Below are 56,818 nucleotides of genomic sequence, written 5' to 3'. Positions count from 1 at the left end.
GCCGGAAACGGCCGGTTCTGATGAGATCAATTACCTGAAATTACCATTATTGTTACCTTAAAGGTAATTTTTTTAAGGTGAGTGACGTGGGGGCAGCAGCGATGGAAGCAGGTGCGCGGAGCGCCGCTTCCCCGCACCCGCTGCCAGCGGGCGCCGGGGAGTCGATGGCACCTGCAACACCGCATCGTTGCAGCGGCACTTCCCCCATTGCGGAAGTGCTTTGAAGGAAGCAACAAAAAAGGCGCCCCTTGGGCGCCTTGATCGTCAATGCAATGGTGGGCCGTGAAGGATTCGAACCTTCGACCAAAAGATTAAAAGTCTTCTGCTCTACCGACTGAGCTAACGGCCCGATGCATCGCCCGGCCTTTCGGCGGGGTCCGCATTCTACCCTACTTTGCCGGGTCGCGCGAAGTACAGAGGTGTTGCGTGTGCCGGCCAGCGGCCGGCACTACCCGGTCGGGTCAGCCCGCTTAAACCTTCCGGGCCTTCCACGCATCCCATCCATGTTCACCACCCGGAGCCACGGATGCGCCTCACCTGCTGTCTGATCGCCATCCTGCTGTTGCCCTGCACAGCAGTGGCCTCGCCGTCCCAGGTCGTCACTGACGACATCGCCCGCTTCTGGGCCACCTATGACGCGGTGCGCGCCGAACCTGATGCCGAACGCCGCGTGGTGCTGGTCCAGCAACGCTACATCGATCCCGGCAGCCCCGGACTGCATGCACTGACGCAGGTCCGCAACTACACGGCCCGCGAATACGCCGAGGCCATGCAGTCATGGCCACGCTTCTGGACTTCGGTACGGCCGTTGACTGCGAACGCGCAGCAGGCCAGCGCCACGCTGGACCGGGACCTGGACGCGTTCCGCGCGCTCTACCCTGCACTGCGTCCGGCCACCATCACCTACGCGATGGGCGTGCTGCGTACCGGCGGCACCACGTTGGGCGACAAGGTGTTGATCGGGGCGGAGATGGCGCTGGGCGATGAGCGCGTGGACGTAAGCGAGCTGCCCGAGCCGATGCGCGGCCGCCTGCGGATCTTCTACGACAGCCGCCCCGGTGCGAACAACGCGCAGAACAACCTGCACGAGTACGTGCATACCCAGCAGCGCGAGACCACTGGCAGCCTGGCCCAGTACGCAGTACGCGAAGGCGTAGCCGAATACGTGGCAGAGCGCATCAGCGGTCGCCGTCCGGCACTGCCGCTGTACGCCTATGGGCCCGCGCACGAGGCACAAATCCGCACGCGCTTCCTTGCCGAGATGCACGGTGACAGCCTGGACAACTGGCTGTACAACAGCGCGCGCAATCCGTTCGGGGTGAGTGATCTGGGCTACTACGCCGGATACCGCATCGCGCAGGAGTACATGCGCCAACAGACCGACGAGGGGGCCGCCATCGCGCGGATGATCGAACTGGACTACGCCGATCCGGACGCGGTGCGCGGCTTCATCGAGGCATCGGGATGGTTGCAGGCCCGCTAGGTCAAGGAGTGCGAACCAACGGTTCGCACCCACCGAGAGGGGGGCGGGCGCACCCACCGAGAGGGGGCGGCTTGCACCCACCAAGAAGGGGCGGTTCGCACCTGCAGTGAAGCCGGCCAGCGGCCGGCTCTACCAGACGCGGTCAGGCGTACAGCGTGGGGTCGGGCACGCCGGCCTCGGCAAAGCCCTGCGCGCGCAGGCGGCAGGCATCGCAATGACCGCAGGCGGCGCCGTGAGCGTCGGCGTTGTAGCAGGACACGGTCAGGCCGAAGTCCACGCCCAGGCGCACGCCTTCGCTGACGATCTGGCCCTTGCTGAGGAACTGCAGCGGTGCGTGCACCTTGATGCCCGCACCTTCCACGCCCGACTTGGTGGCCAGGTTGGCCAGCGCCTGGAACGCCGCCACGAACTCGGGGCGGCAGTCCGGGTAGCCGGAGTAATCCACGGCGTTGACGCCGCAGAAGATGTCGTTGGCGCCAAGCACTTCGGCCCAGCCCAGGGCCAGCGACAGCATGATGGTGTTGCGCGCCGGCACATAGGTGACCGGAATGCCGGCACCGCCGGCCTCCGGCACGTCGATGTCGTCGGTCAGTGCCGAGCCGCCGATGCTGCGCAGGTCCACGTCCACGGTCTTGTGCGCGACCACGCCCTGGGCCTTGGCCACGCGGGCGGCAGCGTCCAGTTCGGAGGTATGGCGCTGGCCATAGCGCACGCTCAGGGCATGCACGGCGAAGCCCTGTTCCTGGGCCATGGCGATGACGGCGGCTGAATCCATGCCGCCGGAGAGAAGCACGACTGCCTTCTTCATGGGAAAAACATCCGGTTGGGAGGGGAAAGCCAGCACGCTGTCCCGCGCCGGAGTTACATCAGGGGACGCTGCGCCGGCTCATCGGCCCGGCTCGTCGTTCCACAGGATTTTATGCAACTGCATCTGGAAGCGCACCGGCAGCCGGTCTTCGACAATCCAGTCGGCCAGCTGCCGCGCGGTGATCTCGCCCTTGCTGGGCGAGAAGAACACGGTGCAGCGCTGCACCAGGCCGTGCTCGGCGACCATCGCCTTGGCCCAGTCGTAGTCCTCGCGGTTGCAGATGACGAACTTGATCTGGTCGCGGGCGGTCAGCAGCGGCAGGTTTTCCAGGCGGTTGCGGGCGGCTTCGGCCGAACCCGGCGTCTTGATGTCGACGACGCGCGACACCCGCGGGTCCACCGCGCTGACGTCCAGCGCACCGGAGGTTTCCAGCGAGACGTCCATGCCGGCATCGCACAGCTTTTCCAACAGCACCAGGCAGCGCTTCTGCGCCAACGGCTCGCCACCGGTCACGCAGACGTGGCGCACGCCCTGGGCCAGCACCTCGGCCACGATGTCGTCGATATCCCACCAGGTGCCGCCGTGGAAGGCATAGGCGGTGTCGCAGTACTGGCAACGCAGCGGGCAGCCGGTCAGGCGCACGAACACGGTTGGCCAGCCGGCGGTATCGGCTTCGCCCTGCAGCGAGGTGAAGATCTCGGTGATCTTCAGGCGTGGCAGGGGCGACTGCACGATCTCACTGGGCGTGGCGGCGGCGCTGGACGGAGTAACGGCGGTCATGGCGGGTACTTCTTGGTGGGACACGTGGCGGGTGGGCTACCGTGGCCGGTAACGAACGCAGCCGAGCATGGCTCGGCTCTACGAAAACAACCGGGCAGACAGGGCCCGGCGCTGCCGGATCCGGGCGGGTTTGCCGAACCGGAAACGAAAGCAGCCGAGCGTGGGCTCGGCTCTACAGGGCACCTATTGTACGCCGGGTCAGCGGATCTGCTTGCCGAGGCGGATGGACTGCAGACGGTCCTGCGCGGTGCGCGCGGCGTCCGAGCCGGGGTACTGCGCCACGACGGCCTCCAGCGTCTGCTGGGCCTGGTCGACCTTGCCCTCGCCATACTGCGAGAGGCCGACCTTGAGCAGGCCGCCGGCGGCCTTGTCGTGGGTCGGATAGCGCGAGAGCAGTTCGCGGAACTGGGTCTCGGCCATCGGGAAGTTGCGGGTGGCGTAGTAGCTCTCGCCCAGCCAGTACAGCGCGTTCGGCGCGTAGACGCCGTTCGGGTACAGCTGCAGGAAGCTCAGGAACAACTGCGCCGAATCATCGTACTTGCCGGCCTTCAGCGAATCGAAGGCGACGTTGTAGGAGGTGCGCTCGTCGCCGGTGGCGGCAAGACTGCCGGCATCACCGTGGACGGAAGGCGGCCGCTCGGAAGTGGCCGCCGCTGCGGGTTTTGCCGGGGCCGGTGCGGCCTTCGGCGCGCTCGCCGGAACGGGCGGCAGGGCCGGGGCGGCATTGCCCCCTTCCAACCGGTTCAGGCGGCTGTCCAGATCCAGGTACTGGTCCTGGGCGGACTGCTTGAGCTGGGCGTTGTCGTGCTGCAACTGCTCGATCGAGGCCTGCAGGCTGGTGACCTGCTGCCGCAGCTGATTGATCTGGTTCAACAGGTCCTGGTTGGCGCTGTTGTTGTACATCTGCTGCTCGAGCGCGCCGACACGGTCGGCCAGGCTCTGTCGCTGTGCATGCGCCGGTGCGGCAGCCACGAGGGCTGCCGCAACGACCAGCATCAGTTTGATGCCAATGCGCATGGATTACTGCGCGGTGTAGACGATTTCGACGCGACGGTTCTGCGACCAGCAGGACTCGTTCGACTCGGTGCAGACCGGACGCTCTTCACCGTAGGACACGACGGTCAGCTGCGAAGCCGAGCCACCGTTGGCCTGCAGGGCCGAGTTGACGCCGTTGCCACGACGCTCACCCAGGGCCTGGTTGTACGCGCGCGAACCGCGTTCGTCGGTGTGGCCCTGCAGGGTGATGCGCGAGGACGGACGGTCACGCAGGTACTTGGCGTGGCAAGCCATGATGGCCTGGAATTCCGGCTTCACGTCTTCCTTGTCCAGGTCGAAGTAGACAACGCGCTGGCGCAGGCAAGCGTCGGTGTCCAGGTCGCCCGGGCCGTACAGGCCGGAGGTCGACGGACCGGTCGGGGTGGTGGTGGAGGTGCCGGTGTCGACCGGGGTTGCCGGCTCTTCCTTCACCTTCTTCGAGCAACCGGCCAGGACGGCCACAGACAGCAGGGAAACAAGCAGAACGCGGGTGGACTTGTTCATGGCGATACCTTTGTGGCTCCTAGGCCGATGAGGGGTTCAAGACAGCGAAAATATTAACACTCTTTTAGCGCTGGGTACGGTATGGGGACCATGCCGGTTCGCGCACATCTCCGTCAGCCAGAACCAACCGCTGGCGCACGCGCGCATCGGCGGAAACGGCGTACAGCACACCACGGCCACCCTCGCGGGCGGCGTACAACACCATGCTTGCGTTGGGCGCAAAGCTCGGAGATTCATCCAGCGAACCCGGGGACAACGTGCTCCAGCGGGGCGAACCCAGCGAGCTGTCCATCATCGCGATCTTGTAGCTGTTGCCCGAGCCCTGCGCAACGGCGATCTTCTTGCCATCGTAGGACACCGAGGGCTTGGCATTGTAGTTGCCCTGGAAGGTCACGCGCTCGGCACTGCCGCCACCGGCGCCGACCTTGTAGACCTGCGGGCGGCCGCCGCGGTCGGAGGTGAAGTACACCGCGCTGCCATCCGGCGCCCAGGTCGGCTCGGTGTCGATGGCGAAGTGGTTGGTCAGCTGGGTCAGCTGCTTGCTGCCCAGGTCCATCACGTAGATTTCCGGGTTGCCCGAACGCGACAGGGTCAGGGCCAGCTTGCGGCCATCGGGCGAGAACGCCGGGGCGCTGTTGATGCCGCGGAAGCTGGTGACCAGTTCGCGCGCACCGGTGCCGATGTTCTGGATGTAGATCGCCGAATTGCCACGCTCGAAGCTGACGTAGGCCAGCTTGCTGCCATCCGGGCTCCACGACGGCGACAGCAGCGGCTCGGCCGAACGCACGATGGTCTGCGGGTTGTAGCCGTCGGAGTCGGCCACCATCAGCGCATAGCGCATGGCATCGCCCTTGCCGCTGGCGGTCACGTAGGCGATGCGGGTCCAGAAGGCGCCGCGCACGCCGGTGATCTTCTCGTAGATGGCGTCGGCCATCTGGTGGGCGACGTCGCGCATGGCGTTGCCACGGGCGGTCATCGCCAGGCCCAGCAGGCGCTCGCCCTTGGGCACGTCGAACAGTTCGTACTCGACGCGGTAGGCACCGGCACCGGCATCGAGCACGCGGCCGACCACGATGTAGTTCTGCTTCAGCGCGCGCCAGGTGGCGAACTGGATGTCACCGCCACGCAAGGGCTTCTCGACGATCTGCGCTTCCGGCAGCGTGCGGAACTGGCCCGAACGCTCCAGGTCGGCGCGGACCACGCCGGCGACGTCGGTCTGCGGAGCGGCCGACGAACCCTGGTAGGGCATCGGCACGATGGTGATCGGCAGGGCGGAGGCATTGCCGCCGATGATGTCGATATCCAGCCCCTTCTGCTGCGCGACGGCAGCAAAGGGCAGCAACAGGGCCGCAAACACGGCAAGCCAGCGAGGCATCTTTTTCATGGAGCGCTCAATAGGGGGAAACCGGAACGAGGGATAACAAAGCGGGAGTGAACCGCTTCGCAATCATGAACCAAGGGTACGTGAATTCCGGGTCAGTTCCAGCCCGTCCTCTCACGCACCGTTAACGTCGTGGCTAACATCGCACCTGCCTGCCCCGGTCACGCCGCCCCTCGGGGCGGTGTTCGACAGCAGCCTGCAGCCTGCCCGGCCGAAACCGAGCACGCCAGAGGCAAGCGCGACATCCGTGGGCAGGAGTGGCCCGAGGCCACCCCTGCCCTGCCCGCCTCAGCGATCCTGGGCGGTAAAGGTGAAGTTGAGCGTACGCGCGAACACCGACTCGAAGCCGCGGTACGGCAGTGGCTGCGCATTGAGCACCGCGGCCTCGATCGAACGCTTGCCGGCCTCGTCATAGGGGCAGTTCGGGCTGACCTTGGCCTGCATCACCGTGCCGCCCGGAATCTGGGTGATGGTGATCTGGCAACGCTGGCCCAGCGGCACCGTATCCGGGCGCACCCACTGCGACAGCACCTTGGCCTGGATCGCTGCGGCGTACTTGGCTGAAAGATCGTCGCTGTTGCCACCACCACCGGCCGCCGGCTGGGAAGCGCCGCTGGAGCCGGCAGCGGCACTGCCGGCAGCATTGCGCGCGGCGGCGACCTCGCGCAGCTTCCGCTCGGCCAGCTTGGCTTCCTTCTCGGCCTGCTCGCGGCGGGCACGGATCTCGGCGATCTTCTTCTGCTTCTCGGCCTCGGCCTTGTCAGCCGCGACGCGCTCCTGCTCGGCCTGCTTCTTCTTCTCGTCCGCTTCCTGCTGTTTGGCCAGGCGCAGCTTCTGCTCCGCTTCTTCCTGGCGCTTGCGTTCGGTCAGGTCGATCTGCTCCTGGCGGCGCTTGGCTTCCTGTTCCTGCTTGGCCTTCTCCTGCGAGACGGCCAGTGCGCTCACCGCTTCCTGGTCCTTGGTGTCCGGCTGCGCAACACGCTCCTGCGCCTGTTGCTGCTGGGGCGTGGGCGCGTCCTGCGGGCGCGGCTCGGGAATCGGCTGCGGCGGCGGAATGGTGTCTTCCGGCACCGGGATCGGCTCGGCGACCGGCGGCGGCAGGTCCTCCAGCTTCTCCGACTGGCGCAGCGCCTGGCGTGCGGCGGACGCCTCGGAGGCGGACAGCGCCAGGCTGGCCTCGACCGAGGGGTCGCCAGCGGCGGCATCGGTGTTGCGCTGGGGCGACCACAGCCAGGCCACGATGAAGACCAGCGCGACCAGCAGGTGCACCAGCAACGCCAGCGCCAGGGGCAGACCCCAGCCGGGTTCGCGCTGATGCGGGGGTGGCAGGGCGTCAGCGTGCATCGGTGGCCAGGCCTACCTTGTCTACCTTGGCGCGCTTGATCACGTCCATCGCGGCAATGACCTTCTCATAGGCCACGGCGCGGTCGGCGGCGACGATCACGCGCACGCCCTTGTCCTGGGCGGCGATGCCGGCCAGGCGGCCTTCCAGTTCCTCGGCCGACACGGCGGCCGGCTCCTTGGCGTCGGGCAGCTTCAGGCTGAGCTGGCCGTCCTGGCGCACCGAGACGATCACCGGGTCCTGCTTGCTCTCCAGCGCCTTGGCGTTGGACTGCGGCAGGTCGACGTCGAAGCTCAGGGTGAGCAGCGGTGCGGTGACCATGAAGATGATCAGCAGCACCAGCATGACGTCGATGTAGGGAACGACGTTGATTTCCGATTTCAGCTTGCGGCGCTTGCGGCGACCGATGGCAGCGGACATGGCTTGGACTCCCGGGTCAGGCGCTTACTCGTCGCCAGCGCTCTGGCGCTGCAGGATGGAGCTGAACTCTTCGGCGAAGGTCTCGAACCGCACCGACATGCGCTCCACGCGGGTGGTGAAGCGGTTGTAGGCCCACACCGCCGGGATCGCCACGAACAGGCCGATGGCGGTGGCGAACAGTGCCTCGGAGATGCCCGGCGCGACGGCGGCGATACCGGCCTGCGCACCGCTGCTGATCATGTCGTGCATGGTCACCATGATGCCGAACACGGTACCGACCAGGCCCACGTACGGGGCAGTCGAGCCGATGTTGGCCAGCAGCTCCAGGTTGCGCTCGAGCTGGTCCACTTCACGGGTGTAGGTGGTGCGCATGGCGCGCTGCGCGCCTTCAAGCTGCGCACGGCCATCCAGCCGGCGCTTGTCGCGCAGGCGGGTGTACTCGCGGAAGCCGGCTTCGAAGATGGCTTCCAGGCCGGTCACGCTGCGGCTGCGGTCGGTGGCTGCGCTGTACAGCTTGCCCAGGTCGGCGCCGGACCAGAAGCGGTTCTCGAACTCGTCGGCTTCGCGGGTGGCCTGCTTGAACACGCGGGCCTTGCGGAAAATGATCACCCAGCTGACGAACGAGCCGACCAGCAGCAGCAGCACGATGATCTTCACCGGCAGGCTGGCCTTGGCCATCAGTTCGAGGTAGTTGATGCCGCCGCCGGTGGTGGCCTGGGCAAGGGTCTGTGTCGCGGCGTTGCTGACGTCGGCCGGCAGTGCCTCGGTGACCGTGGCCTGCAGGGCCAGGAGCGTTGCGATCATCCGTTGTTCCTCAATGTTCGGATTCGGGGTGGAGGTGGGGTTGCAGCACGGCAAGGACGGCATCGTCCATGCCACGCGGGCGGAAACTGGCCGCTTCCAGTGCGGCGATGCGGACCTGCGCGGACAGCAGCAGCTCGCCGTCGCGCAGGATCTGCTGGTCGAAGACCATGCTGGCCTTCTTCAGCTGGACCAGGCGGGCAGTCACCTGCAGGGTGTCATCCAGCCGTGCCGGCCTGATGAAATCCATCTGCATCGAGCGCACCGCGAAGACCATCCCGTGCTCGGCGCGCATGCGCTCCTGGCCGTAGCCGAGCGCACGCATCCATTCGGTCCGGGCCCGTTCCATGAAGGCCACGTAGCGGGCGTGGTAGACCACGCCACCTGCGTCGGTATCTTCCCAGTAAATGCGTGTCGGCCAACTGAATCGGGGCTCAACCGACATCGGGAACCTCCGCGAACAGGTCCTGCGGCGGGTTCTTCGGCTTCAGGCCCATGTGCCGGTAAGCCTTGTGGGTGGCCATGCGGCCGCGCGCGGTCCGCACCAGGAAGCCCTGCTGGATCAGGTACGGCTCGACCACGTCTTCCAGCGTGCCACGCTCTTCGGACAGCGCCGCGGCCAGCGATTCGATGCCGACCGGGCCGCCGTCGAAGTAGTCGACCAGGGTCTTGAGCAGGCGCCGGTCGAGCTCGTCGAAGCCCTCCGGATCGACCTTGAGCATCTTCATCGCGGCCTGTGCCACGGCCTCGTCGATGTGGCCGCCGGCCTTCACCTGCGCGTAGTCGCGCACGCGGCGCAGCAGGCGATTGGCGATACGCGGGGTGCCGCGCGCGCGGCGCGCGATCTCGCCGGCGCCATCGGCGGTGCAGTCGATGCCGAGGATGGTGGCCGAACGGCGCACGATCCGGGTCAGCTCTTCGACGCTGTAGAACTCCAGGCGCTGGACGATGCCGAAGCGGTCGCGCAGCGGCGCGGTCAGCAGGCCGGCGCGGGTGGTGGCACCGATCAGGGTGAATGGCGGCAGGTCGATCTTGATCGAACGGGCGGCGGGGCCCTCGCCGATCATGATGTCGATCTGGAAGTCCTCCATCGCCGGGTACAGCACTTCCTCGACCACCGGCGACAGGCGGTGGATCTCGTCCACGAACAGCACGTCGTGCGGCTGCAGGTTGGTCAGCAGTGCAGCGAGGTCGCCGGCCTTCTCGATCACCGGGCCGGAGGTCACCCGCAGGGCCACGCCCAGCTCGTTGGCGATGACGTGGCTGAGCGTGGTCTTGCCCAGGCCGGGCGGCCCGAAGATCAGCACATGGTCGAGCGCGTCGCCACGGGCCTTGGCCGCTTCGATGTAGATCTCCAGCTGCTCGCGCACCGGGGCCTGGCCGAGGTAGTCGGCCAAGCGCTTGGGGCGGATGCTGGCGTCGGCGGCGTCATCCTCGCGGGTGGCGCCGGCGCCGATGATGCGGTCGTCGGTCATGTGCTGATTATGCGGCAAAAGCGTATGGGGTCGGATCCGTTTTCCAGAGGAAAACGGCTCTGACCCCGAACCGGGACACCGGGAACATGGGGTCAGAGCCCTTTTCCTGCGGAAAAGGGATCCGACCCCGCGCGCGTCAGATCTCGACCTGGGCCCCGAGTTCGACCAGGCGGTTGCCTGGAATCCGGAAGAAGCCCGTAGCCGGGGCGGCGTTGCGATGCATCAGCGCGAACAGCTTGTCACGCCAGATCGGCATGCCGCGGTTGGCGGTGGCGACGATGGTCTCGCGGCTGGCGAAGAAGGTAGTGTCCATCGGATCGAAATAGATGCCACCGTGGTCGCACGAGCGCATCAGCGCCAGCGGCACGTCCGGGGTCTCCATGAAGCCGAAGCGCACGTAGACGCGGTAGAACTCGTCACCCACCGATTCGATCTTCAGCCGCTGCCCTTCCATCGCATACGGGATCGGCAGGGTTTCCACGTGCAGGAACACGTTGCGCTCGTGCAGCACCTTGTTGTGCTTGAGGTTGTGCATCAGCGCATGCGGCGCCACGGTCGGGTCGGCGGTGAGGAACACCGCGGTGCCCGGCACGCGCACCGGCGGGGCCAGCATCAGGCCCGGCAGGAAGGTATCCAGGCGGATGCCGTCCTTGCGGATCTCGTCGCGCAGCAGCTCGCGGCCACGGCGCCAGGTGCGCATCATGGTGAACAGGAAGATGCCCAGCACCACCGGGAACCAGGCGCCCTGCAGCAGCTTGGCGCCGTTGGCGATGACGAAGCCGAGGTCGATGATGAAGAACACCACGCACAGCGGCAGCAGCCAGCCACGCGACTTCGGCCACAACGTCCGCGCCACCACGGCCAGCAGCAGGGTGTCGATCAGCATCGTGGCCGACACCGAAATGCCGTACGCCACGGCCAGGTTGGACGAACTGCGGAACGCCAGCACCAGCCCGAACACCATCACCGCAATGCCCCAGTTGATGCCCGGGATGTAGATCTGGCCGATGGTGTCGTGCGAGGTGTGCTTGATGCGCATGCGCGGGATGTAGCCCAGCTGCATGGCCTGGCGCGAGACCGAGAATGCGCCGGTGATGACCGACTGCGAGGCGATCACCGCCGCCATGGTGGCCAGGATGATCATCGGGTACAGCGCCCACGACGGCACTGCCTCGAAGAACGGATTCTTCAGGGCCTCGGGGTGGTTGAGCACCAGTGCGCCCTGCCCCAGGTAGTTCAGCACCAGGCACGGCAGCACGAAGAAGTACCAGGCGTGGCGGATCGGGCGCAGCCCGAAGTGGCCCATGTCCGCATACAGCGCTTCGCCGCCGGTCACCGCCAGCACCACTGCACCGAGAATGAAGATGCCGTGCCAGCCGTGCTCCATGAAGAAGCGGATGCCCCACCAGGGGTTGAAGGCCTTCAGCACCTCGGGCGCATCGACGATGTTGTAGATGCCGATTGCCGCCAGCGACACGAACCAGATTGCCATGATCGGGCCGAACGCCTTGCCGATCTTCTCGGTACCGAAGCGTTGCGCGGCGAACACCGCCAGCAGCACCACCAGGGTGACCGGCACGATGAAGACATGAAGTCCGGGCGCGGCCACCTCCAGGCCTTCGACCGCACTGAGCACCGACATGGCCGGGGTGATCACGCCGTCGCCGAAGAACAGCGAGGCGCCGAAGATGCCGAGGATGCCCACCACATAAGCCGAGCGCGAGCCGTTGCGCAGCGTGCGCTGGGTCAACGCCATCAGCGCCATGATGCCGCCTTCGCCATCGTTGTCGGCGCGCATGATGATGGTGACGTACTTCAGGGTCACCACCAGGTTCAGCGCCCAGAACGCCAGCGACAGCACGCCCAGCACGGTGTCGTGGTCGCTGTTGAGCCCGTAGTGTGGCGAGAACGCTTCCTTCAGGGTGTACAGCGGGCTGGTACCGATATCGCCGAACACCACGCCGATCGCACCGATGACCAGCGCCAGTCCTCCAGCGGAGGGGGCGTGGCCATGGCCGCCGGGGGCGGCTGCGTGCGGGGTTTGACTGCTGGACATGGGACTCCTGGCGAAGCTCAGGCGGTAGGTTGGGGGAAAGGGACGCGGTTCAGCGCAGCGCGGACTGCAGCGCCTTGCGGATCACGGTGGCCACTTCGTCGCCTTCATTGAAGGCATCGCGGGCCATGCGGGCCGCTTCGGCCGGCTTGTAGCCCAGCTGCTGCAGGGCCACGGTGGCATCGGACAGCGGATCGGCCGGGGCCGGACCACTGCCGGTGGGCAGCGCGCCGCCGGCACCGAACTGGGCCGCGCGGTCACGCAGTTCCAGCACCATGCGTTCGGCGGTCTTCTTGCCGATACCCGGGATGCGGGTCAGCGCGGTGATGTCGCCGGCCTGGACCATGCGCGCGAATTCTTCGACGCTGACACCGGACAGCACGGCCAGCGCGATCTTCGCGCCGATGCCGCTGACCTTCTGCACGTCGCGGAACAGGCGCCGCTCGCCCTCGCGCAGGAAGCCGTACAGCGAGACGCTGTCTTCCTTCTGCGAGTAATGGGTGTACAGGGTGACCTCGCGGCCGAGCTCGGGCAGGTCGTAGAAGGTGCTCATCGGCGCCTCCAGTTCGTAGCCCACTCCGTTCACGTCCACCACCAGCCACGGCGGCGCCTTGTAGGCGACGATGCCGCGCAGTCGACCGATCATTGCGTGCAGCTCCTCATTTGCGGCCCCACGCCTGGCGGGCACTGAGCCCCAGGCGGTTGGCCGTCGCCCTTACGTGGGCATGGGTGATCGCCACCGCCAACGCGTCGGCCGCGTCGGCCTGCAGCTTGGTTTTCAGGTTGAGCATGAGCCCGACCATGTGTTGAACCTGTTGCTTTTCGGCACCACCGCGCCCGACCACCGCGAGCTTGATCTCGCTGGCGGCGTATTCGTGCACCGGCAGGTCGCGCAGCACCACGGCCGAGATCGCCGCGCCGCGGGCCTGGCCCAGCTTCAGCGCCGAATCGGGATTGCGCGCCATGAACACCTTTTCGATGGCCACTTCATTGGGCTGGTACTCGCGGCACAGATCGGCCAGGCCCAGCACCAGCAGTTTCATGCGCTGCGGGAAGTCGTCGGCGCCCAGCAGCACCAGCGGCTGGTGGTGCACGTAACTGACGCGGCCGGCGGCGTCGACATCGATGATGCCGACCCCGGTCCGCTGCGAACCGGGGTCGATGCCGAGGATGCGGGTCATGCCGCGCTCCTGGCGGGGCGGAACGGGGGGCGCTGGCAGGCGTATGGGCTCATGACTGTCCGCGGTGACCGTTCAACGGCCCGCGCCCAGGCCGTCGAGGACGGCTCAGGCGTAGGCGTCGGCGCCGAGTTCGGCGTTGGAATACACGTCCTGCACGTCGTCCAGGTCTTCGAGCATGTCCAGCAGCTTCTTGACCTGCAGGGCGACCTCGCCTTCGACCTTGATGTCGTTGTCGGCGCGGAAGGTGATCTCGGCGTGGTCGGCGACATGCCCGGCGGCGACCATTGCGTCCTTGACTGCGTTGAACGCGTCAGGGCTGGTGACCACGTCGATCGAGCCGTCATCCGGGTAGACCACGATGTCGTCGGCGCCGGCCTCGATGGCTGCTTCGGTGATGGCTTCCTCGTCGGCACCCGGGGCGAAGCTGAGCACGCCCAGGCGCTTGAACATGAAGGCCACCGATCCTTCGGTGCCCATGTTGCCGCCGCACTTGCTGAACGCATGGCGGACGTCGGCCACGGTGCGCACGCGGTTGTCGGTCAGGCAGTCGACGATCACGGCCACGCCACCCTGGGCATAGCCTTCGTAGCGGATTTCCTCGTAATCGACGCCTTCCAGTTCACCGGTGGCCTTCTTGATGGCGCGCTCGATCACGTCCTTGGACATGTTCACGGCCAGGCCCTTGTCCACCGCCACGCGCAGGCGCGGGTTGTTGTTGGGGTCGCCTCCACCGCCGCGCGCGGCAACGCCGATCTCGCGGATGATCTTGGTGAAAATCTTGCCGCGCTTCGCGTCGGACGCGTTCTTGCGGGCTTCGATGGAGGGGCCTCTACCCATGGGTGCTACCGTCTGGCTGCTTCAGGATCAAGGCGCGGATTCTACCTGATCGGGCGCTGCAACCGTGTCTAGGCCCGTATTGTTGTAGCGCCGGGCCAATGCTCGGCTCAATGGGCCCGACGGAATGCAGCCGAGCATGGGCTCGGCGCTACAAGGCGGCCCCGCCTGCCCTGCCCCTATGCCGCCGCCGCGTCGCGGCTGTGGTCGAAGTGGCCGTGGCGCAGGAAATGCGCGGTCTGCCGCGCGGCGTCGGGCGACACCACCAGGCCGCTGTGGCTGGTACGCACCACGCAATGGTCGGCCAGGCCCGGCAGGCGGGTCTCGGCCAGTGCCACGGTGCCGTCGGACGCATCGTCGATCGCGCCCAGCAGGCTGCCCAGCCCGTGCGGTACCGAACCGGCGATCAGGCCAACCTCGGCCTTGCCCTGCCAGTCCGGCAGGCCGTCCAGCAGCAGCTCGCTGCTGCGCCCCAGCGCCAGGCCCCAGCCATGATCGGACAACGAGCGCGCGGTACCACTGCCGCGCAGCGGCGAGCCCAGGCAGACCACGCGCTGCACTGGCAGCTGCGGATCGCGGCGCAGCGCCTCCAGTGCCAGCAGTCCGCCCAGGCTGTGACCGACCAGCGACAACGGCCCGGCGTCGGCCAGACGTTCCAGCAACTGCGGCACTGCCACATCGGGGCCACCGAACACCGAGGGATAGCCGAACGCGTGTACCTGGAAACCACGCGCGCGCAGGCGCCAGGCCAGTGGCCCGACCCAGGCACGGGCATTCCAGATGCCATGCAGCAGCAATACGGGGGGAGTCATGCAAACAGCCTGGCGGTCAGCGGGGCAGGAACGTGAGGTGATTGAACACGCGCGCGCGGCAAGCGGCGGTGAACGTCAGGCCGCGCGCGGCGCGCGGCGCAGGATGAATTCGAGGTCCTGGGTGTCGCCGACAGGGAACAGGTACTCGCCGGCCTTCTCGAAGCCGTAGCGGGCGTAGAAGCGCTGCGCGCCGAAGTTCTCCGACCACACGCCCAGCCACAACGTGCGCGGGCCTTCGTGTTCCAGCCAGGCCAGCGCGGTTTCCAGCAGGCGGCTGCCCCAGCCGCAGCTCTGCTGCGTCTTGACCAGGTACAGGCGCTTGAGTTCGCCGTCACCAGGTTTCACATCCGGATGCGGCAGGCCACAGGGGCCGGCGGCGGCATGGCCGACCGCCTCCCCATCCAGTTCCAGCAGCCACACCGCGTAATCGGGGTGGGACAGGATCACGCGCTGGCGCTCGACCGTGTAGGCCTCCTCGAGGAAGGCCTGCAGGTCCTGCGGCGGGTACAGATGGCCGAAGGTTTCAGTGAACGTGCGTGCGGCCAGCGCCGACAGGGTCGGCGCGTCGTCCACAGTGGCGCGGCGGATCGAATACATGCAGGAAGTTGACGTCAGGGCGAAGCGCGGGTCAAGCCTTTCCAGGCGATTCCGCTTCTTCTTCCTCGCCCTCTTCCTCGTATTCCTCTTCGTCCTCGTCCTCTTCTTCCTCGCCTTCCTCGTCCTCGTCGTACTCTTCTTCCTCTTCGTCGTCCTCGTAGTCCTCGACGCCGAAGTCTTCACCGTCCCAACGGCCTTCGCCGTCGGCGACGAAGGTCAGGGCCATCGCGGCCGGATTGGTACCGACGCGGACCAGCCACCCCCCGAACACGCGTGCACGCTCGGTGACCAGGGTGGCCTCGGAGCCTTCATTGCCCAGCTTTTCCCACTCCAGCGAAAACGCAAACTCGGTCATTGCCTGGATCTCCTGATCAGTTGGTCTTGGGGCGAACCTGGATGTGCACTTCGGCCAGCTGCGCGTCGACGATCGGCGACGGCGCGTCGGTCATCAGATCCTGTGCACCGGTGGTCTTCGGGAACGGGATGACGTCGCGGATCGACTCGGTTCCGGCCATCAGCGCGGCGATGCGGTCGATGCCGAAGGCGATGCCACCGTGCGGCGGCGCGCCGTAGTTCAGCGCGTCGAGCAGGAAGCCGAACTTGGCGCGGGCCTCTTCGGCACCGATGCCCAGCAGCTCGAACACCGCGCTCTGCATGTCCGGACGGTGGATACGGATCGAACCGCCGCCGATTTCATTGCCGTTGAGCACCATGTCGTAACCGCGCGAGACGGCGGTACGGGCATTGGCGCGCAGGTCGGCGATGTCGTCCACGGCCGGTGCGGTGAAGGGGTGATGCAGGGCGACGTAGCGCTGTTCTTCCTCGTCCCACTCGAACATCGGGAAGTCGGTGACCCACAGCGGTGCCCAGCCGTCGGCGACCAGGCCAAAGTCCTTGCCGGCCTTCAGGCGCAGCGCGCCCATGAAGTCGGAGACCTTGTTGTAGCCACCGGCACCGAAGAACACGATATCGCCGTTGCCGGCACCGACATGGGCCACCAGCGCCGCGAAGCGCTCTTCGCTGAAGAACTTCTGGATCGGCGAGCTGACTTCGCCGTTGTCGGCGATCTTGATGTAGGCCAGGCCCTTGGCGCCGTACTTGGCGGCATGCGCGGCGTACTCGTCGATCTGCTTGCGGCTCAGCGACGCGCCGCCCGGGATGCGCAGCGCGGCGACGCGGCCTTCGGCATCGTTGGCCGGGCCGGTGAACACCGGGAACTCGCTGTCCTTGACCAGTTCAGCCACGTCGACCAGTTCCAGCGCGATGCGCAGATCCGGCTTGTCCGAACCATAGCGACGCATCGCCTCGGCCCAGGTCATGCGCGGGAAGCTGGCATCCAGCTCGACATCGACCACTTCCTTGAAGATGGCGCGGATCATGTCCTCGACGAAGTCCTGCACATCGCGTTCGCGGACGAAGGCGAACTCCATGTCCAGCTGGGTGAATTCGAGCTGGCGGTCGGCACGCAGGGCCTCGTCGCGGAAGCAGCGCGCGATCTGGTAGTAGCGGTCGAACCCGGCCACCATCAGGATCTGCTTGAACAGCTGCGGGCTCTGCGGCAGGGCGTAGAACTCGCCCGGATGCATGCGCGCCGGCACCAGGAAGTCGCGCGCGCCTTCCGGAGTGGCCTTGGTCAGGATCGGGGTCTCGATGTCCTGGAAGCCCTTTTCGTCCAGGTGGCGGCGCAGCGCCTGCACCAGCTTGATGCGGGTGCGCTGCATGCGCTGCATTTCGGGGCGGCGCAGGTCCAGGTAGCGGTACTTCAGGCGGGTTTCCTCGCCCGGGTTCTCGTGGGCGTGGAACGGCAGCGGGGCGGCCTTGTTCAGCACGGTGATGGCGGTGGCGATCACTTCCACCTTGCCGGTGCGCATCTTGTCGTTCACCGCGTGGCGGGCGCGCACGACGCCCTCCACCTGCAGCACGTCCTCATAGCCCAGCGACGCGGCCACGGCGAACACGTCGGCGTTGTCGACCTCCACGGTCACCTGCACGATGCCTTCATGATCGCGGAGATCGATGAAGCAGACGCCGCCCTGGTTACGGGCCACGTCGGTCCAGCCGGCGAGGGTGACAGTCTGGCCAATCAGGGTCTCGTCGACCAGGCCGCAGAAGTGGGTACGCATGGGGGGAAGCTCCGCTGGAGAACGCCGGCACCGGATGGGGGCCGGAAAGCCTCGTATTCTGCGGCCGAGGCCCCGGCCGGGGCAAATCCGGGCAGTCACGCCGGCTTGATCGCCCCGGTCCCTATAGTCGGGCACCTGCCACCGTATGGGATGCCGCCATGAAATCGTTGTCCCTGGCCAGCCTGGCCGTGACCCTGAGCACTCTGGCCGTGCTCGCCCTGCCCTCTGCTCCGGCCGCTGCGCAGGACGGGGTAATCCGCTGCGAAAGCCAGAACAACCGTGAACGTGTCTGCAGCACCGGCTGGCGCAATGCGCAGCTGGTCCGCCAGCTGTCCGGCAGCGCCTGCGACGAGGGCCGCACCTGGGGCAGCCGCAATGGCAGCATCTGGGTCAGCAATGGCTGCCGCGCCGAGTTCGTTGAAGCCCGCGGCGGCTGGGGCGGTGGCAATGGCGGTGGCTGGGGCGGCAACAACGGCCGTCCCGGCGAAACCATCCGCTGCGAGAGCCAGAGCAACCGTGAGCGCAGCTGCCCGGTCGGCTGGCGCAACGCCCGCCTGGTCCGCCAGCTGTCCGGCAGCCCCTGCGATGAAGGCCGCACCTGGGGCGTGCGCAACGGCGCGGTCTGGGTCAGCAACGGCTGCCGCGCCGAGTTCGCCGAGGCCCGCGGCTGGGGCGGCGGCGGTGGCTGGGGCGGCGGCAACAGCAATTATTCGATCACCTGCAGCAGCAACAACAACCGCACGCAGAACTGCGACTGGGATGAGCGCCAGGGCCGGCCGGTGCTGCAGCAGCAGCTGTCCGGCAGTGCCTGCCAGGAAGGCCGCAGCTGGGGCTATGCACGCGGCCAGGTGTGGGTGAGCAACGGCTGCCGCGCACGCTTCAGCGCGCGCTGAGCCCCGGGGTCGGATCCTTGGCCGACGGCCAGGGCTCTGACCCGTGGGTTCATGCAGTGACCGGGTCGGACCCTCCGCAGGAGGGATCCGACCCGAAGATCAGGGTGCTGGCGCCTTCTCGTCGCCCCACGGTGCGGGCGGCAGCTCGACCGGCTTGCTCAGGTCGAACTTCACGCGGAAACGGCGGCCTTCCGGGCGCGTCAGTTCGTAGACGAAAGTCTGGTCGGGGTCGATCTCCATCGCCCAGGTGTTGTGCGTGGAGGCCAGCATGTCGGCACGACGGAACATCGCCACCGAATCGGAGTCGGCTGGGAACCGCTGGCGCTCGGCGGTGCCCGGTGGCGTGCTGTCGCCGCCATAGAGGGTGATCGCGTCGGGGCTACCGTCTTCGTGGCGATGATCGTGTTTCAGGCGCAGGCCGTTTCCGGTGCGGGTCAGCACCCAGGTGCGCGAATGGTCATCCCCCACATGGAAGGGAATCCGCAGTTCATGGGCGGGGTCGGCACAGCCGCGCACATGCATGACCAGGCGCTGGCCGGCGAACGGGTCCTTGCCGGTCGGTGCCGGCGTGTCCTCCACCACCCGGCCCTCATAGGCCTGGCCGCAATGCGCGGCGATGGCAGCCATGAAGGCATCGGCCGGTGCGGTCGCCAGATCATGCGCGACCGTATCGGAACGCTGCGAGCAGGCAGCGAGGCTGAGCAGGAGGGCGGAAGCGGTGACAACGGCAGGCAGTTTCATGCCCCAACCCTAACGGCCATGGCCGACGGGCGCAAACCGCGCGCGGCAACCGGTCAGCGTTCGGCGATGTGAGGTTCCGGCCGCGTCTCGGTGGCCGCTACCGGCGCGGACTCGCCCTCGCCCGCCGGCTCCTGCTCCACCGGATCGACGTCGAAGGGTGTGCGGAACACCAGCGACGGCAACAGTGTGGTCAGTGCGGCGTACAGCAGCAGCGCGCCGAACAGCACCGCCGGAATCTGGAAACGCTCGCGCATGATCGCCGCCAGCACCAGGGTGAAGATCAGGGTCGGGGCCAGCGCCAGCGAGACGCGCAGGCTGCTGCGGAAGCTCTCGCCGAACATCACCCGGCGCTGCAGCCAGACCACGCCGATGCGCAGCGGCAGCACCACCAGGGTGATCACGATGCCCAGCCCCAGCGCCTCGAAACTGAGGGCTTCGCTGGGCACCTTGGTGCCGGCATTGAAGAAATAGAATGGCACGAAGAACGAGGCGAACAGGCGCAGCGCGTGCAGGTTCTCGTGCGAGGCCAGCAGCGGCATGCGCTGGTGCAGCAGGCGCGCGACCAGGCCGGCGATGAACGCGCCCACGAGGTAATACACGCCCAGCAGATAGGTGATGTACGCCGCCACCATGCCGACCATCACCAGCAGCGAGAACTCCGAGCCCGGCGCGTGCGGCGCCACCCAGCGGCCCAGCGCAATGAACAGCAGCGGCAGGCCGATCATCATCGCCAGCAGGGCCAGGCTGGACAGCGCCATGTGGCCCGGGTCGCCGGCCTGCAGCACGATGAACAACGCCGCCAGCGCCAGCAGTTCGCCGGCGATGGCCTTGCTGGTGACCCAGAACCTCTCGTCCTCGCTCAGGCCCAGCCGCGACAGCGAATCCATGATGAAGCCGGTGGAGGGCGTCAGCAGCGCCAGCGCCAGCAGCCCAGCGGCCTGCCATGGCAGCCCCGCATAGCGCCAGGCCAGCCAGCCCACGCCGAACAGCGTGCCGGTACGGATCACCAGGTGCGCCAGCAGCGGCCACATGCCACGCCGCAGCGCCTGCAGATCCACTTCCAGGCCCGCGAACAGGAACAGCGAGGAAATGCCCAGCGTGGCCAGCAGGCCGATCACCGCGTCGTGTGCCTGGTCGCCCAGCCAGAGCATGCCGATGATGCCGAACAGCAGGCAGGTCAACGGCGCCGGCAGGCTGAAGCGCTGCAGTGCGCGCGGGATCACCAGCAGCGCGAAGATCAGCAGCAGGTAGATCAACTCATGGCTCATCGGGGTCTTCCGTGGGGTTCGAACGCGCGCAGGATGCGCGCGCCCGACCGATCCGGCAAGCCGTTTCTGGATGACTCCCGGTTACCTCATCCGATCAGGCGATCGGCAATGCGCCCCACCTGTGCCAGCACGCTAGCGCGTTGCTCGTAGCTGATCGCACCTGCCTGCAGATAAGCCGTCAGCACCCACGGTGCGCCGCCGGCCAGTGGCCACAGCACGGCGATGTCGTTGCGCGCGTCTTCACCGTTGCTGCCGGTCTTGTCGCCAACGCGCCAGCGCTTGCCGAGGCCCGCACGCAGGCAGGCATCACCGGTTTCGTTGTCAATCAGCCAGTCGGCCAGCTGCTGCCGCGAAGCCGGTTTCAGCACCTCACCCATCCCCACGCGCTGCAGGGTCATGGCCATCGCCGCCGGCGTGGTGGTATCGCGTGGATCGCCCTCGGCAAAGCTGTTCAGCTCCGGCTCCAGCCGGTCACTGCGGCTCACCGCATCACCGCTCGCGCGCAGGAACGCGGTCACTGCGGGCGGGCCACCGACCACGCCGAACAGCAGGTTGGCGGCGGTGTTGTCGCTGGTGATGATCGTGGCACGGCACAGATCGCGCACCGTCATGTCCTTGCCTGCATGGCGGCGGGTGACCGGTGCGTGCGAGAGCAGATCGGCGTCGCGCACCGGCACGCGGGTGTCCAGCAATGCCGGCGTGCGCTCGGCCTGGCTGAGCACGGTGGCCGCCAGCATGCTCTTGAAAGTGCTGCACATCGGGAAGCGCTCGTCCTGGCGATGGCCGAAACGGCGACCGCTGGCAGTGTCCAGCAGGGTCACGCCGAGGCGCCCGGCGCAGGCCTTTTCCAGCGCGGCGAAGTCAGTGGCGGCGGTGAGGGTGGCATCGGTGGGTGCGTTGGCGGTGGTCTTGCCCGCAGCACGTGCCAGCAGCGGCAGGGCAAGCGAGGAAGCCACGGCAGCACCACTGAACTGCAGGAATCGGCGACGGGCGAGCATACGGGTTCTCCTGGGGACCGCTCGATTATTGAAGGCGCTATCGGGGGCGACCAGCGCAAAAAAATCAACAGGAGGCATGAAGTGAATTAATGCCTGACGCATTCAACCCCTTAATTTCCGAAATCCATCGTTGAAGCGTTAGGATCAGCCATCACTCCAGCTCACGGCTGCGCGATGTTGCACCCTACCCTGCCCCTGAACGCGCTGCGCGCCTTCGAGGCCGCCGCCCGCCACCAGAACTTCACCCGTGCCGCGCTGGAGCTGTGTGTCAGCCAGGCCGCGCTGAGCCATCAGATCCGTGGGCTGGAGGACCGGCTTGGCATCCGCCTGTTCCATCGCCTGCCACGCGGCGTGGCGCTCACCGATGAAGGGGCAGCGCTGTACCCGGTGCTCAACGAAGCGTTCGAGCGCATTTCCGCCAGCATCGCGCGCTACACCGGCGGACCGGCCCGGGAAGTACTGACGCTGGGCGTGGTCGGTACCTTTGCCACCGGCTGGCTGCTGCCACGGCTGGCGGCGTTCGAGGCGGCGCACCCGGACATCGAGCTGCGCCTGCAGACCCACAACAACCGCATCGACCTGGCCGGCGAAGGGCTGGACCTGGCGATCCGCTTCGGTGATGGCGACTGGCAGGGACAGGCCTGCACGGCGATCCTGGATGCGCCGTTCGCGCCGCTGTGCGCACCGGCATTGGCGCGGCGGCTGAAGCAACCGCGCGACCTCGCCACACTGCCGTTGTTGCGTTCCTACCGCAGCGACGAATGGCCGCGCTGGTTGCAGGCGGCCGGGGTGAGCGGCGTGGAAGCCCGCGGGCCGGTGTTCGATTCCTCACTGACGGTGGCGATGGCCGCCGCCGGGGGCGCCGGCGTGGCCTTGCTGCCCTTGTGCATGTTCGAGCAGGAACTGGCCGAAGGCCGCCTGCTGCAGCCCTTCGGCACCACCTTGGAGCTGGGCCGCTACTGGTTGACGCGGCTGCGCTCGCGCGCCGAGCGCGAACCGGCCAAGCGGTTCCGCGAATGGCTGCAGGCGCAGGGCACGTAACAAAAAAGGGGACGGAGGGGATTAAGTCGTTTGTGGCACAAACGACTTAATCCCCTCCGTCCCCTTTTTTTCTGCGTGATCAGGACTCCAGCAGCTCCATCCACGCCGCTTCGGCTTTCTCCAGCTGCGCGGCGGTGGTTTCGCGGTCGCGGCCGATCACCGCCATGCGGGTCGCATCGGCGTAGTTGGCCGGATCGGCCAGCTGGCGGTCGAGCTCGGCCAGCGCGCTCTCCAGTTCGGCCACCTTGGCCTCGGCAGCCGCCAGCTTGTGTGGGTTCACCGGCTTCTTCTGCACCACCTGCGCCACCGGCGCGGTCTTGACCACCACCGGTTCTTCCACCTGCTCCATGCGTGCCTTGGTGCCCTGCGCCTGCGGGCGGGTGCGCAGCCACGCGGCGTAGGCGTCCAGGTCGCCATCGAACGGCTCGACCACGCCATCGGCCACGCGCCAGTAGGTATCGCAGACCAGGCCGATCAGGTGGCGGTCATGCGAGACCATCACGATCGCGCCTTCGAAGGTGGCCAGCGCTTCGGCCAGCGCTTCACGCATTTCCAGGTCAAGGTGGTTGGTCGGTTCGTCCAGCAGCAACACGTTCGGCTGCTGCCAGGCAATCAGCGCCAGCGCCAGACGCGCGCGTTCGCCACCGGAGAACCCATCGACCGGCTCGAATGCACGGTCGCCCGGGAAGTTCCACTTGCCGAGGAAATCGCGGAAGGACTGGTTCGGTGCGTCCGGGGCGATCTCGCGGAAGTGCTCCATCGGCGACTGGCCTTCGTGCAGCGACTCCACCGTGTGCTGGGCGAAGTAGCCGATCTTCAGGTCCGGATGCGCCATGCGCTCGCCAACGATCGGCGCCAGCTCGCCCACCAGGGTCTTCACCAGGGTGGTCTTACCGGCACCGTTCGGGCCGAGCAGGCCGATGCGCTGGCCCGCTTCCAGGCCAAAACCGACGTCATGCAGGATCACCGCGTCCTTGCCGTAGCCGGCCTCGACGTGGTTCAGGCGGATCAGCGAGAACGGCAGCTTGGCCGGCGGCGCGAACTCGATGCGGAACTCACGCTCGGCGCGCACCGCTTCGGTGCCGGCCAGCTTGGCCAGGCGCTTCATGCGGCTCTGCGCCTGCGCGGCCTTGCTGGCCTGCGCCTTGAAGCGGTCGATGAAGCTCTGCAGGTGGGCGCGCTCGGCCTGTTCCTTCTCGTGCGCGATCTGCTGCTGGCGCAGCTGTTCGGCGCGCTGGCGCTCGAAATCGGTGTAGCCGCCCGGGTAGAGCTTGGCGCCGCCACCATGCAGGTGCAGGGTGTGGGTGGCCACGTTGTCGAGGAACTCGCGGTCATGCGAGATCAGCAGCAGGGTGCCCGGGTACTTCAGCAGCCACTGTTCCAGCCAGTACACCGCGTCCAGATCCAGGTGGTTGGTCGGCTCGTCCAGCAGCAGCAGGTCGCTGGGCATCATCAGCGCGCGCGCCAGGTTCAGGCGCACGCGCCAACCACCGGAGAACGAAGACACCGCGCGGTGGTGGGTCTCTGCCGGGAAACCGAGGCCGTGCAGCAGCTTGCCGGCGCGCGCTTCGGCGTCGTAGGCGTTGAGCTCGGCCATCTTCGTGTGCGCCTCGGCCACCGCTTCCCAGTCTTCGCGGGCGGTCGCGTCGGCCTCGGCGGCCAGCACCGCGGCGACCTCGATGTCGCCGCCGAGCACGAAGCTCAGCGCCGGGTCGGGCAGCGACGGGGTCTCCTGGGCCACGCTGGCGATGCGCACCTTGCCGGGCAGGTCGACGTCACCCTTGTCCGCCTCCAGCTCGCCCTTCACCGCCGCGAACAGGCTGGACTTGCCAGCACCGTTGCGACCGACCACACCCACCCGGTAACCGGCATGCAGGGTCAGGTCGACATTGGACAACAGCAGCCGCTCGCCGCGGCGCAAGGCGAAATTACGAAGCGAAATCATGGGGGAAGGCGTCCATATAACCGAATGGAATGTGCTGGTGAGCACTGTTCCTGCGACGCAATTCTAGCGTTAACGAATACTTGACGCGCCCCGGGATGCGCGGCGGCCGGCGTTCCTCTCTCCCACGTCCTCGCCGCGCGCCTCCCGGGTCCCCTCCCCGCGACTGCCGATCCGGGCTAAATGGTTGCTTCTGCAACGTTTTTCCCGATGACCGGCATTTGACAGCCACTGAATATCCCGTTAATTCCTGCTTTGCGCACCGCAACAACCGCCGTCCGCCTCACCCCCGTGATGTCGATTCCGGTGCCGCCCCCCGCCAACCGGAGCCCCATCCCGATGACCCGCAAGACCAGCCTGATCGCCGCCGCCGTCGCTGTCGCACTCGGTGGCTCTCCGTTCGTCGCCGCTGCCCAGCAGACCGGCACCGCCGCCAACACCCTGGATACGGTGATCGTCACCGGCACCCGCGTGGCCGACCGCACGGTCGCCGAATCGCAGTCGCCGATCGACATCATCACCCCCGAAGTGCTGCAGTCCACCGGTACCAGTGAACTGGCCACCGCGCTGTCGCGCGCCCTGCCCTCGCTGAACTTCCCGCGCCCGGCGCTGACCGACGGCACCAGCGGCGTGCGCCCGGCGCAGCTGCGCGGCCTGTCGCCGGACCAGGTGCTGGTGCTGGTCAACGGCAAGCGCCGCCACACCTCGGCGCTGATCAACGTCAACGGCAGCATCGGCCGTGGCTCGTCGGCGGTGGACATCAACGCGATCCCGATCGCCGCGATCGAGCGCGTGGAAGTGCTGCGCGACGGTGCGTCGGCGCAGTACGGCTCGGATGCCATCGCCGGCGTCATCAACATCGTGCTCAAGGGCAGCGGCAGTGGCGGCAGCCTGGCAGTGGACTACGGCCAGTACTCGGCTGGTGACGGCAACAAGTACCAGCTGTCCGGCGACACCGGCGTCGAGTTCGGCAACGGCCGCGGCCGCGTGCACGTGGCCGGCCAGATCAGCCAGCAGGACGAGAGCAACCGCGCCGGCCCGTACCGCGGCACCACGCCGAACACCGGCAACTTCCCCAGCATCGGCCAGAAGACCTTCATCGTCGGCGACCCGCGCGTGGATGCCACCGCGGCCTCGGCCAACGCCAGCTTCGACTTCAGCGACCACGTGACCGGCTACGCCAGCGCGCTGCTCAGCAACCGCGACATCACCTCGTTCGCGTTCTACCGTTCGCGCAACCACAGCGGGCAGAGCGCGCTGCTGGCGCAGACCTATCCGGACGGCTTCGTGCCGGAGATCAACCAGTACTCCAAGGACCGCTCGCTGGTGGCCGGGGTCAAGGGCAACACCGACAACGGCTGGACCTGGGACCTGAGCCTGAATCACGGCGAGAACACCCTGGACTTCCACACCCGCAACAGCATCAACTACAGCCTGGGTGCGACCAGCCCGCGCTCGTTCTACGACGGCACGCTGAAGTACCAGCAGGACATCTTCAATGCCGACCTGACCAAGTCGCTGGACTGGGGCCTGGCCTACCCGGTCACGCTGTCCTTCGGCGGTGAGTACCGCAAGGAGAAGTGGGACCAGAACCCGGGCGAACTGAACTCGTACACCGGCAGTGGCGCGCAGGGCTTCGGCGGCTTCACCCCGACCAATGAAGTGCATGCCGACCGCCACAACTACGCGGTCTACGCCGGCCTGGAAGCGGACCTGACCGAGAAGTTCTCGGCCGGCATCACCGGCCGCTACGAAGACTATTCGGACTTCGGCGACCGCTTCTCGGGCAAGCTGTCGGCGCGCTACGCGTTCACCGACAAGGTGGCGCTGCGGGCCACCGCCTCCAGTGGTTTCCGCGCGCCCTCGCTGGCGCAGCAGGGCTACCAGGCGGTGACCAGCCAGTTCCTCAATGGCGTATTCGTCGAGCGCGGCACCTTCCCGACCACCAGCCAGGCCGCGCAGGCGCTGGGCGCCTCGCCGCTGAAGGCCGAGACCTCCACCTCCTACAGCCTGGGCCTGGTGCTGCAGCCGGTCGACCGCCTGTACATCACCGTCGATGCCTACCAGATCGACATCGATGACCGCATCGCGCTGTCGTCGAGCATCACCACCAATGCCGCGACCAGCACGCTGCTGGGCACCCTGGGCCTGCCGCAGGTGACCGCGTTCTCCTACTTCACCAACGGCCTGGATACGCGCACCCGCGGTGTCGACTTCGTCTCCAGCTACACGGTACCGTTCAGCGCCAGCAGCCTGGAGCTGACCGCGGCATACAGCTACAACGACACCGAAGTGCGCCGCGTTGGCGGCACCCCGCCGGTGTTCGGCACGCTGGGCCTGACCCAGTCGCTGATCGGTCGCGATGAAATTGGCCGCATCGAGGACAGCTACCCGCGCGACAAGGCGATCCTGAGCGGCACCTGGCGCTCGGACCACTGGGAACTGGGCCTGGCCGCCACCCGCTACGGCAAATTCACCGTGCGCAACTCGGCCACCGCGCTGCGTGACCAGACCTACGGCGACGCCTGGGTGGTGGATGCCTCGGCCAGCTACAAGCCGAGCAGCAACTGGACCCTGACCGTGGGCGCCGACAACCTGCTGGACAAGTACCCGGACCGCACCGAAGACCTGCAGAACTCGACCTTCGGCATGCTGCCGTACAGCAACTATTCGCCGTTCGGCTTCAACGGCGCGTATGTGTACGGGCGGATCAAGTACACCTGGTAAGGGGTAGTGCCGGCCGCTGGCCGGCATACCCGGGCCGCGTCTGGAGGAGCGCCCCTTCTTGTTGAAGGGGCGCGCCGATGGCGGGGGTAGAGGAGAAATGCGTGGACAAACCCGCCGGCCACGGCACGTGGACGGCGGGTTTGCCGTATCTGGCCGCTTCGGTGAAAATCGGGGTATCCCCCTGCTTTCTGCGAGTGCCGATGCACCATGACACCGACCTGATCAACATCGTTGCCGTTGGCCTGGGGCTCGCCTTCATCTTCGGCGCGCTGGCCAACAAGCTCCGCTTGTCTCCCTTGGTCGGTTACCTGGTTGCTGGCATCTGCGTAGGTCCGTTCACCCCCGGCTTCGTCGCCGACCAGGCGCTGGCCAACCAGCTGGCCGAACTGGGCGTGATGCTGCTGATGTTCGGTGTCGGCCTGCACTTCTCGCTGAAGGACCTGATGGCGGTCAAGGCGATCGCCATTCCCGGTGCCATTGGGCAGATCGCGGTGGCCACCCTGCTCGGCTGGGGCGTGGCCTCGCTGATGGGCTGGCCGGCCATCCATGGCGTCATCTTCGGTTTCTCGCTGGCCACCGCCAGTACCGTGGTGCTGCTGCGGGCGATGGAGGAACGCCGCCTGCTGGAAACGATGCGCGGCAAGATCGCGGTCGGCTGGCTGATCGTGGAAGACCTGGCCTGTGTGCTGGCGCTGGTGATGATGCCGGTGATGGCCGGTGTGTTCGGTCCTGACGCGGCCAAGGAATCGCACTCGCTCGGCAGCGTGCTGGCCGACATCGGCTGGACCTTCGTGCAGCTGGGCCTGTTCGTGGCGGTGATGCTGGTGGTCGGTCGGCGGGTCATCCCGTGGATCCTCGAGCGCATCGCCGGTACCGGTTCGCGTGAGCTGTTCACCCTGTCGGTGCTGGCGATCGCGCTGGGCGTGGCGTTCGGCTCGGCGATGCTGTTCGGCGTCTCGTTCGCGCTGGGCGCGTTCTTCGCCGGCATGCTGCTCAACGAATCGGAGCTGAGCCACAAGGCCGCGCATGATTCGTTGCCGCTGCGCGATGCGTTCGCGGTGCTGTTCTTTGTGTCGGTCGGCATGCTGTTCGACCCCAACATCCTCGTCCAGCATCCGTGGCAGGTGCTGGCCACCGTCGCCATCATCATGTTCGGCAAGTCGGCGGCGGCATTCTTCATCGTGCGTGCGTTCGGCCACCCGACCAGCACCGCGCTGACCATCTCGGCCAGCCTGGCGCAGATCGGCGAGTTCGCCTTCATCATCGCCGGCCTCGGCGTGGCGCTGCAGATCCTGCCGAAGGAAGGCCAGTCGCTGGTGCTGGCCGGCGCGCTGGTGTCGATCATGCTCAACCCGCTGGTGTTCGGCCTGCTGGACCGTTGGCAGGCCAAGCAGGAGCAGTCTCCGCAGGTACCCGAGCCGCCCGAAGCGATCGGCCCGTCGCGCGACCTGCATGACCACGCCATCGTGATCGGTTACGGCCGCGTCGGCAGCGAACTGGCGCAGGTGCTGCGCGACCGTGGCGTGCCGGTGCTGGTGATCGATGACAACAAGGAACACGTCGAGCAGGCACATGCCAAGGGCCTGGCGGCGATCCGCGGCAGTGCCGCCGCCGACCGGGTGCTGGCCGAGGCCCATCCGGAGCGCGCCAAGATCGCGGTGCTGGCGATTCCGCAGCCGCTGGAAGCCGGTGAGGCGCTGGCCAAGCTGCGGGCGATCAATCCGGACCTGACCCTGCTGGCGCGCGCACACAGCGATGCCGAGGTGAAGCATCTGCTGGAGCACGGCGCCGATGGCACGGTGATGGCCGAGCGCGAGCTGGCGTATTCGCTGGCGGAGATGATCATGTCCACGCCGCCGTACCGGAACCTGGGGCAGCACAGCATCCCGGTGGTGTGAGGGGTGTGCGTGCGGCAGGGCTTGCAGCCCCGCACCTGCCGAAACAACGGCAACAGCAACAACTAGAGCAAAAGCTGGCATTCCGTGGGATGGCGGGGTTGGGTCCAGTTGCGGGAGACGCCGTAAACCCTTCCATGGGGGCTTGGCCGCGGCATCCATGCCGCGGACACTCCCGCAACCGGACCCACCCCGCCTTCGACAGTTCCCCGCTGCTGTTGGTAGGTGTCGACCTTGGTCGACACGGCGGCGCGCGGGGTCAGATCCGTTTTCCACAGGAAAACGGATCTGACCCCGGAAAAAAAAAAATCCCCGGTCGACCCGCATCGACCGGGGATCTGGATCGCCACGTTGCCACGCCTTGGAGAGGCAGTTCCACCGTAACCCATCGCGGCGCCGGCGGAGATCGCCTGTGGCGATGACGACCAAGCGCGCAGCTATCAGGCGCCGGCCAGGGCCTGCTCCAGGTCGGCACGCAGGTCGCCGATATGTTCGATGCCGATCGACAGCCGCACGGTGTCTTCACTGACGCCGGCCTTGGCCAGCTCCGCCGCATCCAACTGGCGGTGGGTGGTCGAGGCGGGATGGGTGGCCAGTGACTTCGCATCGCCCAGGTTGACCAGGCGGGTGAACAGCTTCAGCGCATCGAGGAAGCGGGCGCCGGCCTCGCGCCCACCGGGCAGACCGAAGGTCAGTACGCCCGAGCCGTGTCCACCCAGATAGCGCTGCGCGGCGGCATGCTCGGGGTCGTCGGCCAGTCCGGCGTAGCGCACCCAGGCGACCTTGGCATGCGCCTTCAGGAACTGCGCAACGGCCAGCGCATTGGCATTGATGCGTTCCATGCGCAGGGCCAGGGTCTCGATGCCCTGCAGGATCAGGAACGCGTTGAACGGCGACAACGCAGCGCCCGTATTGCGCAGCGGCACCACCCGCGCGCGGCCGATGTAGGCCGCTGGCCCCAGGGCTTCGGTATAGACCACGCCGTGGTAACTGGGGTCGGGCTGGTTGAGCCGTGCGAAGCGTTGGGGCTGTGCGGTCCAGTCGAAGCGGCCGGAATCGATGATCGCGCCGCCCAGGCTGTTGCCGTGTCCCCCGAGGTATTTGGTCAGCGAATGCACCACGATGTCGGCGCCGTGCTCGAACGGGCGCAGAAGGAACGGCGTGGCCACGGTGTTGTCGACGATCAGCGGCACGCCCGCGGCATGCGCGACCTCGGCGATCGCAGCGATGTCGGTGACATTGCCGCGCGGGTTGCCGATCGATTCGACGAACACCGCCTTGGTGCGGTCGTCGATCAGCGCGGCGAACGCCGCCGGGTCGGCCGGATCGGCAAAGCGCGCCTGGATGCCGTACTGCGGCAGCGTGTGCGCCAGCAGGTTGAGGCTGCCACCGTAGAGCGCACTGGAGGCGACGATGTTGTCGCCGGCCTCGGCGATGGTCTGGATGGCATAGGTGATCGCGGCCTGCCCCGAGGCCAGCGCCAGCGCGCCGATGCCGCCTTCCAGCGCGGCCAGGCGCTGCTCCAGCACGTCGGTGGTGGGGTTCATGATGCGCGTGTAGATGTTGCCCGGAACCTTCAGGTCGAACAGGTCGGCGCCGTGCTGGGTGTCATCGAAGGCATACGCCACGGTCTGGTAGATCGGCACCGCCACCGCGCGGGTGGTCGGGTCGGGACGGTAACCGCCGTGCACGGCCAGGGTTTCCAGTTGCCACTGCGGGTCGCTCATTGCACCAGGCTCCATCCGGGGAAACCGCCACCATAGGCCAGCCGGGGCCGCCCGCTGAAAGCCGCTGGCGATGACGTCCGTACCCGCGGTTATCAGGTTGGCCGCGATTCAGGCAGTCGTCGTGGGGCATTGCTAGGCTGCGCCGCCGGGCGCTCCTGCCTGGGAACGGAGGCCCCACGCATGCAGCCATCCCCCTGGACTCCCCCTGCCAGCAGTTCGCCCACGTCGGTCCTGCTGGTGGAGGACGACCGTCGCCTGGCCGAACTGGTCAGCGACTATCTCCACGAACATGGCTTCACCGTGCAGCACGTGGCACGCGGCGACCTCGCCAGCGCCGCCTGCCGCCAGCATGCGCCGGAGCTGGTGGTGCTGGACCTGATGCTGCCCGGCCTGGGGGGCATCGATGTGTGCCGGCAGATCCGCAGCTTCTCCGATGTGCCGATCCTGATGTTGACCGCCTGTGAGGACGACATCGAGCAGGTGCTGGGCCTGGAATCGGGTGCCGATGACTATGTGCACAAGCCGATCGAGCCACGCCTGCTGCTGGCCCGCCTGCGCGCCCTGCTGCGCCGCCGCCACGGCAGCAGCAACACCGGCACCCCCAGCCGGCTGATGCATGGTGAGCTGCTGATCGATCGCATGCAGCGCGAGGTGCACCTGCACGGCCAGCCGGTCGAGCTGGGCACCACGGAATTCGAGATCCTGTGGCTGCTGGCCAGCCAGCCGGGGCAGATCCTGTCGCGCGACCAGATCCTGCAAGCGGTGCGCGGCATCGGCTTCGACGGTCTGGACCGCAGCGTCGACGTCTGCATCGGCAAGCTGCGCCGCAAGCTCGGCGACGATGCGCGCGAACCGCGGCGGATCAAGACCGTGTGGGGGCGCGGCTACCAGTTCAATCCTGCGGCCTGGTCGGAATGAAGCGGCTGTTCCTGTGGCTGTGGTTCATCACCGGCGCCTGCTTCCTGGTGTCGGTGTTCTTTCTCAACCACATCCTGGATGGCATCTACACGCCCGTGCAGGATCGCGTGTTCGTGCAGCAGGTGCGCGGGCAGGTGTACGCCCTGCGCAGTGGCCTGGCCGGCCTGGACGCCGTCCAGCAGCGTGAGCGCCTGCAACAGTGGCAGCCACACTACGGCATCGCCCTGACCCTGCTCGACAAACCTCCCGCGCTCGACGCGCAGGAACAGGAGGCCGTGAAGGCCGATGGCTTCGTCGTGCGCGATCAGTACCAGCAGGTGCTGCTGCCCATCGACGGCATCGGCGGCCGCTGGCTGCACCTGCGCCTGCCCGGCGCGGTGCAGATGACGACGTACATGACCATCGCCGCCTACCTCAGCATCCTGCTGCTGGTGGGCGCCAGCCTGTATGCCTGGGTGCGCCTGCTCTGGCGCGACCTGGAAGCACTGCGCCGGCACGCCGACCGCATCGGTTCCGGCGACCTGCAGGCACGTGCGCAGGTTTCGCCCCGCTCGCAGATCCGGGTCATCGTCGAACACTCCAACCGCATGGCGGCACGCGTGGCCGAACTGGTGCAGCGCCAGCGCGACCTGACCCATGCCATTTCGCACGAACTGCGCACGCCTATCGCGCGGGTGGCCTTCGGCCTGGACCTGATGCAGGACAGCGATGACCGCGAACGCCGCGAACGGCTGGCGCAGGGCCTGCACGGCGACCTGGCCGAGCTCAACCGGCTGGTCAGCGAACTGCTGGCCTACGAACGGCTGGAGCATCCCAGCGAGGGCGAACCGATGCAGCGCATCGAAGCCAACGACTGGCTGCAGGCCTGCCTGGCCGATGCCCGCCGCGATGCCGAACGTGCCGGCATTGTCCTGCGCGTGCAGCCCAGCGCGTTGCCGCGAGTGGATGCCGAGCCACGCCTGTTGCAGCTGGCGCTGAGCAACCTGGTCGGCAATGCGCTGCGCCACGCGCGTTCGCAGGTGGAGGTCTCGCTGGTCGGTATCAGCGGCCGCGCCTGCCTGCGCGTGGACGATGACGGCCCGGGCATCGCCGAAGCCGATCGGGAGAAGGTGATGCGCCCGTTCACCCGCCTGGACGACAGCCGCAGCCGCGATACCGGCGGCTTCGGCCTGGGCCTGGCCATTGTCGGCCGCATTGCAGCCCGCCACGGCGGCGAGCTGCGCATCAGTCGCGCCACGCTGGGCGGCGCGCGCCTGGAAATGCACTGGCCGCTGGCTGCCAGCTGAACGCCCAAGGGCGCGATTACAGTTGATTACAACTCCCGCACAACTGCGGACGGATCGGTCGCCGGCATATCGCCACGCTGGCAACCCTGCAGCACTCGCCGGATGCGCGCGCTGCTTTCCTCCCATTGCCGAGAGTTTCCATGTCCCAGCTTCGCCGTTCCCCCGCCCTGCTCTGCCTGGCCGTGTTGCCGCTGTTCGCCGCCCCGATCGCCCACGCCAAGGATGACCACTGGACCTTCGAGCTCGCCGCCGGTGGCGGCGTGGCACCGCGTTACAGCGGCAGCGAGGAGTATCGTGCGACGCCGTCGCTGTCCTTTGATGTCACCTCGCCGGGGGGATGGTTTCTGGGCACCAGTGGCATCGGCTGGGGCACCTCCCTCGGCGAGCACACGCGCGTGCGTGCCTATGTCGGCGCCAGCGGCATCCGCAAGGACAAGGACTCGCTGCTGGGCGGTTCGGACTTCCTGCGCGGCATGGGTGATATCGATACCCGTCCCCTGGTCGGCGTCTCGGCTGGTTATACGCTGGGCGAAGCCGTGCTGAGCGGCTCCTGGCAGTTCACCCGCAAGGACGAGGATAAGGCCGAGAACGGCCTGGCCACCCAGCAGATCCATCTGAACCTGAGCATGCCGCTGTTCGACCTGGCCGGTGGCGTGGTCAGCGGCAGTGTTTCCACCGACTACGGCAACCGCGGCTACATGCAGACCTGGTACGGCGTCAGCCCGGAACAGGCCAAACGCACGGGCTTCGCCGAGCACAAGCCGAAGGCCGGCCTGGTCAGTGCCGGTGTCGGCCTGAAGTGGAGCCACCGCGTGGGCCGCAACGGCAACTGGTACATCTCGGCCGAAGGCACGCGCCTGCTCGGCGATGCGGCCAACAGCCCGATCGTGCAGAAGGCAAACCAGTTCGGGCTGATGAGCGGTTACACCCACCGCTTCTGATGCATGAAGGGCGCCGCTGGGCGCCCTTTCCCTCTGCGGTCAGCGGCAGGCCGGTGCGTCGCCGCTGCCGCACAACCCGACCTCGCGCAGCCAGCCGATCCACTGCACGACGTCCTCCTTCTCCGGCTCGGAGCGGAACGACTTCTGCACGGTGTGGAAGCCCTGCCTGCCCTGCACGCCCTTGATCCAGGTGAACTCGGGCTTGCCTGTCCCCGGATTCCGCGGGCAGCCGAGCATCAGCAGGGCGAAGGGCCGTCCCCCTTCTTCACCTTCGCGGATCCAGTGGCTCTGCGCCGCCGGACAGGCGATGCGCCACCCCGCCTCGATGATGCCGAGGAACTCACGCGGACTCACATGGCCACTGTTCGGCGCATCGTTGACGGTGACCATGTCGGTCCAGTCGTGCACGGTCTGGCCCTGTGGCACGTACTCGGTGATGCGGTTGCCTTGCGCGTCGGTGCTCTGGTGGGCCTGCTGGTAGCCCTTCATCGGCGGCAGCTGGGCCTGTTCGGCGGCCGCGGCGTGTCCACAAACAGCAGCCAACGCCAGCGTCATGCAGAGTGAAGCCCTGCGGGCAACGTCCATGCGGTTCTCCTCATCCTTACGAAAGTGAAACAGGACCATCGTGCGCTGCCAAGGCTCGGATGGCGCCCCAGCCATGGCCGGGGCGCCACCGGTTCAAGCCTTGGCGAACACCAGGCGACCACCGTCGTTGCCGACTTCGATGGTATCGCCGTTGACGAAGGCGCCGGACAGGATCTGCTGCGCCAGCGGGTTTTCCAGCTGCGACTGGATCGCACGCTTCAACGGGCGCGCGCCGTACACCGGATCGAAGCCGACGTTGCCGAGCAGGTCGAACGCCGCATCGGAGACCGCCAGCTTCAACCCGCGCTCGGCCAGCCGCTTCTCAAGCCCGCGCATCTGGATGCGCGCGATCTGCTTGATCTGCTGCTTGTCCAGCGGGTGGAACACCACGATGTCGTCCAGGCGGTTGATGAACTCCGGACGGAAGTGCGCCTGCACTACGCCCATCACCGCTGCCTTCATCTGCGTGTAGGCCTCCGGGCTGTCGTCGGCGCTCATGTCCTGGATCTGGTGCGAGCCCAGGTTCGAGGTCATCACGATGACGGTATTGCGGAAGTCCACGGTGCGGCCCTGGCCATCGGTCAGGCGGCCATCGTCCAGCACCTGCAGCAGGATGTTGAACACATCCGGATGCGCCTTCTCCACTTCGTCGAGCAGGATCAGCGAGTACGGGCGACGGCGCACCGCCTCGGTCAGGTAGCCGCCTTCCTCGTAGCCCACGTAACCCGGGGGGGCGCCGATCAGGCGGGCGACGCTGTGCTTCTCCATGAATTCGCTCATGTCGATGCGGATCATCGCGTCGGCGCTGTCGAACAGGAATTCGGCCAGCGACTTGCACAGCTCGGTCTTGCCGACGCCGGTCGGGCCGAGGAACAGGAACGAGCCGGCCGGACGGTTCGGATCGGACAGGCCTGCACGCGAACGGCGCACGGCGTCGGAGACGACCTTGATCGCTTCCTCCTGGCCGACCACACGGTTGTGCAGCACCTCTTCCATGCGCAGCAGCTTGTCGCGCTCGCCTTCGAGCATCTTGTTGACCGGAATGCCGGTCCAGCGCGACACGACCTCGGCGATCTCCTCGTCGGTGACCCGGTCCTGCACCAGCTTGAAGTCCTTGTGCTCGGCTTCCTGGGCCGCGGCCAGCTGCTTTTCCAGCTGCGGCAACAGGCCGTACTGGATCTCGCTCATCTTGGCGAAATCCTGGCGGCGCTGCGCGGCTTCCAGTTCCAGCTTGGCCTGCTCGACCTGCTCCTTGATCTTGGTGGCGCCCTGCAGCGCAGCCTTCTCCGACTTCCAGATTTCATTGAGGTCGGAGAACTCGCGCTCCAGCCCGTCGATGTCGTTCTCCAGGTCGGCCAGCCGCTGCCGCGAGGCTTCGTCCTTTTCCTTCTTCAGCATCTCGCGCTGGATCTTCAGCTGGATCACCCGGCGTTCCAGGCGATCCAGCTCCTCCGGCTTGGAGTCGATCTCCATGCGCAGGCGCGAGGCAGCCTCGTCCATCAGGTCGATGGCCTTGTCCGGCAGCTGGCGATCGGTGATGTAGCGGTTGGACAGCGTGGCGGCGGCCACGATGGCCGGGTCGGTGATCTCCACCCCGTGGTGCACGGCGTACTTTTCCTTCAGCCCGCGCAGGATCGCGATGGTGTCCTCCACCGACGGCTCACCGACGAAGACTTTCTGGAAGCGGCGCTCCAGCGCAGCGTCCTTCTCGATGTACTTGCGGTATTCGTCCAGCGTGGTCGCACCGATGCAATGCAGCTCGCCGCGTGCCAGCGCCGGCTTCAGCATGTTGCCGGCATCCATCGCGCCGTCGGCCTTGCCCGCGCCGACCATGGTGTGCAGTTCATCGATGAACAGGATGATCTGGCCTTCGTTCTTGGCCAGGTCGTTGAGTACACCCTTCAGTCGCTCCTCGAATTCGCCGCGGAACTTGGCCCCGGCGATCAGCGCGCCCATGTCCAGCGACAGCACGCGCTTGCCGCGCAGGCCCTCGGGTACTTCGTCGTTGATGATGCGCTGGGCCAGCCCTTCCACGATCGCGGTCTTGCCCACGCCGGGTTCGCCGATCAGCACCGGGTTGTTCTTGGTCCGGCGCTGCAGCACCTGGATGGTGCGGCGGATTTCCTCGTCACGGCCGATCACCGGGTCGAGCTTGCCGCTCTCGGCCCGCGCGGTCAGGTCGATGGTGTACTTCTCCAGCGCCTGCCGCTGCTCCTCGGCATTCTCCGACTGCACGTTCTCGCCGCCACGCAGCTTGTCGATCGCCGCCTGCAGGCGCGTCTTGTCGGCACCGGCGGCGCGCAGCGCCATGCCCAGCGTGCCACCATCGTCCAGCGCCGCCAGCACGAACCATTCGCTGGCAATGAAGGCGTCCCCGTGCTGCTGCGCCAGCTTGTCGGTCTGGTTCAGCAGGCGCCCCAGATCGTTGCCCATCGAAACGTTGCCGGCCTGGCCGGATACCTTCGGCAGTGCGTCCAGCGCCTCGGTCAGGCGCTCGCGCAGCACCGGCACGTTCACCCCGGCCTGGGCCAGCAGCGGGCGCGTGCTGCCACCCTGCTGGTCCAGCAGCGCGCTGAACAGGTGAACCGGTTCAATGATGCTGTTGTCGCGGCCCACGGCCAGCGACTGGGCGTCTGCCAGCGCCTGCTGGAAACGCGAGGTGAGCTTGTCCATCCGCATTGCGAATCCTCATCGGTCTTCAGGGCCGGCCTGGGCCGGCAATGCTGGAAAGATGCGGTTGCCCCACCCGGTTTCAAGGGTGGCTGCGACTGCACCCCGGGGCCAGTCAGCCTGCGGCCAGCATGCCGGAGCGCGTGTGGTCGGCGCGTTGATCCCGATCAGTTCCGCACGGTGGACGGGCTCAGCGGGTGATCGCGCTGCGGATCGCCCGCAGCTGCTGCTTGATCGCCCGCGCCTGTGCAGGATCCATGCGTAGCAGGGCCTTCTGCCCGATCGAGCGTGACTGCAGGGTGGGATCGACGAAGCGATAGCGGCCGCGTTCATCGCGCTGCACCAGCGGCGACTGGGCCAGTTCCGGGGTGTCCAGCAGGTGGTCGATCACCATGACCAGGCGGTCGTTGAAATAGCCCTCGGGCCGGCCAAGGTCGGCATAGGCCTGCTGGATCAGCGGATAGAAGCGCTTGTAAGCGGTAGCCGTTGCCGCCGGGTCCAGCGCAGTGAACGCCTGTACGTAAGGCGCATAGCGTGCCGCATTGCTGGCGGCGATGCGTTCGCCGCCTTCGCCCGTATCGACTTGCAGGTTGCCCGGCAGCGGCCGCGCGGCCAGCGCGGTCGGCGGCACGCTGGGCTTGTCCAGGTTGTCGACCTGGGTGACCAGGCGCTGGATCAGGTGATCACGCAGCAGCAGGGTCAGCGGTCCCTCGCCCTGGAACAGCTGGCTCAGTGCGCCCCAGGCCGCGGCGTCGCTGTCAGCCAGTTTCGGCAGCGCCGGGTCGGCGGCGGCCTCGGTATCCAGCGGATGCCTGATCGATGGTGGTGCTGGCGCGGGCTCTGCGGCCGCCTGCGGTTGTGCCGGTGCACTGGTACTGGCAGGGGTTGATTGCACCGGCACCGGGACACCGTCGGCCAGGCTCTTCAGCTGATCGCGGAACAACCAGCCGCCCGCGCCACCGATCACCACCACACCCAACACCCAGGGCCAGACCGCCTTTCCACTCTGCATGATGCAGCACCTCGTTTCACACGCATGGAGAAGGTGTGACCCCATCGAGTGCAGCCGGTTCCCCGCCTGTTCCGCTGCCGTTCGGGTTCAGGCACGCGTCGTCCACGCTCACGTCTGCTTTGCGCCACCCGCGCGAGGCTAGGAGTCCTGTTCCGTGGAGACTCTGCCATGCAGTACGCGCTGTACTACTGGACCGGCATCCAGGGCCGTGGCGAGTTCGTGCGCCTGGCGCTGGAAGATGCCGGCGCCGACTACATCGACATGGCGCGGGTGCACGGCGATGCGGTGATGCAGCCGTTTCTCGATGGCAGCAGTGAAGGTGCGCAGCCCTTCGCGCCGCCATTCCTGAAGGCGGGCCGCCAGGTCATTGCACAGGTCGCCGCGATCCTGGATTTTCTCGGCCCGCCGCTTGACCTGGTGCCGCAGGCGGCCTCGCGGCGGATGCAGGCACTGCAGTTGCAGCTGACCATCGCTGATCTGGTGGCCGAGGTGCATGACACCCACCATCCAATTGCCGCATCGAAGTACTACGAAGAGCAGAAGACCGAAGCCAAGGCACGGGCCGCCTCACTGCGTGGCGAACGGCTGCCGAAGTTCCTCGGCTACTTCGAGCAGGTGCTGGCCGCCAATGGTGGCCGCCACGCACTGCGCGAGCATTCCTATGTTGATCTGTCGCTGTTCCAGCTGCTGAGCGGACTGGACTACATGTTCCCGCGCCGCATGCAGGCACTGGCGCCGACCCTGCCCCTGCTGCGTGCGCTGCAGGAGCGGGTGGCGAAGCGGCCGAACATCGCCGCCTATCTGGCCTCGGAGCGGCGGTTGCCGTTCAACACCAACGGCATCTTCCGCCACTACCCGGAACTGGACGCCGAACGGTAGTGCCGGCCGCTGGCCGGCAGCTGCACGATCCGACCGAAGCCCATGAGGTTGCCGGCCAGCGGCCGGCACTACCGTTGGGTCAGTTGTTTTCACCCAGCGGCTGCACCGGCTGCTTCTGCAGCGAAAGCAACCCCAGCAGCAACGCCAGTGCCACGTAGGCACCAGCGAACTGCCAGCTGATGATGCGCGCCAGCCCGTCCAGATCCCACGGCAGGTAGATGCCGCCACGCGGGTCCACCGAATGGATCAGGCCGAACAGGGTCAGCACCGCCGCCACCAGCAGGAAGCCGCAGGCACGGCGCAGGCGGCCATCGACCATCGCCGCCACCGCCGAAATCCACAGCATCGAGGTGATGATGAAGCCGTTGCCGAGGGTAAAGATCACCGCCAGCTCGGGCAGACCGTGGCCATCCAGTTTGGCCAGCAGCTGCGGCAGCTGGTCCGGCGCGATCCAGCCGGGTGCCTTGATCGCCAGCAGGTAGGCCACTGACGGCAGGAAGCCGAACACCATCGCACCGGTGTGCTGACGCGGCGTGGCCTGGAAGGCCTGGGTGGTGATATCGATGGCCACGTACACGATGATCGGTGCCAGCACCGCCAGCGGCAGCCACTGCACCAGCCCGGAAATGATGCCGAGCATGCCGCCGATGCCGACGAACAGGCCGGTCAGCAGCGTGTAGCCGCTGCGCGCACCCATGTGCTTGTACGCCGGCTGGCCGATGTACGGCGTGGTCTGCGCCACGCCACCGCAGACGCCGGCCACCAGCGTGGCCACCGCTTCCACCAGCAGGATGTCGCGGGTGCGGTAGTCGTCGCCGGCTGCGCGCGCGCTTTCAGACACGTTGATGCCGCCCACCACCATCAGCAGGCCGAACGGCAGCAGCAGCGGCAGGTAGGTCATCGCGGTGGGCAGGCCGTCGAGGAAGCCCAGTGTCGGCAGCGGCAGCACCACCTGCGGCGGCACCCACTCCGGTACATGGAAGCCGGGTGCGCCCAGCCCGGCCAGGCCGAGGCCGTAATACAGCACGGTGCCGAACACGAAGGCCAGCAGCACGCCCGGGCCACGCACCGGCAGCTTGCCCTTGGCGATCAGCACGTACAGCAGCAAACCGAGCGTGGTGAAGCCGACCAGCGGTGAGCGCAGCGTTTCCAGCAGCGGCAGCAGGCCCATCAGCACCAGCGCGATGCCGGCGATGGAACCCAGCAGCGCGGCTCGCGGCAGCGCGCGGGTGACCGCTTCGCCGAAGAACGACAGCACGAACTTGAGCACGCCCATGATGACCAGCGCGGCCATGCCCAGCTGCCAGGTGGCGATGCCCGCAGCGTGCGGGTCCATGCCCTGCTGCTTGAACGCGATGAAGGCCGGGCCGAGCACCAGCAGCGCCATGCCGATGCTGGTCGGTGCATCCAGGCCCAGCGGCATGGCGGTGACATCGTCGCGGCCGGTACGCGCGGCCAGCCGGCGCGCCATCAGGGTGTACAGCAGGTTGCCGACCAGCACGCCGAAGGCGGTGCCGGGGAACATGCGGCCGAACACCACGTCGGCGGGAAACTGGAAGATCCCGACCAGGGCCATGGCGATGAAGCCGAGGATGGAGAGGTTGTCGACGACCAGGCCGAAGAAGCCGTTGAAGTCGCCGGCGACGAACCAGCGACGCGGTACGGCGGAAGCGGGAGCGGACATGGAAGGGGCGGTGGGGGTGGGGAGCGCCGATGGTAGGCCCAGCGAGGCCGGCGCGCCAATTCCGTCGTGGAATGATGGGTTCCAGCCAACGGCGGGGCCCCTCGTGGCTGGGGGGGGGCGTCAAAGCAGCTTTATCGGAGTGGGCCGGTCGGGATGGGCTGCGCAGGACACGCCGTAAACCCATCCCTGGGGGCTCGATGGCGCCATCCATGGCGCCAACGGTCCTGCGCAGCCCATCCCGACCGGCCCCTGATAATTCCTTGCGCGTGCCAGCCACGGAAAGGAATCAAAGGATCAAAAGCAAAAGCGGGTCGCTTCGCTCTGAGCCGAGCATGGCTCGGCTCTACACGAACAATTCGATCATTTCCACGCTATCCACGCAGGGCGTGGATCTACCGACAGATCGCAGGAAACTGTCGAAGGTGGGGTGGGTCCGGTTGCGGGGGTGTCCGCGGCATGGATGCCGCGGCCAAGCCCCCAGGGACGGGTTTACGGCGTCCCCCGCAACCGGACCCACCCCGCCATCCCTCAGGAAGGCCGCTTCTGCTCTGGCTCCGGCTCGTAGCGGGTGCAGGGCGCAGCCCTGCATCAAACCCACCCCGTTACTTCTTCAGGAAGTTGTCCACCAGCAGATGCTTCACGTCGTCGAAGCGGCCGTTCAACACTGCCTTGGCGGCGTACAACGCCGTACCGGCCACCTGCTTGGCCTCGATCTGCGGCGGCATCACCAGCTCCGCGCGGCTGGTATGCACGTCCAGCAGCGCCGGGCCGCGCTGGGACAGGAAATCCAGCACCGCCTCTTCCAGATCCTCGCTGCGGGTCACCGTGCGGCCGTGGAAGCCGATGACCTCGGCCAAGCGGCCGAAGTCCGGGTTCTTCAGGTCGGTGTAGTTGTCCAGCAGGCCCTCCACCTTCTGCTCCAGCTCGACGAAGTTCAGCGAACCATTGTTGAACACCACCACCTTGATCGGCAGGTTCTCCTGCACGGCCGTCAACAGATCGCCCAGCAGCATCGCCAGGCCACCATCACCGGACAGCGAGATCACCTGCCGGCCGGGGAAGGCCTTCTGCAGGCCCAGCGCCTGCGGCATCGCGTTGGCCATCGTGCCGTGCAGCAGGCTGGTCAGCGTGCGGCGGCGGCCGTTGACGCGGATATGGCGCAGCACCCACACCATCGGCGAACCGCCGTCGGCGGTGAACAGCGCATCGTCGCTGGCATGCCTCGACAGCAATGCCGTCAGGTGCTGCGGATGGATCAATTCACCCTCGCCCGGCTGTTCTTCCTGTTCGCGCTTCTTCAGCGCCTTGTCGCGACGCCCGATGCACTCGTCCAGGAAACTGCTGTCCTCGCGCGGCGGCAGCATCGGCAGCAGCGCGTCCAGCGTCGGTGCGATGTCACCGACCACGCCAAGGCTCACCGGGTGGCGGCGGCCGAGGTGACTGCCATCGCGGTCGACCTGGATGATCGTGGCCTTGTCCGGGTAGAACTGGCCCCAAGCGAAATCGGCGCCGAGCAGCAGCAGCGTGTCGCACTCCATCAGCGTGTGGAAGCCGGATTCGATGCCGAAGATGCCGGTCATGCCCATGTTGTACGGGTTGTCCGGCTCGACGAAATCCTTGGCGCGCGAGGTATGCGCGATGGGCGCCTGCAGGCGCCGGGCCAGCTCCAGCAGCTGCGCGTGCGCGCCTTGGCAACCGGCACCGGCATAGATGCCGATGCGCTTGCCCTGCCCCAGCAGTTCGGTGATGCGCTGCAGCTCGGCATCGGACGGGCGCAGCACCGGCTGGGTGTAGTGAACCGAGAACGGCACATCGTGCTTCACCTCGGCCTGGCTGATGTCGGCCGGCAGGATCACCACCGCCACGCCACGGCGGCTGATCGCGGCCTGGCAGGCCAGGGCCACGACGCGCCGCGCCTGCTCCGGGCTGTGCACCTGCTCGCAGAACACCGAACAACTGGCATACACCGCCTTGAAGTCCACTTCCTGCGGAAATTCCATGCCCAGCTCACTGGTCACCACCTGGCTGGCGATCAGTACCATCGGTGCACGGTTGCGATTGCTCTCGAAGACGCCGTTGATGAAGTGCAGGCCACCGGGACCACAAGAACCCGCACAGGCGGTCAACTCGCCGCTCACCAGCGAATCGGCGCCGGCAGCGAAGCCGGCCACTTCTTCGTGGCGTACATGTACCCAGTCGATTTCACTGCGGTGCAGGGCATCGGTGACGTGATTCAAGGTATCGCCAACGATGCCGTAACAGCGGCGGACGCCCGCCTGCTGCAGGGTATCGACAACGATCTCGGCAACGCGCTTGCTCATCGGATACATCCTCGAGGGGAGAGCATCCGAGGCTAGACCCGAAGAAGTGATGCCTCCGTGGGCAAGGCGCACATCACCTCGATAGGCAAACTACCGGCGGAGATCGAGTCAATCGTTGACGTTGATCCAGCCCTCCACCGCGCCCTGCTTCGGGTTGCGGTAGCGCAGCTTCACCCAGCCATCCTGTTCATCCAGCATCTCCACGCGGTCTCCCTGCACCAGGTAACGCCTGGTGCTGGATGCGCCGGGTCGATCGAACAGGAACAGCCGCGCGGGTACCACGGTGGCCTGCTGGCCACGCAACGGTCCATCCGGCGGTGCACCCAGGCCATCGGCGATGGCACTTTCCAGCACCCGGCCGGCGGCATCATAGGTGCGCCAGACCGCCAGCGGGCCCTGCTCGCCGGTCTGTTCCCACTGCAGCGCGGCGTTCAACGTATCGCCCAGCATCAGCACGCTCTCGGCGCGGTACAGATAGAGCTTCGCGCCTGCAAACCGGTACTGGTCGGTGTACCACATCGGGCCGCTGCGGCAGCTGCTGGTCAGCGTGCGGCTCGGACGGTCGACCGCCAGCCCCATCAGGTCACCGCAACTGTCCTTGCCGTGGGTGTCGGCCTGCAGCGCGCGGAACCCGGCACTGGCCGGATCGAAGCGGTACACCGTCACCGCTTCGTTGACCATGCCCACCGAGGCGCGCGCGACCAGTTCCGGCTAGCCATCGAAATCGACATCTTCGAGCGACCATCGCGAATTGCCGTCGGCATCGGCCGCGCCCTCAAGCGTCTGGCGCTTGCCTGACGGTGACAGCTGCACCGCGATGCTGCCGTCCTGCTGCGGATCGGCATGCGCCTGCACATGCGCGGCCACCTGGAAGCGCAGCGTTTCTCCGTCGTCCCCACCCGCCTGCGCCGTCGGTGCCAGTACGCCTGCCAATGCCAGGCCCAGCAGGCATTCCCTGTAGTTCATCATTGCTCCCTGCAGCACCGCGGCGGCACCTTCAACTCAGAACGATACCTCGACCGGCTGCCGCGACCACAGCACCGACTGATGCCTGGTCTGCTGCTTCCACGCCAGGCGGATCGCCTCGATGTCGGCGCGGCGCTGCGGGGTGTCCTCGTGCAGCACCACCAGCACCTTGGTGCGCAGGCGGTTGGGCGCGGCATCGCCGCGGAACAGCCACTGGCCGTAGGCATCAAACACGGTCAGGCCGTCCGGGAAGCGCGGCGTTACTTCCTTGTCAAGGAAGGCGCGCCACTGCGCGTCGCTGATGGTGTCGGCCTGCGGGCGGTTGCCGGCCCCCTGCTCCTCGCCTACGCCGAAGTACAGCTCGCTGCGCACCCAGCCGTGGCCGGCGGAAGGGCGGGCGGCATCGCCCTTCAGTTCGGCGGTGGTGGCCGTGGCATAGGCGCTGGGCGCCTGCGAAGACAGGCTGGCGCAGCCACTGGTGGCCAGCAGCACGGCGAAGACGAGGCCAAGGTGTTTCATCGGTACAGCTCCGGGGAAGGGGGACAGGGCAAGCCGGCAGCGTACAGCGCCACCGGCCCGGCGTGCTGATGCCAACCGGGCATCAGCTCATGCCGGACCGGCAGGGACTTGCATCGGCACCGGCCATCACGCGAAGATAATATATCGCTTCATCCGGATGGATGTAAGTGAAACTATCTCGCCCCTTCCCCGTCGTCGTTGTTGCTGGAGCCCTCCATGTCCGCCCGCCTGCCCGCGTCGCCGCTCGGCCTCGCCATCGCCCTCGCGCTTTCCTCCGCTGCCATCCCGGCCCTGGCCCAGGACGCCACCAACCTGGACACCGTGATCGTCACCGGCACCCGTGCCGCAGACCGCACCGTGCTCGAATCCACCTCGCCGGTGGATGTGCTCACCGCCGAGGACATCCGCAAGGCCGGCGTGGTCAACGGCGAACTGGGCAGCGCGCTGCAGGCGCTGCTGCCGTCGTTCAACTTCCCGCGCCAATCCAACTCCGGTGGCGCCGACCACGTGCGCGCGGCGCAGTTGCGTGGCCTGTCGCCGGACCAGGTGCTGGTGCTGGTCAACGGCAAGCGCCGCCACCACACCGCACTGGTCAACACCGACAGCAAGATCGGCAAGGGCACCACCCCGGTCGATTTCAATTCGATCCCGGTCAGCGCGATCAAGCGCATCGAAGTGCTGCGCGATGGTGCCGGTGCGCTTTACGGATCGGACGCCGTGGCCGGCGTGATCAACGTGATCCTCGACAACGGCGGCGACGGTGGCGAGATCGAGGCCAGCTACGGTGCCAACCACACCGACCTCAAGCCGATCGGCCGCACCCTCACCGACGGCCAGACCGGCAACGTCAGCGCCAAGGTCGGTACTTCGCTGGGCGAGGACGGCGGCTTCCTGCGCGTCGGCCTGGAATACAAGCACCGCAACGGCACCAACCGCGCTGGCTTTGACCAGATTCCGCCGTGGGACCAGACGCCGGACAACCTGGCGCTGCAGGGCAAGCGCAACTACGTGCTGGGCGATGGCAAGAGCAAGGACATCAACCTGTGGCTGAACACCGAGATTCCGGTAGGCCAGACCTCGACGTTCTACGCGTTCGGCACCTTCAACCAGCGCGATACCGAAGGCGCCAACTACTTCCGCTATCCCGATGGCGATGCCAACTGGAAGCAGGTCTATCCGAACGGCTACCGACCGATCTCCGAAGGCGAGAACCGCGACGTACAGGCCGTGGCCGGCGTGCGCGGGCAGTGGGGCGAATGGAGCTACGACAGCAGCCTGGATTACGGCCAGAACGACTTCACCTACCGCCTGCGTGATTCGCTCAACGCATCGCTGGGCCCGACCAGCCCGACCCGCTTCAAGACCGCCGACTACGAGTACGCGCAGACCGTGGGCAACCTCGATCTGAGCCGCGTGTTCACCCAGAGCGACAGCATCAGCCACACGCTGGGCCTGGGCGTGGAAGCGCGCCATGAGCGCTACCAGACCCGCCCCGGCGACCCGGCCAGCTATGCGGCGGGCCCGTACACCGACCGCCCGACCGGCTCGCAGGCCGGTGGCGGCCTGACCCCACAGGACGCCGCCACCCTGTCGCGCGACGTGGCCAGCGCCTATGCCAGCCTGTCCAGCCAGTTCGGCGAGAAGTTCTCCACCGACCTGGCCGCGCGCTACGAGCACAACGACGACTTTGGCGGCGAACTGACCGGCAAGCTCGGCCTGCGCTACGAATTCACCCCGGCGTTCGCACTGCGCGGTGCCATCTCCAACAATTTCCGCGCTCCGTCGCTGGCGCAGATCGGCTACGAATCCACCTCCACCGGCTACAACGCCGGCGGCCAGCTGGTGCAGGGCCGGCTGCTGTCGGTCAACAATCCGATCGCGCGTGGCCTGGGTGCGCAGAACCTGAAGCCGGAGAAGTCGATCAACACCTCGCTGGGCTTCACCAGCCGCATCGGCGAGCATTTCGACCTGTCGCTGGACTTCTTCCAGATCGATATCGACGACCGCATCGCGCTGTCGGAGAGCATCACCGGCGATGCGCTGACCGATTACGTGGCCGCCAGCTACGGCGTCAGTGGCCTGCAGAGCGCCAGCTTCTTCGTCAATGCCGCCGATACCCGCACCCGTGGCGCCGAGCTGGTAAGCAACTGGCGGCAGTCGCTGGGCGATGGCCAGCTGCTGCTGACCGGCACCTACGCCTACACCAAGACCACGCTGAAGAATGTGCTGGCCACGCCGGCGCAGCTGCGCGCGCTGAACCCGGACTACGTACTGTTCGGCATCGAGGAGACCAACACCCTGACCGATGCCACCCCGCGCACGCGTGGCAGCTTCTCGGCCGCCTGGAGCAACGACCACTGGTCGCTGAGCACCCGCGTGAACCGTTACGGCAGCGCCACCCGGGTGTTCAACTTCGGTGATGGCTATATCCCGCGCCAGACCTACCAGGCCGAATGGCAGCTGGATGCCGAAGTCGAGTACCGCATCACCCCGCAATGGAGCGTGGCGATCGGTGGCCAGAACCTGACCGACAACTACCCGGATCGATCCAACAGCGATATCCACTACTTCGGCAACCTGCCGTACGACGTGCTGTCGCCGATCGGCAGCAACGGCGCGTACTACTACGGCCGCGTCCGCTATACGTTCTGATCGCATTGGGTGGGTGCGGACCGTTGGTCCGCACGACACGGTAGTGCCGGCCGCTGGCCGGCAACTCCGGGTGCGGATCTGCTTTGGGTGGGTGCGGACCGTTGATCCGCGCTGTTTGGGCTGGATGCAGGCTAACCTGCCGTGCCGACCAACGGTCGGCACCCACCGAAGCTGATCCGCAGCCTGCCCTCGACCCCACGTACACGCCCAGGCTGGCAGGCTGGTCGTCATGGCTGAACCGCTCCCCCTGCGTCCGCCACCGCCATTGCTGGACGACGCCTGTGCGTTGTTCCTCGATGTCGATGGCACCCTCATCGAATTCGCTGCACGACCGGATGCCGTGCAGCTCCTGCCGGATGTGCGCGAAGCCATCGGCCGCATCAGTGACCGCCTGGAAGGCGCCGTGGCACTGGTCAGTGGCCGACCGCTTGAACAGCTGGACCAGCTGTTTGCTCCCCTCCAGCTGCCTGCCGCCGGCCTGCATGGGCACGAACTGCGCGGCGAGGACGGTCGTGTGCTGCGCGACGAGCACGACGACGACACCGCCGAGTGGCTGCACGCGCTGCACCAGCAGGCGATGCGCTTTGCCCACGGCCATCCCGGCGTGCTGGTGGAAGACAAGGGCGTCGGCCTGGCCCTGCATTGGCGCGGTGCGCCGCACGCGGCAAGTGATGTGCGCGCCTTCGCCGATCGCCACGTGCGGGGCCGCGCCAGTTACCGCCTGCAACCCGGCGACCATGTGGTCGAGTTCGTGCCCGTCGGCACCGACAAGGGCCGTGCCGTGCGCCGGATGATGCAGTACCTGCCCTTCCGCGGCCGCCTGCCGGTGTTTCTCGGTGACGACCTCACCGATGAATTCGGCTTCGATGCCGCCAACAGCCAGCATGGCTGGAGCGTGCTGGTGGGTGAACGTGAACCCAGCGCGGCGGTGTTCGCGCTGCCCGACATACGCAGCGTGCACGCCTGGCTGCGTGAGAATGCCTATTGACCCGGCCACCCCCCACGGCCGCAACCGAGATGTACCGCGTGATGACCCAACCCGATCTTGATCTGGGCGTGGTCGGCAACGGCAGCTTCGGCGCCCTGGTCGACAAACGTGCCCGCGTTGTCTGGAGCTGCCTGCCGACCTTCGACGGCGACCCTACCTTCTGTGCGCTGCTGGGCCCCAACCAGCAGACCGGTGGCGACTTCGCCATCGAGCTGGAAGACTTCGCCAGCAGCGAGCAGGAATACCTCACCAACACGGCGATCCTGCGCACGGTGCTCCGCGACGCGCACGGCGGCGAACTGGAAATCCTGGATTTCGCCCCCCGCTGGCGGCAGAACGACCGCTTCTACCGGCCGGTCAGCCTGATCCGCCAGGTGCGTCCGCTGGCCGGCAGCCCGCGCATCACCGTGCGTGCGCGCCCGCTGGCCGACTGGGGCGCACGCGTGCCAGAGTCGACCTGGGGCAGCAACCATGTGCGCTGGATCCTGCCGGAGCACGTGCTGCGGCTGACCACCGATGTGCCGGTGCGCTTCGTGCGCGATGGCCTGCCGTTCGTGCTCAACCATCCCATCCACCTGATCCTGGGCGTGGATGAGTCGCTCAACCGGTCGATCAGCGGCTACGTGCAGGAAGCCTTCCAGCGCACCCGCGACTACTGGCGCGAATGGGTGCGCTACCTGTCCATTCCACTGGAGTGGCAGGACGCGGTCATCCGCAGTGCGATCACGTTGAAGCTGTGCCAGTACGAGGACAGCGGCGCGATCATCGCGGCGATGACCACTTCCATTCCAGAAGCACCCGGCAGCGTGCGCAACTGGGACTACCGCTACTGCTGGCTGCGCGACGCGGCTTTCGTGGTGCGGGCACTGAACCGTCTCGGCGCAACGCGCACGATGGAACAGTTCCTCGGCTACATCTTCAACCTGGCCACCACCGACGGCACGCTGCAGCCGCTGTATGGCATCGGCTTTGAAGCCAAGCTGGACGAAGACGAAGTGCCCAGCCTGTCCGGCTACCGCGGCATGGGCCCGGTGCGTCGTGGCAACCTGGCCTGGGTGCAGCGCCAGCACGATGTCTACGGCAGCGTGGTGCTGGCCTCCACGCAGCTGTTCTTCGACCGCCGCCTGCAGGATCCCGGCGACGCGCACACATTCGCCCGCCTCGAACCGCTGGGCGAACAGGCCTTCGCCCTGCATGACGTGCCCGATGCGGGCCTGTGGGAGTTCCGTGGCCGCACCGAGGTACACACCTACACCAGCGCGATGTGCTGGGCCGCCTGCGACCGCCTGTGCAAGATCGCCGTGCGCCTGAAGCGCGATGACCGTGCACACTACTGGCGCGAGCGCGCCGACACCATCCATGCGCGCATCATGGCCGAGTCCTGGAATGAGGAACTGGGCCACTTCACCGATACCTTCGGCGGCCATCGCCTGGACGCCTCGCTCCTGCTGCTGGCCGACATCGGCTTCATCGATGCGATGGACGCCCGCTTCATCGCCACCGTCGATGCGATCGGCCGCGACCTCAAGCATGGCAATTCGCTGTACCGCTATGTCGCGCCAGATGACTTCGGTGAGCCGGAAACCAGCTTCACCATCTGCACGTTCTGGTACATCGATGCGCTGGCGGCGATCGGGCGCATGGACGAGGCGCGCGAGATGTTCGAGCTGCTGCTGAAGCAGCGCAACCACCTGGGCCTGCTGTCGGAGGATCTGGCCTTCGACAGCGGCGAGGCCTGGGGCAATTTCCCGCAGACCTATTCGCACGTCGGCCTGATCACTGCCGCGATGCGCCTGTCGCGGTCCTGGCAGGAGGCATCGTGAGTCGTCTGGTGGTGGTTTCAAATCGTGTGGCCGTACCCGGCGAGAACCGCGCCGGCGGCCTGGCTGTCGGCCTGCTGGCCGCCCTGAAGGAACGCGGCGGCCTGTGGTTCGGCTGGAGCGGCAAGACGGTAAAGGACGGCAGCGGCACGCTGCACCGGCAGAAAGACGGTGACATCGACTACGTCACCATAGACCTGAGCAAGCGCGAGGTGGACGGTTACTACAACGGCTTTGCCAACCGCACGCTGTGGCCGCTGCTGCACTTCCGCCTGGATCTGGTCGACTACGACCGTGCCACCCGCGAGACCTACCACAAGGTCAACGCACTGTTCGCCGACAAGCTCGCGCCCTTGCTGCGCGAGGATGACATCGTCTGGATCCACGACTATCACCTGATCCCGCTTGGCGCACTGCTGCGCGAGCGTGGCATCGGCTGCCGCATCGGCTTCTTCCTGCACATCCCGATGCCGTCGGCCGACCTGCTGCAGGCGATGCCCGACCACCTGCGGCTGTTCTCCGCGCTCTACGCGTATGACCTGGTGGGCTTCCAGACCCAGCGCGATGCCGATCGCTTCCAGACCTACCTGCGCCTGTTCGGCGGCGGTCGGGTACTCGCCAACGGCGAGCTGGAGGCACCGGGCGGGCGTCGTTTCCGCGCGGCGGCGTTCCCGATCGGCATCGACACCGAGCTGATCGCGCGCCAGGCCGGTACCGCCGCCACCAAGGCCGCCGTAAAGAACCTGCGCGCCAGCCTGCGTGATCGCCAACTGGCGATCGGCGTTGATCGCCTGGATTATTCCAAGGGCCTGCCCGAGCGCTTCCTCGGCTTCGAACGGTACCTTGAGCGCCATCCCGACCAGCGCGGGTCGCTGACCTACCTGCAGATCGCCCCCGTCTCGCGCGGTGATGTCACCGAGTACCGGCAGCTGCGCAGCCAGCTGGAGCAGATCGCCGGCCACATCAACGGTGGCCACGCCGAGCCGGACTGGACACCGCTGCGCTACGTCAACCAGAACTTCACCCATGCCACCCTCACCGGTTTCTACCGTGCAGCGGCGGTGGGGCTGGTCACGCCCCTGCGTGATGGCATGAACCTGGTGGCCAAGGAATACGTGGCCTCGCAGGACCCGGAGGACCCGGGCGTGCTGGTGCTGTCGCTGCTGGCCGGCGCCGCCGATGAACTCAAGCAAGCACTGCTGGTGAACCCGCACGACCTGGATGGCGTTGCCGACGCCATCGCCACCGCGGCGACGATGTCGCTGCGCAAGCGCAAGGAGCGCTGGCACGCCATGATGGAGCACCTGCGCACCTACGACATCAACCACTGGCGGCGCAGCTACCTGGACGCACTGGAAGGCTGAGGAAAAAGGGGACGGAGGGGATTAAGTCGTTTGTGCACAAACGACTTAATCCCCTCCGTCCCCTTTTCTTCAATCCAGGAACCGCGCTGCCTGCTCCGGTGCGGGCAGATGACAGGCGTCGTTCCGCCCGAACCAGCGGTAGCGGTTGCGCGCCAGCGCGCGATACGCGGCATCCCTCCAGCCGCGCGGCACCATCCGCAGCACGCCGGTCAGGCGCCAGACGCCGTCCAGCCCGGCCAGTACACGCAGGATGGCATCGGTATCGGTCCAGGCGCCCTGCGCGTCCAGCAGCAGGAACGACATCGGGTCCTGCGGGTCCAGCCCGTGCGCGCGCAACATCGCGCTGCCCTGCTGCCCCTGCATCGCCGCAAAACGGTAGCGCCCCTTGCGGTCGAAACGCAGCAGGAAGCGCACCCAGCGGTTGCACAGGGCGCACACGCCGTCGAACACGATCACCGCGCTGCCAGTGTCGGCGGCGCCGTCACTGTGGTTCGAGCCAGCCTTCATAGCGGATCAGGGCTCCGGCCCAGGGCAGCGTCACATCGACCAGGAAAGTGTAACGCTCGCCGCGCCAGGCTTCACGGCAGCGCACACCGCCGAACCAACGCGTCGGCAGCGGCAGCAGCCCGAACGCCCAGACCCGCCGCACCGACCAGTCGATGCCGCCCTCGCGGGCCTGCAACGCGAACTCGAAGCGCACCGCGCCCAGCTGCTCGCGCAGAAGCCCTTCGTGCGCCCACAGCCGCGACACCATCGGCCAGCGGCCGAACCGTCGCGCCCACTGCTCACCCTGCCCGCGTGCACTGAACGCCACTTCGGTGGGCAGCGCGTCGCCGTCCTTCGGCAGCCGCGCCAACGCGGCCAACAGCGGCACCAGCCAGTGCCGCCCTCGCACGATGCGCGCCTGCCCCACGTAGCGGCAGGGCAACGGCGCGGCATGCAGCGCCTGCACCGGCGCTGCCAGGGTGGCGAAGGCCGGCCCCAGCACGCGCGCGAACAGCGGCGTGGTCAGGGCGCGATCCAGGCCAGGGTCGCCATGCGCCCGGTACGACGGTCGCGCCGGTGCGAATACAGGTCAGGATCGGCCATGGTCGACACCGTGCCGCCATACACCTGCGCCGGGTCCATCCCCGCCGCCTGCAACCGCTGCCGCGCCAGCGCGAACAGGTCCACTTTCCAGTGGCCTGCGCGGGTGGCCACGAACGCCGCCCCGGCGGCCGGATCATGGCCGACGAAGGCGTGGTAGACCTCTTCGCCGATCTCGTAGTCGGCCGGCCCGGCCGCCGGGCCCAGCCAAGCCCGCAGCTGCGCCGGCGGCGTCTGCAGGGCGGCCACCGTGGCCTCCAGCATGCCGTCAGCCAGCCCACGCCAGCCGGCATGGGCCGCACCCACCTCGCTGCCATCGGCCGCGGCAAACACCACCGGCAGGCAGTCGGCGGTCAGGATCGCCAGCACCACGCCCGGCACCGAAGTCACTGCGGCGTCGGCCACCGGTTCGCTGGTGCCGGGCACCGGTGGCGCGGTGAAGCGCAGCACGGTGCTGCTGTGCACCTGGCGCAGCCAGTGCGGTGCCGAGGGCAGTGCCAGCCCCTCCTGCAGCAGCTTGCGGTTGTGCTCCACGTTGGCCGGGGTATCACCATCGGCCGCGTGCCGGTTGCCGAGGTTGAACTGCGCGAACGGCGCCGGCGAAATGCCCGCGCCATGCCGGCGCGTGGTCAGCGCATGGACGCCTGCCGGCGCCGGCCAGTCCGCCTGCAGCAACGGCAGCGCGGCGGCCATCACCAGCGATCCCGCTCGCGGGCGGCGAAGGCTTCGCTGTCTTCGCGCAGCACCTTCATCAGGTGCAGCATGTCCTCCGGCACCGGCGCGGTATTGCGCACCGGCTCACCGGTGATCGGATGCATGAACTCCAGGGTCTCGGCGTGCAAGGCCTGGCGCTTGAAGCCGCGCAGCGCGGCCACCAGCTCGTCGCTGGCACCCTTGGGCAGCTTCAGCGCACCGCCGTACAGCGGGTCGCCGATGATCGGATGGCGCACGTGTGCCATGTGCACGCGGATCTGGTGGGTACGGCCGGTTTCCAGGCGGCACTCCAGCGCGGTGTGCGCACGGAAGCGCTCGCGCAGGCGGTAGTGGGTCACCGCTTCCTTGCCGTCTTCGCGCACCGCCATCTTCAGCCGGTCGCGCGGGTGGCGGTCGATCGGGGCATCGGCGGTACCGCCTGCCACCAGCGCGCCCATCACGATGGCCAGGTACTGGCGGTGCACGTCACGGGCCGCCAGTTGCTCGACCAATGCAGTCTGCGCTTCCAGGGTCTTGGCCACCACCATCACGCCGCTGGTGTCCTTGTCCAGGCGGTGCACGATGCCCGCGCGCGGCAGCACCGCCACCGAGGGGTCGCGGAACAGCAGCGCGTTGACCAGGGTGCCGCTGTGGTTGCCGGCGCCGGGGTGGACCACCAGGCCGACCGGCTTGTTGATCACCAGCACATGCTCGTCCTCGAACAGCACGTCCAGCGGGATGTCCTCCGGCTGGGCGTCGGTCTGGGTTTCCAGCACCACGTGGAGGGTCACCACCTCGCCGCCGCGCAGCGGATCGCGCGGGCGCACCTGGGCGCCGTCCAGCAGGACGTCACCGGACTTGATCCACTCGGTCAGGCGCGAACGCGAATATTCGGGGAACAGTTCGGCCACGACGGCATCGAAACGACGGCCGGCGGCGGTGTCGGGGACGATGGCCTGGCGGGCCGATTCAGAGGGTTGTTCAGACATGGCAGGGGGCATTCTTTGAAATTTTGGGGTCCCGGCGGCCGGTTTCAGTCGCTGGACAGGACACTAGGCTATCATCGACCCTTCGTATTCCAGCCGCGTCCCGCCTCGACCCCATGATCCGACGCTCCGCCATGCTCTCCGCGCCCGTCCGCCTCACCGCCCTGCTGCTGGTGCTGGTCATCGCCGCAACCGGCTGCCACCGCGGCGCCAAGAAGGGTGATCGCCCCGACGAAGGCGTGCCGGTCGAACAGCTGTACGAGAAAAGCCACAAGCTGATGCAGGGCGGCAACTGGAGCGGCGCCGAAGCCAGCTTCCGCCGCCTGGTGGCCCAGTATCCGTACGGCCCGTACACCGAGCAGGCGATGATCGAAACCGCCTACGCCCAGTACAAGGCCGGCAAGCACGATGACGCCGTCTCCAGCATCGACCGCTTCATCCGGACCTACCCGACCCACCGCAACATTGCGTATCTGTACTACCTGCGCGGCCTGGCCAATTCCAACCGCAGTACGGTTTTCCTGCGCCGCGTATGGTCGCTGGATGCCAGCCGCCGCGACCTGTCCACGCCGCACCAGGCGTACTCGGACTTCAACATCGTGGTTGATCGTTACCCGAACAGCCGCTACGCCGCCGATGCGCGCCAGCGCATGCTGGAGCTGCGTGACGTGTTCGCCCAGCACGAGCTGGACAACGCCCTGTACTACATGCGCCGCGGCGCCTGGGTCTCGGCCGTGGGCCGCGCCAACTACCTGCTGGAAACCTACCCGCAGAGCGCCTTCCAGTACGACGCCGTGGCCGTGCTGGCCGATTCCTACACCCACCTGGGCAACAAGACCCTGGCCGACGACGCCCGTCGCGTCCTGCAGCTGAACCAGCCGGATCACCCGTGGCTGGAAGGCAAGTGGCCGAAGTACCCGTGGATGATCCGCAAGCTGAACCCGTTCGCCGGCGAGAAGTCCGCCAGCACCGGCCAGCGCAACGCGCGACTGGAAAAGAAATAAGAGAGGGCCCCGAAAGGGGCCTTTTCTTTGTCGGTAGATCCACGCCATGCGTGGATGGTTCGTGCACCAATGGACCACGACACTCGGAATGCTACGAATCCCCGGCAGTTGCGACGGCGGTCGCACCCCGCCTGGGCGGGGGTGTCCACACTGCGGCGCAGCGGCCACACCGGCCATCACGGAGCGCCCCATGCCGACACGGCCCTGTAGTTTCCGTTTCCTGTTCTGCCTTCTCGCCAGCGCCCTGCTGGCGCTGACCCTGGCGCCCGCGGCCGCCGCGCGGGACGCACCGGGCGATCTGCTGTCTGCCGCCCCCTATCGCGCGCCCTGGGTGCCGTCCAGGGCCGCCCAGGCGTACAAGCTGCACTATCGCACCCCGGACCACCGCGGCCAGTTGGCCGAAGGCACTGGCCTGCTGTACCTGCCCGCCGGCGCAGCGCCTGCGGGCGGGTGGCCGGTGGTGTCCTGGGCACATGGCACCCAGGGCATCGCGGATCGCTGTGCGCCGTCGGTCTCCGGCCCCACCCATGCCGAACGCGACGGGCGCTTCCTGGACGTGTTCCTGGCCCAGGGCTATGCCGTCGCAGCCGCCGACTACCAGGGCCTGGGCAGCCCAGGCAATCATGCCCACCTGCACGTGCGTACCGCGGCGCGCAACGCCATCGACATGGTCAAGGCCAGCCGGCAGTACCTGGGCACCGCAGCGTTGTCGCCGCGCTGGGTCTCGGTAGGCTATTCGCAGGGGGGCGCGGCCGCGCTGGTCGCCGGCCACCTGGCGGCGTCCCATGGCGGGCCCTCACTGCAGTACCGCGGCAGTTTCACCGCCGGAACGCCGACCGCAGTCGAACTGACCGCGCTGGTGATGAAGCCCGACAACCGCACCGCCAATTCCGGCGCGCTCAACGCATATCACGCGTACCTGCTCGACGGCCTGCTGCAGGTTGCGCCGCAGGTCGACGGCGTGCTGAGCGAGGCCGGGCGCGCCCGCATTGCTCTGGCACGCGAGCAGTGCCTGGGTGATCTGGCCACCACGCTGGACGGCATGGATACCGGCAGCATGTTCACTGCACCGCTGACCCGCGTGCCGGGCATCTGGACGGTGCTGCATGACTACCTGGGCGTACCGCGCCGCGGCTTCAGCCAGCCGCTGATGCTGGCCCATGGCAGCGAGGACCGCGATGTGCCCTATCTGACCACCCTGCTGTACGCCGCAGGCCTGGCCGTGCGAGGCGAGCCGGTCGCGTTCCGGCGCTACCCGGTCGATCACCGCGGTACGCTGGACGCAGCGGCGGCCGATGGCCTGGCGTTCGTGCGTGCGCGGCTGGAGGACGACCACTTCAACGACGCTGCGGAGATCGCAGGCCTCGAACAACGGCTCGACGAAGCCCGGTAGATCCACGCCATGCCGGATACGCGATCCAGGAAGTTGCCGGCCAGCGGCCGGCACTACCGAATGCAGTAGCAACTGTCTTGTCAGGGGCAGCCGAGGGCCACCTCGGCGTCTCGCTTACGGGCGTTGAGGATCACCAGCATTTTGCGCATGACCGCCACGAGCGCCACCTTGCTCGCTTTGCCTTTGGCCT

General features: G+C 67.4%; 48 protein-coding genes, 1 tRNA gene and 2 pseudogenes. 15 read left to right on the top strand and 36 right to left on the bottom strand.

Annotated elements, in window-relative coordinates; translation table 11 throughout:
- Nucleotides 1-273 precede the first annotated feature (273 nt).
- A tRNA-Lys gene (locus tag VG556_RS21080) sits at nt 274-349 on the bottom strand.
- Nucleotides 350-526: 177 nt separating this feature from the next.
- Here VG556_RS21080 and VG556_RS21075 point away from each other — a divergent pair.
- Nucleotides 527-1,483, top strand: a complete 957-nt coding sequence (locus VG556_RS21075; protein WP_100450489.1) for a DUF2268 domain-containing putative Zn-dependent protease — start codon at nt 527-529, stop codon at nt 1,481-1,483.
- Nucleotides 1,484-1,625: 142 nt separating this feature from the next.
- On the opposite strand, the gene queC is transcribed toward VG556_RS21075, so the two are convergent.
- From queC to aspS, 18 genes are all read right to left on the bottom strand, one after another.
- Nucleotides 1,626-2,291: a 7-cyano-7-deazaguanine synthase QueC gene (queC, locus tag VG556_RS21070; protein WP_032958954.1), complete on the bottom strand. Its 666-nt coding sequence runs from the start codon at nt 2,289-2,291 to the stop codon at nt 1,626-1,628.
- A gap of 78 nt (nt 2,292-2,369) precedes the next feature.
- Entirely contained in the window at nt 2,370-3,071 is a 702-nt protein-coding gene (gene queE, locus VG556_RS21065; RefSeq protein ID WP_046432157.1) for a 7-carboxy-7-deazaguanine synthase QueE, read from the bottom strand.
- Between the two features lie 198 nt (nt 3,072-3,269).
- Entirely contained in the window at nt 3,270-4,088 is an 819-nt protein-coding gene (gene ybgF, locus VG556_RS21060; protein ID WP_049406165.1) for a tol-pal system protein YbgF, read from the bottom strand.
- A 3-nt stretch (nt 4,089-4,091) separates the two neighbouring features.
- Nucleotides 4,092-4,610 carry a peptidoglycan-associated lipoprotein Pal gene (gene pal, locus VG556_RS21055; protein ID WP_014648158.1) on the bottom strand — a complete coding sequence of 173 codons (519 nt, stop codon included), beginning with the start codon at nt 4,608-4,610 and terminating at the stop codon, nt 4,092-4,094.
- 64 nt (nt 4,611-4,674) lie between these two features.
- Nucleotides 4,675-5,994, bottom strand: a complete 1,320-nt coding sequence (gene tolB / locus VG556_RS21050) for a Tol-Pal system beta propeller repeat protein TolB (protein WP_100450490.1) — start codon at nt 5,992-5,994, stop codon at nt 4,675-4,677.
- 285 nt (nt 5,995-6,279) lie between these two features.
- Entirely contained in the window at nt 6,280-7,335 is a 1,056-nt protein-coding gene (tolA, locus tag VG556_RS21045; RefSeq protein ID WP_032958950.1) for a cell envelope integrity protein TolA, read from the bottom strand.
- Nucleotides 7,325-7,753: a protein TolR gene (gene tolR, locus VG556_RS21040; protein ID WP_006438804.1), complete on the bottom strand. Its 429-nt coding sequence runs from the start codon at nt 7,751-7,753 to the stop codon at nt 7,325-7,327. The genes tolA and tolR overlap by 11 nt, the downstream gene beginning before the upstream one ends.
- A gap of 24 nt (nt 7,754-7,777) precedes the next feature.
- On the bottom strand, nt 7,778-8,557 hold the full coding sequence (gene tolQ, locus VG556_RS21035) for a protein TolQ (protein ID WP_005410752.1): 780 nt from the start codon (nt 8,555-8,557) through the stop codon (nt 7,778-7,780).
- A 10-nt stretch (nt 8,558-8,567) separates the two neighbouring features.
- Nucleotides 8,568-8,999 (bottom strand): tol-pal system-associated acyl-CoA thioesterase, encoded by a 432-nt coding sequence (ybgC, locus tag VG556_RS21030; protein WP_014648160.1) that lies wholly within the window; start codon nt 8,997-8,999, stop codon nt 8,568-8,570.
- Nucleotides 8,989-10,029 (bottom strand): Holliday junction branch migration DNA helicase RuvB, encoded by a 1,041-nt coding sequence (gene ruvB / locus VG556_RS21025; RefSeq protein WP_049465540.1) that lies wholly within the window; start codon nt 10,027-10,029, stop codon nt 8,989-8,991. Before ruvB ends, ybgC begins: the two co-directional genes overlap by 11 nt.
- A gap of 136 nt (nt 10,030-10,165) precedes the next feature.
- Entirely contained in the window at nt 10,166-12,085 is a 1,920-nt protein-coding gene (locus tag VG556_RS21020) for a potassium transporter Kup (RefSeq protein ID WP_014648162.1), read from the bottom strand.
- Nucleotides 12,086-12,134: 49 nt separating this feature from the next.
- Complete coding sequence (ruvA, locus tag VG556_RS21015) at nt 12,135-12,728, bottom strand: Holliday junction branch migration protein RuvA (RefSeq protein WP_014648163.1); 594 nt, start codon at nt 12,726-12,728, stop codon at nt 12,135-12,137.
- Nucleotides 12,729-12,741: 13 nt separating this feature from the next.
- The gene (ruvC, locus tag VG556_RS21010) at nt 12,742-13,263 is read right to left on the bottom strand and encodes a crossover junction endodeoxyribonuclease RuvC (RefSeq protein WP_014648164.1); all 522 of its coding nucleotides are present in this window, start codon (nt 13,261-13,263) and stop codon (nt 12,742-12,744) included.
- Nucleotides 13,264-13,368: 105 nt separating this feature from the next.
- Nucleotides 13,369-14,100, bottom strand: a complete 732-nt coding sequence (locus VG556_RS21005) for a YebC/PmpR family DNA-binding transcriptional regulator (protein ID WP_423180043.1) — start codon at nt 14,098-14,100, stop codon at nt 13,369-13,371.
- Nucleotides 14,101-14,276: 176 nt separating this feature from the next.
- Complete coding sequence (locus VG556_RS21000; RefSeq protein WP_032958946.1) at nt 14,277-14,909, bottom strand: esterase/lipase family protein; 633 nt, start codon at nt 14,907-14,909, stop codon at nt 14,277-14,279.
- 75 nt (nt 14,910-14,984) lie between these two features.
- Entirely contained in the window at nt 14,985-15,506 is a 522-nt protein-coding gene (locus VG556_RS20995) for a GNAT family N-acetyltransferase (RefSeq protein ID WP_014648167.1), read from the bottom strand.
- 31 nt (nt 15,507-15,537) lie between these two features.
- Nucleotides 15,538-15,861, bottom strand: coding sequence for a hypothetical protein (locus VG556_RS20990; protein WP_032958945.1), 324 nt, complete (start codon nt 15,859-15,861; stop codon nt 15,538-15,540).
- Between the two features lie 16 nt (nt 15,862-15,877).
- Complete coding sequence (aspS, locus tag VG556_RS20985) at nt 15,878-17,629, bottom strand: aspartate--tRNA ligase (protein WP_046432163.1); 1,752 nt, start codon at nt 17,627-17,629, stop codon at nt 15,878-15,880.
- A gap of 158 nt (nt 17,630-17,787) precedes the next feature.
- On the opposite strand from aspS, the gene VG556_RS20980 reads away from it, so the two are divergent.
- Entirely contained in the window at nt 17,788-18,522 is a 735-nt protein-coding gene (locus VG556_RS20980) for a DUF3011 domain-containing protein (protein ID WP_032958942.1), read from the top strand.
- 99 nt (nt 18,523-18,621) lie between these two features.
- On the opposite strand, the gene VG556_RS20975 is transcribed toward VG556_RS20980, so the two are convergent.
- From VG556_RS20975 to blaL2, 3 genes are all read right to left on the bottom strand, one after another.
- Nucleotides 18,622-19,263: a hypothetical protein gene (locus VG556_RS20975; protein WP_049406173.1), complete on the bottom strand. Its 642-nt coding sequence runs from the start codon at nt 19,261-19,263 to the stop codon at nt 18,622-18,624.
- Between the two features lie 53 nt (nt 19,264-19,316).
- A complete protein-coding gene (locus tag VG556_RS20970) occupies nt 19,317-20,531 on the bottom strand; it encodes a cation:proton antiporter (RefSeq protein ID WP_032958940.1) in 1,215 nt (404 codons plus the stop codon).
- Between the two features lie 86 nt (nt 20,532-20,617).
- A complete protein-coding gene (gene blaL2 / locus VG556_RS20965) occupies nt 20,618-21,529 on the bottom strand; it encodes a L2 family extended-spectrum class A beta-lactamase (RefSeq protein WP_100450491.1) in 912 nt (303 codons plus the stop codon).
- 174 nt (nt 21,530-21,703) lie between these two features.
- Between blaL2 and ampR the strand changes: the two genes are divergently transcribed.
- A complete protein-coding gene (ampR, locus tag VG556_RS20960) occupies nt 21,704-22,570 on the top strand; it encodes a LysR family transcriptional regulator AmpR (protein ID WP_049440344.1) in 867 nt (288 codons plus the stop codon).
- Between the two features lie 79 nt (nt 22,571-22,649).
- Here the strand turns inward: ampR and VG556_RS20955 are convergent, their stop codons facing one another.
- The gene (locus VG556_RS20955; protein WP_100450492.1) at nt 22,650-24,515 is read right to left on the bottom strand and encodes an ABC-F family ATP-binding cassette domain-containing protein; all 1,866 of its coding nucleotides are present in this window, start codon (nt 24,513-24,515) and stop codon (nt 22,650-22,652) included.
- A gap of 336 nt (nt 24,516-24,851) precedes the next feature.
- Between VG556_RS20955 and VG556_RS20950 the strand changes: the two genes are divergently transcribed.
- Together VG556_RS20950 and ybaL are read left to right on the top strand one after the other, a co-directional pair.
- Nucleotides 24,852-27,239 (top strand): TonB-dependent receptor plug domain-containing protein, encoded by a 2,388-nt coding sequence (locus VG556_RS20950; protein ID WP_100450493.1) that lies wholly within the window; start codon nt 24,852-24,854, stop codon nt 27,237-27,239.
- Nucleotides 27,240-27,439: 200 nt separating this feature from the next.
- Nucleotides 27,440-29,137, top strand: a complete 1,698-nt coding sequence (gene ybaL / locus VG556_RS20945; protein ID WP_041863753.1) for a YbaL family putative K(+) efflux transporter — start codon at nt 27,440-27,442, stop codon at nt 29,135-29,137.
- A 437-nt stretch (nt 29,138-29,574) separates the two neighbouring features.
- On the opposite strand, the gene VG556_RS20940 is transcribed toward ybaL, so the two are convergent.
- Nucleotides 29,575-30,861: an O-acetylhomoserine aminocarboxypropyltransferase/cysteine synthase family protein gene (locus VG556_RS20940; RefSeq protein WP_100450494.1), complete on the bottom strand. Its 1,287-nt coding sequence runs from the start codon at nt 30,859-30,861 to the stop codon at nt 29,575-29,577.
- A gap of 180 nt (nt 30,862-31,041) precedes the next feature.
- On the opposite strand from VG556_RS20940, the gene VG556_RS20935 reads away from it, so the two are divergent.
- The 3 genes from VG556_RS20935 (at nt 31,042) to VG556_RS20925 (ending at nt 34,006) form a co-directional block, all read left to right on the top strand.
- Nucleotides 31,042-31,779 (top strand): response regulator transcription factor, encoded by a 738-nt coding sequence (locus VG556_RS20935; RefSeq protein WP_049407034.1) that lies wholly within the window; start codon nt 31,042-31,044, stop codon nt 31,777-31,779.
- Nucleotides 31,776-33,065: an ATP-binding protein gene (locus VG556_RS20930; RefSeq protein WP_049407037.1), complete on the top strand. Its 1,290-nt coding sequence runs from the start codon at nt 31,776-31,778 to the stop codon at nt 33,063-33,065. Before VG556_RS20935 ends, VG556_RS20930 begins: the two co-directional genes overlap by 4 nt.
- Before the next feature lie 140 nt (nt 33,066-33,205).
- Nucleotides 33,206-34,006: a MipA/OmpV family protein gene (locus tag VG556_RS20925; protein ID WP_100450495.1), complete on the top strand. Its 801-nt coding sequence runs from the start codon at nt 33,206-33,208 to the stop codon at nt 34,004-34,006.
- Between the two features lie 39 nt (nt 34,007-34,045).
- On the opposite strand, the gene VG556_RS20920 is transcribed toward VG556_RS20925, so the two are convergent.
- From VG556_RS20920 to VG556_RS20910, 3 genes are all read right to left on the bottom strand, one after another.
- Nucleotides 34,046-34,591 (bottom strand): hypothetical protein, encoded by a 546-nt coding sequence (locus tag VG556_RS20920; RefSeq protein WP_238381477.1) that lies wholly within the window; start codon nt 34,589-34,591, stop codon nt 34,046-34,048.
- Between the two features lie 93 nt (nt 34,592-34,684).
- Nucleotides 34,685-37,270 (bottom strand): ATP-dependent chaperone ClpB, encoded by a 2,586-nt coding sequence (clpB, locus tag VG556_RS20915; RefSeq protein ID WP_012481080.1) that lies wholly within the window; start codon nt 37,268-37,270, stop codon nt 34,685-34,687.
- Nucleotides 37,271-37,451: 181 nt separating this feature from the next.
- Nucleotides 37,452-38,273: a DUF3014 domain-containing protein gene (locus VG556_RS20910; RefSeq protein WP_014648183.1), complete on the bottom strand. Its 822-nt coding sequence runs from the start codon at nt 38,271-38,273 to the stop codon at nt 37,452-37,454.
- Between the two features lie 168 nt (nt 38,274-38,441).
- Here VG556_RS20910 and VG556_RS20905 point away from each other — a divergent pair, with 168 nt between their 5' ends.
- Nucleotides 38,442-39,152: a glutathione S-transferase gene (locus VG556_RS20905; RefSeq protein WP_059035206.1), complete on the top strand. Its 711-nt coding sequence runs from the start codon at nt 38,442-38,444 to the stop codon at nt 39,150-39,152.
- Between the two features lie 79 nt (nt 39,153-39,231).
- On the opposite strand, the gene VG556_RS20900 is transcribed toward VG556_RS20905, so the two are convergent.
- The 4 genes and pseudogenes from VG556_RS20900 to VG556_RS20885 all read right to left on the bottom strand — a co-directional run bounded on the left by VG556_RS20900 (nt 39,232) and on the right by VG556_RS20885 (nt 44,642).
- Complete coding sequence (locus VG556_RS20900; RefSeq protein ID WP_100450498.1) at nt 39,232-40,836, bottom strand: hypothetical protein; 1,605 nt, start codon at nt 40,834-40,836, stop codon at nt 39,232-39,234.
- A 602-nt stretch (nt 40,837-41,438) separates the two neighbouring features.
- Nucleotides 41,439-43,157: a thiamine pyrophosphate-dependent enzyme gene (locus tag VG556_RS20895; protein ID WP_100450499.1), complete on the bottom strand. Its 1,719-nt coding sequence runs from the start codon at nt 43,155-43,157 to the stop codon at nt 41,439-41,441.
- A 108-nt stretch (nt 43,158-43,265) separates the two neighbouring features.
- A pseudogene (locus VG556_RS20890) lies at nt 43,266-44,123 on the bottom strand (SH3 domain-containing protein).
- Between the two features lie 36 nt (nt 44,124-44,159).
- A complete protein-coding gene (locus VG556_RS20885; RefSeq protein WP_032957546.1) occupies nt 44,160-44,642 on the bottom strand; it encodes a DUF3574 domain-containing protein in 483 nt (160 codons plus the stop codon).
- Nucleotides 44,643-44,858: 216 nt separating this feature from the next.
- Between VG556_RS20885 and VG556_RS20880 the strand changes: the two genes are divergently transcribed.
- The 4 genes from VG556_RS20880 (at nt 44,859) to otsA (ending at nt 51,466) form a co-directional block, all read left to right on the top strand.
- Nucleotides 44,859-47,294, top strand: coding sequence for a TonB-dependent receptor plug domain-containing protein (locus tag VG556_RS20880; protein ID WP_049419420.1), 2,436 nt, complete (start codon nt 44,859-44,861; stop codon nt 47,292-47,294).
- A 229-nt stretch (nt 47,295-47,523) separates the two neighbouring features.
- Nucleotides 47,524-48,282 carry a trehalose-phosphatase gene (gene otsB, locus VG556_RS20875; RefSeq protein ID WP_014648189.1) on the top strand — a complete coding sequence of 253 codons (759 nt, stop codon included), beginning with the start codon at nt 47,524-47,526 and terminating at the stop codon, nt 48,280-48,282.
- Between the two features lie 41 nt (nt 48,283-48,323).
- Nucleotides 48,324-50,105 carry a glycoside hydrolase family 15 protein gene (locus tag VG556_RS20870; protein ID WP_032960733.1) on the top strand — a complete coding sequence of 594 codons (1,782 nt, stop codon included), beginning with the start codon at nt 48,324-48,326 and terminating at the stop codon, nt 50,103-50,105.
- On the top strand, nt 50,102-51,466 hold the full coding sequence (otsA, locus tag VG556_RS20865; RefSeq protein ID WP_049406708.1) for an alpha,alpha-trehalose-phosphate synthase (UDP-forming): 1,365 nt from the start codon (nt 50,102-50,104) through the stop codon (nt 51,464-51,466). Before VG556_RS20870 ends, otsA begins: the two co-directional genes overlap by 4 nt.
- 69 nt (nt 51,467-51,535) lie before the next feature.
- Here otsA and VG556_RS20860 read toward each other — a convergent pair whose 3' ends face one another.
- From VG556_RS20860 to rluD, 4 genes are read right to left on the bottom strand one after another with little or no spacing between them, the layout of a single operon-like run.
- Nucleotides 51,536-51,973, bottom strand: coding sequence for a thiol-disulfide oxidoreductase DCC family protein (locus VG556_RS20860; protein WP_100450500.1), 438 nt, complete (start codon nt 51,971-51,973; stop codon nt 51,536-51,538).
- Nucleotides 51,948-52,454 (bottom strand): DUF4166 domain-containing protein, encoded by a 507-nt coding sequence (locus VG556_RS20855; protein WP_080469272.1) that lies wholly within the window; start codon nt 52,452-52,454, stop codon nt 51,948-51,950. The genes VG556_RS20860 and VG556_RS20855 overlap by 26 nt, the downstream gene beginning before the upstream one ends.
- A gap of 20 nt (nt 52,455-52,474) precedes the next feature.
- Nucleotides 52,475-53,245 (bottom strand): peptidoglycan editing factor PgeF, encoded by a 771-nt coding sequence (gene pgeF / locus VG556_RS20850; protein ID WP_032960722.1) that lies wholly within the window; start codon nt 53,243-53,245, stop codon nt 52,475-52,477.
- On the bottom strand, nt 53,245-54,234 hold the full coding sequence (rluD, locus tag VG556_RS20845; RefSeq protein ID WP_014038257.1) for a 23S rRNA pseudouridine(1911/1915/1917) synthase RluD: 990 nt from the start codon (nt 54,232-54,234) through the stop codon (nt 53,245-53,247). Before rluD ends, pgeF begins: the two co-directional genes overlap by 1 nt.
- A gap of 113 nt (nt 54,235-54,347) precedes the next feature.
- Here rluD and VG556_RS20840 point away from each other — a divergent pair, with 113 nt between their 5' ends.
- Both VG556_RS20840 and VG556_RS20835 read left to right on the top strand, forming a co-directional pair.
- Nucleotides 54,348-55,235 carry an outer membrane protein assembly factor BamD gene (locus VG556_RS20840; protein WP_032960726.1) on the top strand — a complete coding sequence of 296 codons (888 nt, stop codon included), beginning with the start codon at nt 54,348-54,350 and terminating at the stop codon, nt 55,233-55,235.
- Between the two features lie 190 nt (nt 55,236-55,425).
- Entirely contained in the window at nt 55,426-56,628 is a 1,203-nt protein-coding gene (locus tag VG556_RS20835; RefSeq protein WP_423180042.1) for a lipase family protein, read from the top strand.
- An 80-nt stretch (nt 56,629-56,708) separates the two neighbouring features.
- Here the strand turns inward: VG556_RS20835 and VG556_RS20830 are convergent.
- Nucleotides 56,709-56,818, bottom strand: a pseudogene (locus tag VG556_RS20830) (IS110 family transposase); the annotation flags it as partial.

The sequence above is a fragment of the Stenotrophomonas sp. CASM106 genome (assembly GCF_049384825.1).
Classification (GTDB): Bacteria; Pseudomonadota; Gammaproteobacteria; order Xanthomonadales; family Xanthomonadaceae; genus Stenotrophomonas; species Stenotrophomonas muris.
This window is presented reverse-complemented; position numbering and strand designations above follow the sequence as displayed.

Bases quoted from the DNA above. Each gene is read 5' to 3' on its own strand.
- VG556_RS21075 (WP_100450489.1), top strand. From the start codon at position 527: ATGCGCCTCACCTGCTGTCTGATCGCCATCCTGCTGTTGCCCTGCACA.
- queC (WP_032958954.1), bottom strand. From the start codon at position 2,291: ATGAAGAAGGCAGTCGTGCTTCTCTCCGGCGGCATGGATTCAGCCGCC.
- queE (WP_046432157.1), bottom strand. From the start codon at position 3,071: ATGACCGCCGTTACTCCGTCCAGCGCCGCCGCCACGCCCAGTGAGATC.
- ybgF (WP_049406165.1), bottom strand. From the start codon at position 4,088: ATGCGCATTGGCATCAAACTGATGCTGGTCGTTGCGGCAGCCCTCGTG.
- pal (WP_014648158.1), bottom strand. From the start codon at position 4,610: ATGAACAAGTCCACCCGCGTTCTGCTTGTTTCCCTGCTGTCTGTGGCC.
- tolB (WP_100450490.1), bottom strand. From the start codon at position 5,994: ATGAAAAAGATGCCTCGCTGGCTTGCCGTGTTTGCGGCCCTGTTGCTG.
- tolA (WP_032958950.1), bottom strand. From the start codon at position 7,335: ATGCACGCTGACGCCCTGCCACCCCCGCATCAGCGCGAACCCGGCTGG.
- tolR (WP_006438804.1), bottom strand. From the start codon at position 7,753: ATGTCCGCTGCCATCGGTCGCCGCAAGCGCCGCAAGCTGAAATCGGAA.
- tolQ (WP_005410752.1), bottom strand. From the start codon at position 8,557: ATGATCGCAACGCTCCTGGCCCTGCAGGCCACGGTCACCGAGGCACTG.
- ybgC (WP_014648160.1), bottom strand. From the start codon at position 8,999: ATGTCGGTTGAGCCCCGATTCAGTTGGCCGACACGCATTTACTGGGAA.
- ruvB (WP_049465540.1), bottom strand. From the start codon at position 10,029: ATGACCGACGACCGCATCATCGGCGCCGGCGCCACCCGCGAGGATGAC.
- VG556_RS21020 (WP_014648162.1), bottom strand. From the start codon at position 12,085: ATGTCCAGCAGTCAAACCCCGCACGCAGCCGCCCCCGGCGGCCATGGC.
- ruvA (WP_014648163.1), bottom strand. From the start codon at position 12,728: ATGATCGGTCGACTGCGCGGCATCGTCGCCTACAAGGCGCCGCCGTGG.
- ruvC (WP_014648164.1), bottom strand. From the start codon at position 13,263: ATGACCCGCATCCTCGGCATCGACCCCGGTTCGCAGCGGACCGGGGTC.
- VG556_RS21005 (WP_423180043.1), bottom strand. From the start codon at position 14,100: ATGGGTAGAGGCCCCTCCATCGAAGCCCGCAAGAACGCGTCCGACGCG.
- VG556_RS21000 (WP_032958946.1), bottom strand. From the start codon at position 14,909: ATGACTCCCCCCGTATTGCTGCTGCATGGCATCTGGAATGCCCGTGCC.
- VG556_RS20995 (WP_014648167.1), bottom strand. From the start codon at position 15,506: ATGTATTCGATCCGCCGCGCCACTGTGGACGACGCGCCGACCCTGTCG.
- VG556_RS20990 (WP_032958945.1), bottom strand. From the start codon at position 15,861: ATGACCGAGTTTGCGTTTTCGCTGGAGTGGGAAAAGCTGGGCAATGAA.
- aspS (WP_046432163.1), bottom strand. From the start codon at position 17,629: ATGCGTACCCACTTCTGCGGCCTGGTCGACGAGACCCTGATTGGCCAG.
- VG556_RS20980 (WP_032958942.1), top strand. From the start codon at position 17,788: ATGAAATCGTTGTCCCTGGCCAGCCTGGCCGTGACCCTGAGCACTCTG.
- VG556_RS20975 (WP_049406173.1), bottom strand. From the start codon at position 19,263: ATGAAACTGCCTGCCGTTGTCACCGCTTCCGCCCTCCTGCTCAGCCTC.
- VG556_RS20970 (WP_032958940.1), bottom strand. From the start codon at position 20,531: ATGAGCCATGAGTTGATCTACCTGCTGCTGATCTTCGCGCTGCTGGTG.
- blaL2 (WP_100450491.1), bottom strand. From the start codon at position 21,529: ATGCTCGCCCGTCGCCGATTCCTGCAGTTCAGTGGTGCTGCCGTGGCT.
- ampR (WP_049440344.1), top strand. From the start codon at position 21,704: ATGTTGCACCCTACCCTGCCCCTGAACGCGCTGCGCGCCTTCGAGGCC.
- VG556_RS20955 (WP_100450492.1), bottom strand. From the start codon at position 24,515: ATGATTTCGCTTCGTAATTTCGCCTTGCGCCGCGGCGAGCGGCTGCTG.
- VG556_RS20950 (WP_100450493.1), top strand. From the start codon at position 24,852: ATGACCCGCAAGACCAGCCTGATCGCCGCCGCCGTCGCTGTCGCACTC.
- ybaL (WP_041863753.1), top strand. From the start codon at position 27,440: ATGCACCATGACACCGACCTGATCAACATCGTTGCCGTTGGCCTGGGG.
- VG556_RS20940 (WP_100450494.1), bottom strand. From the start codon at position 30,861: ATGAGCGACCCGCAGTGGCAACTGGAAACCCTGGCCGTGCACGGCGGT.
- VG556_RS20935 (WP_049407034.1), top strand. From the start codon at position 31,042: ATGCAGCCATCCCCCTGGACTCCCCCTGCCAGCAGTTCGCCCACGTCG.
- VG556_RS20930 (WP_049407037.1), top strand. From the start codon at position 31,776: ATGAAGCGGCTGTTCCTGTGGCTGTGGTTCATCACCGGCGCCTGCTTC.
- VG556_RS20925 (WP_100450495.1), top strand. From the start codon at position 33,206: ATGTCCCAGCTTCGCCGTTCCCCCGCCCTGCTCTGCCTGGCCGTGTTG.
- VG556_RS20920 (WP_238381477.1), bottom strand. From the start codon at position 34,591: ATGGACGTTGCCCGCAGGGCTTCACTCTGCATGACGCTGGCGTTGGCT.
- clpB (WP_012481080.1), bottom strand. From the start codon at position 37,270: ATGCGGATGGACAAGCTCACCTCGCGTTTCCAGCAGGCGCTGGCAGAC.
- VG556_RS20910 (WP_014648183.1), bottom strand. From the start codon at position 38,273: ATGCAGAGTGGAAAGGCGGTCTGGCCCTGGGTGTTGGGTGTGGTGGTG.
- VG556_RS20905 (WP_059035206.1), top strand. From the start codon at position 38,442: ATGCAGTACGCGCTGTACTACTGGACCGGCATCCAGGGCCGTGGCGAG.
- VG556_RS20900 (WP_100450498.1), bottom strand. From the start codon at position 40,836: ATGTCCGCTCCCGCTTCCGCCGTACCGCGTCGCTGGTTCGTCGCCGGC.
- VG556_RS20895 (WP_100450499.1), bottom strand. From the start codon at position 43,157: ATGAGCAAGCGCGTTGCCGAGATCGTTGTCGATACCCTGCAGCAGGCG.
- VG556_RS20885 (WP_032957546.1), bottom strand. From the start codon at position 44,642: ATGAAACACCTTGGCCTCGTCTTCGCCGTGCTGCTGGCCACCAGTGGC.
- VG556_RS20880 (WP_049419420.1), top strand. From the start codon at position 44,859: ATGTCCGCCCGCCTGCCCGCGTCGCCGCTCGGCCTCGCCATCGCCCTC.
- otsB (WP_014648189.1), top strand. From the start codon at position 47,524: ATGGCTGAACCGCTCCCCCTGCGTCCGCCACCGCCATTGCTGGACGAC.
- VG556_RS20870 (WP_032960733.1), top strand. From the start codon at position 48,324: ATGACCCAACCCGATCTTGATCTGGGCGTGGTCGGCAACGGCAGCTTC.
- VG556_RS20860 (WP_100450500.1), bottom strand. From the start codon at position 51,973: ATGAAGGCTGGCTCGAACCACAGTGACGGCGCCGCCGACACTGGCAGC.
- pgeF (WP_032960722.1), bottom strand. From the start codon at position 53,245: ATGGCCGCCGCGCTGCCGTTGCTGCAGGCGGACTGGCCGGCGCCGGCA.
- rluD (WP_014038257.1), bottom strand. From the start codon at position 54,234: ATGTCTGAACAACCCTCTGAATCGGCCCGCCAGGCCATCGTCCCCGAC.
- VG556_RS20840 (WP_032960726.1), top strand. From the start codon at position 54,348: ATGATCCGACGCTCCGCCATGCTCTCCGCGCCCGTCCGCCTCACCGCC.
- VG556_RS20835 (WP_423180042.1), top strand. From the start codon at position 55,426: ATGCCGACACGGCCCTGTAGTTTCCGTTTCCTGTTCTGCCTTCTCGCC.